47 protein-coding genes (1 of these 47 running past the window's edge) are annotated in these 57,671 nt (G+C 55.1%); 10 read left to right on the forward strand and 37 right to left on the reverse strand.

Annotated elements, in window-relative coordinates:
• The first annotated feature begins 110 nt into the window (after positions 1 to 110).
• Entirely contained in the window at positions 111 to 1,226 is a 1,116-nt protein-coding gene (locus tag B051_RS0113000; RefSeq protein ID WP_033316871.1) for an alanine racemase, read from the forward strand.
• Between the two features lie 54 nt (positions 1,227 to 1,280).
• On the opposite strand, the gene B051_RS0113005 is transcribed toward B051_RS0113000, so the two are convergent.
• Positions 1,281 to 2,144, reverse strand: coding sequence for a M28 family peptidase (locus B051_RS0113005; RefSeq protein ID WP_018478644.1), 864 nt, complete (start codon positions 2,142 to 2,144; stop codon positions 1,281 to 1,283).
• Positions 2,145 to 2,325: 181 nt separating this feature from the next.
• Between B051_RS0113005 and B051_RS0113015 the strand changes: the two genes are divergently transcribed.
• Complete coding sequence (locus B051_RS0113015; protein ID WP_018478646.1) at positions 2,326 to 3,204, forward strand: glycoside hydrolase family 25 protein; 879 nt, start codon at positions 2,326 to 2,328, stop codon at positions 3,202 to 3,204.
• Positions 3,205 to 3,243: 39 nt separating this feature from the next.
• Here the strand turns inward: B051_RS0113015 and B051_RS0113020 are convergent, their stop codons facing one another.
• Entirely contained in the window at positions 3,244 to 4,014 is a 771-nt protein-coding gene (locus B051_RS0113020) for a hypothetical protein (RefSeq protein ID WP_018478647.1), read from the reverse strand.
• 113 nt (positions 4,015 to 4,127) lie between these two features.
• Positions 4,128 to 5,927 carry a glycosyltransferase family 2 protein gene (locus B051_RS21285; RefSeq protein ID WP_051080664.1) on the reverse strand — a complete coding sequence of 600 codons (1,800 nt, stop codon included), beginning with the start codon at positions 5,925 to 5,927 and terminating at the stop codon, positions 4,128 to 4,130.
• Positions 5,928 to 6,111: 184 nt separating this feature from the next.
• On the opposite strand from B051_RS21285, the gene B051_RS0113030 reads away from it, so the two are divergent.
• Both B051_RS0113030 and B051_RS0113035 read left to right on the forward strand, forming a co-directional pair.
• Positions 6,112 to 7,470, forward strand: coding sequence for a glycoside hydrolase family 2 TIM barrel-domain containing protein (locus B051_RS0113030; RefSeq protein WP_018478648.1), 1,359 nt, complete (start codon positions 6,112 to 6,114; stop codon positions 7,468 to 7,470).
• Positions 7,471 to 7,716: 246 nt separating this feature from the next.
• Complete coding sequence (locus tag B051_RS0113035) at positions 7,717 to 8,487, forward strand: nucleotidyltransferase (protein WP_026236384.1); 771 nt, start codon at positions 7,717 to 7,719, stop codon at positions 8,485 to 8,487.
• Between the two features lie 112 nt (positions 8,488 to 8,599).
• Here the strand turns inward: B051_RS0113035 and B051_RS0113040 are convergent, their stop codons facing one another.
• From B051_RS0113040 to B051_RS0113130, 18 genes are all read right to left on the reverse strand, one after another.
• On the reverse strand, positions 8,600 to 9,085 hold the full coding sequence (locus B051_RS0113040; RefSeq protein ID WP_018478650.1) for a GNAT family N-acetyltransferase: 486 nt from the start codon (positions 9,083 to 9,085) through the stop codon (positions 8,600 to 8,602).
• 3 nt (positions 9,086 to 9,088) lie between these two features.
• Positions 9,089 to 9,514 carry an EamA family transporter gene (locus tag B051_RS0113045; protein WP_018478651.1) on the reverse strand — a complete coding sequence of 142 codons (426 nt, stop codon included), beginning with the start codon at positions 9,512 to 9,514 and terminating at the stop codon, positions 9,089 to 9,091.
• Positions 9,515 to 9,608: 94 nt separating this feature from the next.
• Positions 9,609 to 10,649, reverse strand: a complete 1,041-nt coding sequence (locus B051_RS0113050; RefSeq protein ID WP_018478652.1) for a phosphatase PAP2 family protein — start codon at positions 10,647 to 10,649, stop codon at positions 9,609 to 9,611.
• Positions 10,650 to 11,628: 979 nt separating this feature from the next.
• Positions 11,629 to 13,092 (reverse strand): aminoacyl-histidine dipeptidase, encoded by a 1,464-nt coding sequence (locus B051_RS0113060; protein ID WP_026236385.1) that lies wholly within the window; start codon positions 13,090 to 13,092, stop codon positions 11,629 to 11,631.
• A 148-nt stretch (positions 13,093 to 13,240) separates the two neighbouring features.
• The gene (locus tag B051_RS0113065) at positions 13,241 to 14,446 is read right to left on the reverse strand and encodes a sensor histidine kinase (protein ID WP_018478655.1); all 1,206 of its coding nucleotides are present in this window, start codon (positions 14,444 to 14,446) and stop codon (positions 13,241 to 13,243) included.
• Positions 14,436 to 15,011 (reverse strand): chemotaxis protein CheB, encoded by a 576-nt coding sequence (locus B051_RS0113070; protein WP_018478656.1) that lies wholly within the window; start codon positions 15,009 to 15,011, stop codon positions 14,436 to 14,438. The genes B051_RS0113065 and B051_RS0113070 overlap by 11 nt, the downstream gene beginning before the upstream one ends.
• Positions 15,011 to 15,841: a CheR family methyltransferase gene (locus B051_RS0113075; RefSeq protein WP_018478657.1), complete on the reverse strand. Its 831-nt coding sequence runs from the start codon at positions 15,839 to 15,841 to the stop codon at positions 15,011 to 15,013. The genes B051_RS0113070 and B051_RS0113075 overlap by 1 nt, the downstream gene beginning before the upstream one ends.
• A complete protein-coding gene (locus B051_RS0113080) occupies positions 15,831 to 19,841 on the reverse strand; it encodes a response regulator (RefSeq protein ID WP_018478658.1) in 4,011 nt (1,336 codons plus the stop codon). The genes B051_RS0113075 and B051_RS0113080 overlap by 11 nt, the downstream gene beginning before the upstream one ends.
• A gap of 332 nt (positions 19,842 to 20,173) precedes the next feature.
• Positions 20,174 to 20,674, reverse strand: coding sequence for a GNAT family N-acetyltransferase (locus B051_RS0113085; RefSeq protein WP_018478659.1), 501 nt, complete (start codon positions 20,672 to 20,674; stop codon positions 20,174 to 20,176).
• A 35-nt stretch (positions 20,675 to 20,709) separates the two neighbouring features.
• Entirely contained in the window at positions 20,710 to 21,084 is a 375-nt protein-coding gene (locus tag B051_RS0113090; RefSeq protein ID WP_018478660.1) for a DUF2200 domain-containing protein, read from the reverse strand.
• A gap of 173 nt (positions 21,085 to 21,257) precedes the next feature.
• On the reverse strand, positions 21,258 to 21,623 hold the full coding sequence (locus B051_RS0113095; protein WP_018478661.1) for a hypothetical protein: 366 nt from the start codon (positions 21,621 to 21,623) through the stop codon (positions 21,258 to 21,260).
• A gap of 106 nt (positions 21,624 to 21,729) precedes the next feature.
• Entirely contained in the window at positions 21,730 to 22,158 is a 429-nt protein-coding gene (locus B051_RS0113100; RefSeq protein WP_018478662.1) for a hypothetical protein, read from the reverse strand.
• 108 nt (positions 22,159 to 22,266) lie between these two features.
• The gene (locus B051_RS0113105) at positions 22,267 to 22,722 is read right to left on the reverse strand and encodes a hypothetical protein (protein WP_157578855.1); all 456 of its coding nucleotides are present in this window, start codon (positions 22,720 to 22,722) and stop codon (positions 22,267 to 22,269) included.
• Between the two features lie 84 nt (positions 22,723 to 22,806).
• Positions 22,807 to 23,181 (reverse strand): methylglyoxal synthase, encoded by a 375-nt coding sequence (locus B051_RS0113110; RefSeq protein WP_018478664.1) that lies wholly within the window; start codon positions 23,179 to 23,181, stop codon positions 22,807 to 22,809.
• A gap of 278 nt (positions 23,182 to 23,459) precedes the next feature.
• Positions 23,460 to 24,665, reverse strand: a complete 1,206-nt coding sequence (locus B051_RS0113115) for a threonine synthase (protein ID WP_026236387.1) — start codon at positions 24,663 to 24,665, stop codon at positions 23,460 to 23,462.
• Between the two features lie 63 nt (positions 24,666 to 24,728).
• Positions 24,729 to 25,634, reverse strand: coding sequence for a LysR family transcriptional regulator (locus B051_RS0113120; RefSeq protein ID WP_018478666.1), 906 nt, complete (start codon positions 25,632 to 25,634; stop codon positions 24,729 to 24,731).
• Positions 25,635 to 25,696: 62 nt separating this feature from the next.
• Entirely contained in the window at positions 25,697 to 26,980 is a 1,284-nt protein-coding gene (locus tag B051_RS0113125) for a metal-dependent hydrolase family protein (protein ID WP_018478667.1), read from the reverse strand.
• A gap of 101 nt (positions 26,981 to 27,081) precedes the next feature.
• Positions 27,082 to 27,348, reverse strand: a complete 267-nt coding sequence (locus tag B051_RS0113130; protein ID WP_018478668.1) for a hypothetical protein — start codon at positions 27,346 to 27,348, stop codon at positions 27,082 to 27,084.
• A 172-nt stretch (positions 27,349 to 27,520) separates the two neighbouring features.
• Here B051_RS0113130 and B051_RS0113135 point away from each other — a divergent pair, with 172 nt between their 5' ends.
• The 3 genes from B051_RS0113135 to B051_RS0113150 all read left to right on the forward strand — a co-directional run bounded on the left by B051_RS0113135 (position 27,521) and on the right by B051_RS0113150 (position 30,518).
• Positions 27,521 to 28,372, forward strand: a complete 852-nt coding sequence (locus tag B051_RS0113135) for a cyanophycinase (protein ID WP_018478669.1) — start codon at positions 27,521 to 27,523, stop codon at positions 28,370 to 28,372.
• A 196-nt stretch (positions 28,373 to 28,568) separates the two neighbouring features.
• Positions 28,569 to 30,167: an FAD-dependent oxidoreductase gene (locus B051_RS22840; RefSeq protein WP_018478671.1), complete on the forward strand. Its 1,599-nt coding sequence runs from the start codon at positions 28,569 to 28,571 to the stop codon at positions 30,165 to 30,167.
• Between the two features lie 6 nt (positions 30,168 to 30,173).
• The gene (locus tag B051_RS0113150) at positions 30,174 to 30,518 is read left to right on the forward strand and encodes a hypothetical protein (RefSeq protein ID WP_018478672.1); all 345 of its coding nucleotides are present in this window, start codon (positions 30,174 to 30,176) and stop codon (positions 30,516 to 30,518) included.
• A gap of 123 nt (positions 30,519 to 30,641) precedes the next feature.
• Here B051_RS0113150 and B051_RS0113155 read toward each other — a convergent pair whose 3' ends face one another.
• The 7 genes from B051_RS0113155 to B051_RS0113185 form a co-directional block, all read right to left on the reverse strand.
• Entirely contained in the window at positions 30,642 to 33,359 is a 2,718-nt protein-coding gene (locus B051_RS0113155) for an alpha-L-rhamnosidase-related protein (RefSeq protein ID WP_157578857.1), read from the reverse strand.
• 682 nt (positions 33,360 to 34,041) lie between these two features.
• Positions 34,042 to 35,220: an aldose epimerase family protein gene (locus tag B051_RS0113160; protein ID WP_018478674.1), complete on the reverse strand. Its 1,179-nt coding sequence runs from the start codon at positions 35,218 to 35,220 to the stop codon at positions 34,042 to 34,044.
• A 52-nt stretch (positions 35,221 to 35,272) separates the two neighbouring features.
• Positions 35,273 to 36,874 (reverse strand): alpha-amylase family glycosyl hydrolase, encoded by a 1,602-nt coding sequence (locus B051_RS0113165; RefSeq protein WP_018478675.1) that lies wholly within the window; start codon positions 36,872 to 36,874, stop codon positions 35,273 to 35,275.
• Positions 36,875 to 37,264: 390 nt separating this feature from the next.
• Positions 37,265 to 38,353 (reverse strand): SusE domain-containing protein, encoded by a 1,089-nt coding sequence (locus B051_RS0113170; RefSeq protein WP_018478676.1) that lies wholly within the window; start codon positions 38,351 to 38,353, stop codon positions 37,265 to 37,267.
• Positions 38,354 to 38,422: 69 nt separating this feature from the next.
• Complete coding sequence (locus B051_RS0113175; RefSeq protein WP_018478677.1) at positions 38,423 to 40,015, reverse strand: RagB/SusD family nutrient uptake outer membrane protein; 1,593 nt, start codon at positions 40,013 to 40,015, stop codon at positions 38,423 to 38,425.
• A gap of 15 nt (positions 40,016 to 40,030) precedes the next feature.
• Positions 40,031 to 43,162 carry a SusC/RagA family TonB-linked outer membrane protein gene (locus B051_RS0113180; RefSeq protein ID WP_018478678.1) on the reverse strand — a complete coding sequence of 1,044 codons (3,132 nt, stop codon included), beginning with the start codon at positions 43,160 to 43,162 and terminating at the stop codon, positions 40,031 to 40,033.
• Complete coding sequence (locus B051_RS0113185; protein WP_018478679.1) at positions 43,143 to 43,373, reverse strand: hypothetical protein; 231 nt, start codon at positions 43,371 to 43,373, stop codon at positions 43,143 to 43,145. Before B051_RS0113185 ends, B051_RS0113180 begins: the two co-directional genes overlap by 20 nt.
• A gap of 727 nt (positions 43,374 to 44,100) precedes the next feature.
• Here B051_RS0113185 and B051_RS0113190 point away from each other — a divergent pair.
• A complete protein-coding gene (locus B051_RS0113190) occupies positions 44,101 to 46,929 on the forward strand; it encodes an alpha-amylase family glycosyl hydrolase (RefSeq protein WP_018478680.1) in 2,829 nt (942 codons plus the stop codon).
• Positions 46,930 to 46,965: 36 nt separating this feature from the next.
• On the opposite strand, the gene B051_RS0113195 is transcribed toward B051_RS0113190, so the two are convergent.
• From B051_RS0113195 to B051_RS0113215, 5 genes are all read right to left on the reverse strand, one after another.
• Positions 46,966 to 48,429, reverse strand: coding sequence for a M48 family metalloprotease (locus tag B051_RS0113195; protein ID WP_018478681.1), 1,464 nt, complete (start codon positions 48,427 to 48,429; stop codon positions 46,966 to 46,968).
• A gap of 119 nt (positions 48,430 to 48,548) precedes the next feature.
• Positions 48,549 to 49,112, reverse strand: coding sequence for a peptide deformylase (def, locus tag B051_RS21835; RefSeq protein WP_211214339.1), 564 nt, complete (start codon positions 49,110 to 49,112; stop codon positions 48,549 to 48,551).
• Positions 49,113 to 49,176: 64 nt separating this feature from the next.
• Entirely contained in the window at positions 49,177 to 49,812 is a 636-nt protein-coding gene (locus tag B051_RS0113205; protein WP_018478682.1) for a dioxygenase family protein, read from the reverse strand.
• 63 nt (positions 49,813 to 49,875) lie between these two features.
• Positions 49,876 to 50,451, reverse strand: coding sequence for a YdeI/OmpD-associated family protein (locus B051_RS0113210; RefSeq protein WP_018478683.1), 576 nt, complete (start codon positions 50,449 to 50,451; stop codon positions 49,876 to 49,878).
• An 89-nt stretch (positions 50,452 to 50,540) separates the two neighbouring features.
• Positions 50,541 to 51,227, reverse strand: coding sequence for a toxin-antitoxin system YwqK family antitoxin (locus tag B051_RS0113215; RefSeq protein ID WP_018478684.1), 687 nt, complete (start codon positions 51,225 to 51,227; stop codon positions 50,541 to 50,543).
• Between the two features lie 187 nt (positions 51,228 to 51,414).
• Between B051_RS0113215 and B051_RS0113220 the strand changes: the two genes are divergently transcribed.
• Complete coding sequence (locus B051_RS0113220; RefSeq protein ID WP_051080668.1) at positions 51,415 to 51,876, forward strand: DUF4268 domain-containing protein; 462 nt, start codon at positions 51,415 to 51,417, stop codon at positions 51,874 to 51,876.
• 9 nt (positions 51,877 to 51,885) lie between these two features.
• Here B051_RS0113220 and B051_RS0113225 read toward each other — a convergent pair whose 3' ends face one another.
• Positions 51,886 to 52,131 carry a DUF3820 family protein gene (locus tag B051_RS0113225; protein WP_018478686.1) on the reverse strand — a complete coding sequence of 82 codons (246 nt, stop codon included), beginning with the start codon at positions 52,129 to 52,131 and terminating at the stop codon, positions 51,886 to 51,888.
• A gap of 740 nt (positions 52,132 to 52,871) precedes the next feature.
• Entirely contained in the window at positions 52,872 to 53,363 is a 492-nt protein-coding gene (locus B051_RS0113235; RefSeq protein WP_018478687.1) for a hypothetical protein, read from the reverse strand.
• A gap of 481 nt (positions 53,364 to 53,844) precedes the next feature.
• On the opposite strand from B051_RS0113235, the gene B051_RS0113240 reads away from it, so the two are divergent.
• On the forward strand, positions 53,845 to 54,609 hold the full coding sequence (locus B051_RS0113240; protein WP_018478688.1) for an oxygenase MpaB family protein: 765 nt from the start codon (positions 53,845 to 53,847) through the stop codon (positions 54,607 to 54,609).
• Between the two features lie 19 nt (positions 54,610 to 54,628).
• Here B051_RS0113240 and B051_RS0113245 read toward each other — a convergent pair whose 3' ends face one another.
• Positions 54,629 to 55,705 (reverse strand): ArsO family NAD(P)H-dependent flavin-containing monooxygenase, encoded by a 1,077-nt coding sequence (locus B051_RS0113245; RefSeq protein ID WP_018478689.1) that lies wholly within the window; start codon positions 55,703 to 55,705, stop codon positions 54,629 to 54,631.
• 109 nt (positions 55,706 to 55,814) lie between these two features.
• Positions 55,815 to 57,671, reverse strand: the 3' portion of a protein-coding gene (locus tag B051_RS0113250) for a S41 family peptidase (RefSeq protein WP_018478690.1). Its footprint extends 1,422 nt past the window's final position; 1,857 of the gene's 3,279 nt are visible here — the last part of the coding sequence; its start codon lies beyond the right edge, outside the window; it ends in the stop codon at positions 55,815 to 55,817.

The raw sequence follows: 57,671 nt of genomic DNA on the forward strand, positions 1-57,671 counted from the left end.
GAAATGATATTTGTCAGTCCTGCCGTTTTTTCTCAAATTTAGGGGATGCCAGAAGGGTGACATTCGTCAGATTATCCTGAAGAAGGCACAGATTTACCCAAGAAATCGCTATGCTAGAACATATCACAGTACCCACGCTTTTACTCGATGAAACCAAGTGCCGACAGAACATTAAGATGATGGCGGAGAAGGCGAGGCGCAATAACATCCGGCTGCGGCCGCATTTCAAGACGCACCAGTCGACGCAGGTGGGGGAGTGGTTCCGGGAGCAGGGCACCACGGGCATCACCGTCTCATCGCTCACCATGGCGCGCTACTTCGCTCAACACGGCTGGGACGACATCCTGGTGGCTATACCTGTGAACATCCGGGAGATAGAGCTGGTGAATGAATTGGCAAGCCAGGTACAGCTGCACCTGGTAGCCGTGAACATCGAGACGGTGGAGGCGCTGGCGCAGCAACTGCAGCACCCGGTGAAACTCTGGCTCAAGATTGACACCGGCTACCGCCGCACCGGCATTCTGCCGCACAGCCACGAAGAGCTGGACCACATTGTGCACCTGCTGGAGCAGAGCGATAAGCTGCACTTTACCGGTGTGTTGGCCCACGACGGCCATACCTACAAACAGACCGACAAAGAGGCCATCCGCACCATCCACCATACCACCGTGTTCCTCCTGCACCTGGTGCGCGACAGGTATAAAGCCCGCTTACCTGAGTTACAAGTCTCCATCGGCGACACGCCGTCCTGCAGTATTTTGGAAACCATCAACGGCGTGGATGAAATCAGGCCAGGAAATTACGTTTTTTACGACCTGACGCAGCAGCACATCGGTTCCTGCAGCTTCGAGCAGATAGCGGTGTGCATGGCCTGCCCGGTCATTGCCAAGCACCCGGAGCGCAACGAAATCATCGTGCATGGGGGCAGTGTACATTTTTCCAAAGACAGCCTCTTGGAGCTGGATGGGTCTGTCATCTTCGGGCGGGTGGTGGAACTGTCAGAGAACGGCTGGTCTGCCCCGCTGGAAGGTATAGCACTGGTGTCGCTGTCGCAGGAGCATGGTACGGTGCGGACCTCCAAGGAGCTGTTTGACAGGTATAAGGTAGGCGATTTGATGGGCATACTGCCCATTCACTCCTGCCTCACTGCCGATGCCATGCGCGGCTATACCTCTCTGGACGGAAAACACCTGGAGCACCTATCGGGTGTGCCGGTGGTGGGCTGAGGAGTATCCCATAGGTATAGCAACTTATCTGGCAGACAAACAGATTCCTACAAATCACAACCGGATAATTGCCGCATACACCCCTTGTACCACGGCTGCCATCCGGTCGAAATCCAACGTGTCGATGGTGTCACTGGTCTGGTGGTAGTGCGGGTTGCGCAAGAAAGAGGAGTCGTTTATCATCACGGCGTCGATGCCGTAGGTCCAGTAGTTGCGGTGGTCGGAGAGGCCCACGAGTCCGAAACCCGCCGACAGGTTCACCGAGTGCACGGCATCGGAGGTATGCTGCCGCATCAGGTCACGCACATGCTCGGTATACTTTTCCTGGCCCGTCTTGCCCACCACCACGATGAAGTTGCCCGTGCTCGGGTAGTGTTTGGCCAGTTGCGGGTCAGGGAATTTCTGCGAATTGGGCTCATCCGAAAAGTAGCCAATCATCTCATAGCACACCATACACTTTACTTTCACCTGCTGCTCGTGCAGCGATTTGGCATGCACGGCGCTCCCCATGTCCTCGCTGGCAAAGTATGGAGGTTCTTCCAGGCAATAGGCCACCAACTCCAGGTCTTGTTGCAGAGTGGGCTTTTGCGCGTGCAGGAGTCGGGCCGTTTCCAGCAGGCCCGCCACGCCGCTGGCGTTGTCATCGGCACCGGGCTGGTCGCCGCACACGTCATAGTGCGCCCCCACCACCACGCGCTCTTTGCTATGGCTGCCCCTGAAGAAGGCGATGATGTTGCGGTACGTCCTGCCATCTACTTTGAACGGCTGCTCGGTCACTTCACAGTCCAACTGCTCAAACTCGCTCCGGATGTAGTCGGCGGCGGCGTCAAGCGCCTCCATGTTCCGGTAGTTGCGGGCGGGTTGAATGGTGGTCAGCCGTTCCACATCTTGGTGTAGTCTTTCCTTGCTTGCGTCCATTGTTCTTGTTTCTTGGTGACAAAACTTTTTCTACGGATTTGCGGGTAAGTGTTTGTGAGGCAGGTAGGTATAAATTTCAGGTTGGGCAGGGCTGCTTGAGCTATACCGAAATATTCATGCTGGAGCAGACTTCCTATACCCTTCATTTGCCCGAAAATTATACCTTTGCTGCGGAGGAAGTATGAGTACAGTCAAGACACCCAAACCGCTTAAACCCATCCGGACACCCAAGCCTACGCAGGCTCCCAAGGTGCCCCGTGCGCCGGTGCAGCGGAAGAAAAAAAAGAAGCAGCCCTCGCGGCTGCCCTTCTGGATAGGTCTGGGTGTGGTGGCGGCTATCGGGCTACTGGTGCTGTATGTGGAGGTCTTCACCGAAAAAAAGCAACCGGTTTGGCCGGAAGGTCACAGTCCGTTGGGCAACACGCTGCTGGGCATTGACGTGTCGAAGTACCAGCGCAACATCAACTGGGAGAAGGTGCGCGACAACGATGTCTCCTTCGCCTTCATCAAGGCCACCGAGGGAGCCAAGCTCAAAGACAGCCACTTCAGCAAGAATTGGGAAAAGACGGCGGAGGTCGGCATCATCCGGGGAGCGTACCATTTCTACCGGCCCAACGTGAGTCCGGATGTGCAGGCCAACAACTTCGTGGGCGCGGTCACGCTCCAGCCCGGCGACCTGCCACCCGTGCTGGATGTGGAGGTGCGGGGCCGGCAGCCGCTCAACCATTTCCGGGGAGACCTGAAAGAGTGGCTGGTGCTGGTGGAAAGGGCCTACGGTATCAAGCCCGTCATTTACACCGGCTATAGTTTCTACAAAGACTACCTGGAGGGTTACTTCGACGAATACCCCCTCTGGATTGCCCACTACAACGTGAAGGAACTGGCCCTGCAGCGCAACGAACGGACACTGCTTTCCTTCTGGCAGCACACCGACCGCGGCGTGATTGACGGCATCAGGGGCGAGGTGGACTGCAACATCTTCTACGGAAGCAAACAGGAACTACGGAAGGTATGCCTGCAACCCAAGGCGGCCGGAAAAACAGAGAAGGCGCAGCTATAAGCCGCGCCTTCTCTGTTTTGTGGGAGCAGGTATAACCAACTACCAGTCTGTGTTCCACCTGTTCTGGGCGGTGTTGAAATTACGTGAGCCGCCCCTTTCTCGGTCCATATCTCTATCTATATCTCTGCCCTGGTTTCCACGCTCCATGTGGCCGGATGAGCCATAGTCGCCGGCACCGTAGTTGCTTTGGGTCATACGGTGGTAGCCACCGCCCATGTAGTTGCCCTGGTCATCGCCGTAGTTGGAGCTGTAGTAATCGTCCCGCTCAAAGTCATACCTGCTTTGTCCGGCGCTGCCCTGGAAGCGGCGGGAGGTATCGTGGCCGTATAGGTCTTCCTGGTTGCGTCCTCCGTAGCCACTCTGCCCTCTGCCATAGCTTCCGCCACGGCTGTAGCTCTCGTTTCCAAAAGAACTGTAGCCTCTCGGATTGTCGCCTCTGTCGGTTTCTCGCTCGCGTTCCCTTCCCATATAGGCTTGGGAGGAGCCCATGCCGCTGTCGAACGGATGGTCGGAGGTATGTCGGCCACCGCGGATGTCTCCAAAGCCCTGCGCCCCGCCATAGCTGCCCATGTTGCCATAGTTGCGGGAGGTGCTGTAGGTGTCGCTGTCTGTGATGTTGATGTTGGAGTAATTACCGCGGCCGCCGGCGCGGTAATTGCCCTGGTGGCCGTAGCCGCCGCGGGCCGAGGAGCCGTAGGCATTGTGGCCATAGTTGCTGTCACTTTCCGGGTGGCGGTAGCGATCGGAGCGGTGGGTATGGAAGTCGCCTTCGTGCTGGCCGTAGTTTCTGTTTTCTCTGTCTCTGTTCATAGCCTTGTCGTTTATAGCGTTAGTGAATATGCACTTTATTATAAACGAAGCGCTGTGGCATCGGTTTAAATGATGTCAAAGAATGCCATACCTGCTGGTTTAATGGCGAGGCCCTAGCGGACGTACTGCACCACGCTCTGGATGGAGGTACTGGCTTTTTGCGGAAGCTTGTGTACCATGGGGATGTCCTGGCTGCGGGTATTGTTTCCGTAGGGCTTATACCCGAACAACAGAAACCCTGAGGAAACGGCTGCCGCCACAATCGTAATCACGATGGCAGCGTAGCGTATACCATCGTAGAACCCGTGCCGGGTGCGCCAGATGAACAGGCGGAGTGGCTGGAAGAGGGGCTGCAGCAGGCGCGCATGCAGCACGTTGTGGCGCACCCACTGGATGAACTTCTCCTGACCAATCACCACCACACTGGCCAGTATGAGCACATTCACGAGCGAGAACATCACCATCATCTGCACATAAGGGTTGGTGAACACGTGGTCGTAGATGTACTGCGAGTAAGCGATGGCACCCAGTATAGCGGACACCATGAGTATGTTGGGCAGACTGAGCACCCAGTTGTTCTTGGGTTTGTCATCTTTCGGGGTAGGGATGTAAGGCACTTTCACCCGGAATATGGAATAGATGAGGCCCAGCATGAACACCCACCAGGTGCCGGTGCGCAGTATACCCCCGAACAGGTGGAATCCCTTTTCGTTCTTCTCGTGGAGCCAGCGCTGCGCGTATTGCCGAATACAAATGGAAATCAGGAAGAAAGGAGTGAACATGATAACGAACTCGCCCAGCGAAACATACCACGGGAACTCTGCCAGTATAAGTGACAGCGAGGGTATCAGGAAATCGAAGAGGTTGAACACGCCGAAGAGGTAGTACATGGGCAGCGTGAAGTAGTGTATGCGCTGGCGCCAGGTGAACTTGCTAAACAGCCGGGGGTATACCGTGAACAACAGTTCAAAGGTGCCGCGGCTCCACTTCACCTGCTGCTTGAAATAGGCGGCCAATGTGCCGGGTACCAGGCCGCGGGTCAGAATTTTGGGCACGTACACCGATTTCCAGCCTTTGGCGTGCAGCTGCATGGCCGTGTGCATGTCCTCGGCCAGACCGGCTGCGTGGCCTCCTATGCTGTCGAGGGCGCTGCGGCGGAAGGTGCAGTTGGCTCCGATGGCCTGCACCGTGCCGTGTGAGTTCATGCCCATCATCATGGGGCCGTAGAAGCTGTAGGTCTGCTCGGCGGCGCCGTAGGCCACCAGGCTCTCCTTCTGGTTATGATAGGCCTGCACGCACTGCACATAGCCGATTTCCGGGTCCTCGAAGTAAGGCAGCACCTCATCCAGAAACTCCGGCACCGGCACGTGGTCCGGGTCAAGGATAAGGCAGATGTCGCCGGTTGCTTGCCGGAGCGCATTGTTGATGTTGCCGGCCTTGGCGTCGACCTTCACGGTGCGGGTCACATGCATGACGCCCAATCGTTCGCATTGTGCTTTCAGATAAGGGTCATCTCCTTCGTCGCAAAGGTAGGTGGTATGGGGGTAGCGAATGCGCTGTATGGCCTCCAGGGTGTTTACAATCATGGAATGCGGCTCGCCGGGGCAGGCAGTGGTCAGCACATCCACCTTGAACCTGGTACGCAGTTTGGGCGCAATGGGAGCACTCACATCAAAGTAGTGGTACCACTCATGCAGGGTGCGGAGCAGTTTGAAGAACAGAGCAGTGGTGAGCAGGATGTAGAGGGGCATGTACCCCACATGGTCCTTGTCCAGAAACCAGTACAGAAACAGCGCCATGGTCACAAGCCCTAACACAATCATGAGGCGGATGGTGCGGATGTCCTGTGGCTTTGGGGTGACGGCGGGTATGGAAGAGCGTTGCTCTTTTTTAGGCTCGGTATAGGTATGCATGTCTGAGAAACGACAAAACAGGATTTTTTTAGTGTAAAATTAGAAGCATCCGCTAAGACGAATTAATCTTATAGCCGTCAGCTCGCTGGGCTTGATAACATCTTGCGTTTATACTCGTAATAGCCTCAAAAGTTATTCCCTGAACATAATTAATTGCTATACCTACTTCCGCCACGCCCTACCCATGCGCACCTGCCATACCTCCATTATCCTGCTTAAAAGTGCAATTTGCCTGGCCCTAATCCCGCTGTTCATCTCTTGTTCTTCCAGGGCATCTGACGCAAACAGGTATAGCCTACAAGGCAGGAAAGTAGAGGTGGTGAAAGCAGGAGGGAAATTCACCTTGTATAAAGATGGCGAACCCTATTTTATAAAGGGCGCTGCCGGCTACGAGCATTTTGACCGGGTGAAGGCCTATGGCGGTAACTCGGTGCGGGTATGGCACACCGACGATGCAAAGCGCATACTGGATGAGGCGCACGCCAACGGGCTCACCGTGATGCTGGGACTCTGGATGGAGCGCGAGCGCGAAGGTTTCAACTATTACGACAAGGAGGACGTGGCGGCGCAGAAGGAGCGGCTCCGGCAGGAGGTGCTCAAGTACAAAGACCACCCGGCCCTGCTGATGTGGGTAGTAGGCAATGAGTTGTATGCAGAAGGGTCTAACGTGAAGGTATGGGACGCCGTGAATGGGATAGCCGAGATGATTCACGAAGTAGACCCCGACCACCCGACCACCACCACCGTCATGAACGTGCCCCTGAAAGTGGTAAACCTCATCAAGCGGCGTTGCCCGGCCATCGATATCCTGTCCATCAATGCTTTCGGGTCCATGCACAACCTGCCCGATGAGATAAAAGAGACCGACTGGGACGGCCCCTATGTGATTGCCGAGTTCGGAGGCAGAGGCTATTGGGAGGCCTACACCACCTGGTGGTATGCGCCCATAGAGCAGACCAGCTCCGAGAAAGCTGCCTTTGCTCGGGCCAACTACAAACGTACCGTGTTAGGGGACAAAGACCGTTGTCTCGGAGCCTATGTGTTCATTTGGGGCTACAAGTATGAGACCACACCCACCTGGTTCAGCCTGATGACCGAAACCGGTGAGGAAACGGAACTGGTGCAGGTCATGCGCGAGCTGTGGACTGGCAAGTCAGATTTCAACAAGGCACCACATGTGGCTTACCTTTCCATCAAAGACATTTTCCCTTCGGACCAGGTATACCTAAAGCCTGGGGAAGAATGCACCGCTGCCGTATACGCCACCGATCCGGATGGAGACCCACTCCAGGTGAAATGGGAGGTGCTGCCCGAGACCGTGAGCGAAGACGGAAACACCATCAAACAAGAGAAACCGGAACTGGTGCAGGGTGTACTTGGTGCGGCTGAGGGTGCCAAAGTGGTGGTGAAAGCCCCTAGAAAAGACGGCGCCTATAGGCTGTACGCTTACGTGTATGACGGGCAGGGCAACGTGGCTACCGCCAACTTTCCTTTTTATGTCAAGACCAACGCCGCCTACAGTTCCGCGCTTGATTTTTATTAGAAATCCGAGATATTGTCCAATTGCCAGATATAGCCGTGGAGCGACAGAAACAGAAGAGGGACTGTCCTGCCACTTATTTAGTGAGAGGTATAACCAAGGCAGCCATTTCTGAGTAAACCACTTACCCCAGTTTCAGTACAGGAGTAGTACAATTTCTGATTGTCCTGTAAGGCAGGCCCTTCCCGGGCATTGCCATCCTCTTCTGAAGCCTTGTTTAATATTTTTCTGGAGCATGATTTCAATCAAATGAGTAAAGAGATAAACAACGTAACAATAGATGTAGAAGCCGTGCAGGAGCTAGATGGCGCGCACGCTTTCTACAAGGAGGCGCTGGAGCTGCTGGTGCAGAGCGGCGCCAAATTCCTGGTGGGAGGAGGCTTTGCCCTGGACATGTATACCGGCATCAAGCGCGCCACCAAAGACCTCGACATCTTCTGCAAGGCGGGCGAATGCCCGCGCATCCTGAAGACCTTTGGCGAAAGCGGCTACGATACCCAGATGACGGACGCGCGCTGGCTGGCGAAAGCGATGAAGGGAGACAATCTGGTGGACCTCATCTTCAACAACCCGGGCAGCCTGTGCCCGGTGGACGACCGGTGGTTCGAGCACGCGGTGGAAGGAGAGCTCTACGGCATCAAGGTGCGGTTCATGCCTGCCGAGGAGTTGATTTGGTGCAAGCTGTATGTGCAAAACCGGGAGCGCTACGATGGGTCAGACATCAACCACATCATCCTGCGTTACGGCGACAAGCTGGACTGGAACCGCTTGTGGACCTACACCGAACGCCACTGGCAGCTGCTGCTGGCCCAGTTCCTAAGCTTCCAGTTCGTGTACCCGTCGGAGCGAGACATCATCCCGCGCTGGCTGATGGACGAACTGCTGTTGCGCGCCAAAGAGCAGTATGAGGTGGAGACGCCTGTAGAGAAAATTTGCCGCGGCCCCTTCATCGACCAGACGCAATACGGCCCAGACATCACGGAGTGGGATTACAAAGTAGTCACTATCCGGACGATTTGATGTGCCACACCTCAGGTATACCTGAGCGAGCGAGGGCGCTGCAGATTTTTTCTGCAGCGCCCTCGTCTGTTTCATGACTTCCCTCTTGGGGCAGTATATACAACTATCACCTTCAGAACCTATCGCTTCGTCGTTCCAGCAGGATGGTGTTGCGCCAGGTGCCGTGCAGCTGCGCCACCCGCTCGCGGTAACCCACCTGCCGGAAGCCGTGGCGCTCCTGCAGGCGCAGGCTGGCTGTATTCTCAGCGAAAGTGGCAGACTGTAGCGTCCAGATGCCGTTGGCCTCGCTCTCTGCAATCAGGTGTTGCATGAGCAGGTCGGCTATACCTGTGCCTCGGTGGGCGGCGGCTATGTAGATACTGAATTCGGCCACTCCGCGGTAACAGTGTCGGTCCGAGACAGGCAACAACGCCACCCAACCCATAACTTCACCAGCCGCAATGGCCACCAGGCGGGTGTGGGGCAGGTGGTTTCTGTCCCAATCCTCCCAGGAAGGTATTTCGGTGTTGAAGGTAGAGAAACCGGTCCGCAGGCCTTCTCCATAAATTTGGAGGACAGCCCCCGCATGTTCCGGCTGCATGGGTATCACCTGTACCATGTGTTATTTCCAGACTAGAATGAGGGTGCCACACAGGATAACGCCCATACCTAGCAAGAGGCGGGGCGTGAGCGGCTCGTTCAACAGAAAGTAGGAGAGCAGCACGGTTACCAGTATACCTGCCCGGTCGATAGTGGCTACAATGGATACATCAGCTGTTTTGATGGCTTTGAAATAGAGAATCCAGTAGACGGCGGTACAGGCGCCTGCCAGCACAAACCAGGTCAGCGTCTTGCTGTCAATCAGCCTTGCGGACTTGAGCCCACCGGCGTATAGGGCGTTGGCCAGCACCATCAGGAACAGCACGCCGGTTCGTATCACCAGGGCAAGGTGTTCATTGGCATTGTTGTTCATCCCCATCTTCGCAAACACCATCGCCACGCCCCCTGTGAGCATGGCAATGAGTGCATAACCTAACCATGTTTCCATTCTCAAATTTTTCAGGCCACAATAGTACGACAGGTTTTTGATACTCAATCCATATGTGGCCGGAAAATCCGTCAGTCTCTCGAAATTATCGTATCTAGTTTCTGGTAAGTTTGTTGGCCATACTGACCTGTGTTATCTCAGCCTTCACCGCTTCGAAATCGGAGCGGAACTTCCTGTTCTTCAGGAGCTCCTCCACAAACTGACGGGCGAACTCCTTGCCAGCCTCCGAATCGCTTGGGTAATGCACGCCCCGTGTCTCCCTGGAAAAAGCCATCTCACTGGCAACTCCCATAAAGTGGTCAGCATACGCTGGGAAGATGTGGCTAAGCAGGTAGGCATGCACGTGTGAGGCGGAGGAGTGGCCGCTGGGGTAGGAGGCATGTCCTGGTGCTTCGAGGGGCTGCAGGCGCGGCTCCAGGTGGTAGGGCCTGGCTCTGTTGAAGTCGGCCTTCAGGGAGAAGAAGTAGTAGGTGGCATCTTGTAGCACATTTTGCAGCACCCGCGCTGTGACAGGAAGCTTTTCAGGCATAAACCATGGCCCCAGGTCCCGACCAATATAAAACAGGCTGTTGATGTTGCGGGTATAGTCCGGGTCTGAAGGGTTGGTGTTCAGCGGGTCAAAGTAGATGTCAGCCATCGCTTCGGTTCTGGCTATTTCCTCTGCGGTACGGCTTTGCTGCAGCTGGAGCAGGAAATCCAGTTCGGCCCGCGTTTCAGCGGAGCTGTTGGCCGGGAAAGGCTTGATTTTGAATCTGCTTGCCGGTACCTGCAGGTATACCGTCCGCATCTTGAGGTAGGCCCCTCGCTTGAATTCTGATTCCGGGAATCGAATGTCATCCAAGGCCTTGCTTGTCGTCTCCGGGACAGTTTTAGCTGGTAGGATAGATTTGTAGGCCAATGCTTGTGGCGTTACGGCTTGGGCCCAGGAGGGAGCGCTCAAAAACAGAGACGAAAGCAGGAGGAAGGCCAATGCCAAGACAGGAGTTATGTTTGTCTTTGACTTTTCCTGCACTTGCTTGCAGCAGGAGGTAGTGCCATGACCTGTGTTCTGACTGTTGGCTGTTGTCTCGTTCTCCAACTCAGCTTTGAGTTGCGCGACAGACTTTGGTGTAGCAAATTGATAAATCGGTTCCATATGATGAAGTGCTTACGTTTGGTTTACATTCATCAGGATGACGGGGAGGTGGTTGGAAAGACGCAGGAGTGGAATATGTTTTTTGCATAATACTTTTGCTGAGGGCTCTGGCTATACACCGGCGGGATGCGTTTTCCCATCGCAGCTTCCTATTCTGGAGCTCCTGAGCCGTGGGCGGCGTAGCCAGAAGCTGTTGCTATACCACTTGCTTACCCTGTGGTGCTAACAAAAAGAAATTGAGAATGATTGATTTCCCCCTGCTCCCTTCGATGGGGGATGACCACACTAACTGTCATTCCTTTACATTTTTGTCATTTCAACGATAGGAGAAATCCTATACCCTCCTGGCCCAGCATCCAGCGTTAGTGTAGATGCGGCATTTCTGAGAGGCACCTTCTGTAACAGCCTCTCATCTTTTACCACAAGTTCCCGCTGCGCTCGCACCGGCGGTGGCTATGGTAACAGATTCCTCCTATCGCCGAAATGACAGAGAGTGTATAGGTATAGCCTTGTGCAACCACCCCTGCCCCTCCTTAACTTTTTTGAGAGCCCCTACCCCAGAAGGGGGAGGCTGACATTACTGTTGGTCAGGTATAAGCGGTGTAGCAAATTACCACGGGCAGGTATAGCCTTGACACCCCTCTGACTCCCCTCAAGGGGAGAGTTGCCCTGTAGCAACCGAGCGGCGGTTTGAGCCAGGTGCACCTGATGGCGCTCCACTGTGGGGGTAGGGGCCCTCTTTAAGAGCTTTCAGCGAGTTCAAAAGCGTCTTGATTCTTTTGCTTTCTTTGGGGGTAGGGGCCCTCGATTCTCATCAAGGAGAAAAGTGAGTGCCCGCCGCACAGGCGAAGCTGTACCACAACTCAGCGAGCAAAAAACAAAAGCAGTGGCCATGAAACAGCATTTTCAAAACCGCAGAATAGCAAAAAGCCGCTCCATGGTAACACATAGCGGCTTTGCCTATAAATCTACATGATACTTATACTTTGGCCGGTATACGCTTCAACGTTTCCAGCAGGAAATCCCAATACTTTTGCACCGAGCTAATCTGCACCTTTTCATCCGGGGAGTGGGCGCCGCGGATGTTGGGGCCGAAGGAAATCATCTCCATCTCGGGGTAGTTGGCGCCGATGATGCCGCACTCCAGGCCGGCGTGGCAGGCATTGACGTGTGCCTCTCCATTGAATTTCTCTTTGTACAAGTCGCTCATCAACTGCACGATGCCGGCGCCTGGCCGTGGCATCCAGCCAGGATATTGGCCGCTAAAGCTCACAGAGGCTGCTGCCAATTCAAGGGCACTCTTGATGGCAGCGGCTAAATCCATTTTCTCGCTGTCAACGGAGCTGCGGGTGAGGCATTGTATGGTGATGCTGCTGTCCTGCACGAGTACACGGGCCACGTTGTTGGAGGTCTGCACCAGGTGCTCAATCTCGGGGCTCATGCGGTAGATGCCGTTCGGGCAGGCATAGAGCGCACGCAGCAGTCTGCCTTGGAAATCTGTTGGCAGCACCTGTGCCGGGGCATCAGCAGGCTCCAGTTGCACCACCAGGTTCGGGTCGGTGGTCGCGTGCTCATGCTTAAGAACGGTTGTCAACTCTTCTACGGAGTTCTCAAAGGCTTCTGCCTGACCAGCAGGTATAGCCACCAGTGCAACTGACTCACGTGGGATGGCGTTGCGCAGGCTACCACCATCAATGGTGGCAATGCGTAACCCATGCTGCTCCGCTGCGTGGTGCAACAGGCGGTTCATGAGTTTGTTAGCATTGCCCCTGCCCAGGTAGATGTCCATGCCGGAGTGGCCGCCGGTAAGGCCCTTGAGGCTGATTCTATACCCTTTCACGGCACCTGAAACTGCTTCAGGCTGATAGCTAGCCGTGGCGTTGATATCCACGCCGCCGGCACAGCCAATGGTCAACTCAGTGTCGTCTTCCGTGTCGAGGTTGAGCATGATATCGGCTTCCAGCATACCGCTCTTCAAACCAAGAGCGCCCGTCATACCTGTCTCCTCATCTATCGTAAACAGAGCTTCGATAGCCGGATGTTCGATGTCTTTCGAAGCCAGCAAGGTCATGATGGAGGCAACGCCCAATCCGTTGTCGGCGCCCAGCGTGGTGCCTCTGGCTTTTACCCAGTCGCCGTCCACATACATGTCAATACCTTGTGTATCGAAGTCAAAGTCCGTGTCGGCGTTTTTCTGGTGCACCATGTCCACGTGGCTCTGAATGAGGACCGTCTTGCGGTCTTCCATGCCGGGCGTGGCTGGTTTCTTGATGATGATGTTGCCGATTTCGTCCTGTATGGTCTCCAGCCCCAGTTTCTGGCCGAACTCCTTCACGAAAGCCACCACGCGCTCTTCCTTTTTAGAAGGACGGGGCACAGCGTTCAAATCAGCGAAATTATTCCATAGTTCCTTGGGCTCCAGGGCCCTCACTTCAGTACTCATAGTTGCTTGTTGTTTTCTGATTTTTCGGTTCTCTTCTGGTTCAACGGTGGCCGCTGCACAGGTATAGCGCAGCGATTTTCTTACCAGATTCCAGGCGCTAATGTAGCAAAAAGCCGCGGAAGCCAATCGGTCAGGCAGCGGCTATACTCTAGGATTTGAGGAGGATGCGGAAGACAGAGCCTTTGCCCAGTTCGCTCTCAAATTCTATCCTGCCGTCGCAGTTCTCCACGATGCGCTTTACAATAGCCAGACCCACGCCTGTGCCTTCCACATGAGCATGCAGGCGCTTGAACATCACGAACACCTTCTGCTGGTCTTCCTTGCGCAGGCCCAGTCCGTTGTCGCGCACCGTCAGCACGGTAAAGCCCTCTTGGCTGGCCGTGCTGATGGAAATCTCGGGTTTGCGCTCCGGGGAGCTGTACTTGATAGAGTTGGAAACCAGGTTGTAAAGGATGCTGCGCAGGTTCTTCCGGGAGAAGACGATGTCGGGGGTGGCCGAGAAGTCCTCTTCTATAGTCGCGTCATACTTTGTAATCAGGTCCTTGATGCTCAGCCGCACATCCTCCAGTATCTCCTGGAAGCCGACGCGCTCATGCTCCGCCGATTCCTCGTACTGCACCTTGGCCACCTCGGTCAGGTCCTGCAGGGCGTTCTTGAAACGGAAAATGGCATCGTGTATCATCCGGATGATGTCGGACACCTCTTCATGGCCCAAGCCTTTTTCCTGCATGGTCTCATCCAGCGCCACCATCAGGCCCTCAATGTTGTTAATAGGAGCCTTGAGGTCGTGCGAGGCGGTGTACACAAAGTTGTCGAGGTCTTTGTTGACGCGGGTCAGTTCCCGGGTGCGTTCTATCACCCGTTCTTCCAACTCCTGGTTTATCTCCAGTGAGAGGCGGTTGGCTTCTTCGAGCTTTTTCTTCTGGAGGTAGAAGCGCACAAATGTGGCCACCTTGGCCCGGGTGATGTAGGGGTGCAGCGGTTTGAACAGGAAGTCCACGGCGCCGGCCTCGAAACCCTCAATCACGTGCGCATCCTGTTCGTTTATGGCCGTCACGAAAATAATGGGGATATGGCGTGTCTTGGAGATGTCGCGCAGGTAGCGGGCCACTTCGTACCCGTTCATACCCGGCATCTGCACATCCAATAGGATAAGGGCCAGTTCTTCCTGCAGGGCGATTTTCAGCGCCTCTTCGCCGGAGTTGGCAAACAGGTAAGTGATTTCCTGCTCCTCACTCAAGAGCAGGCTCTCCAGGCTCACGAGGTTTTCCGCCTTGTCGTCTACCAGCAGAATCTTTACAGGATGCACCTCTGACTTTGTGGCGGAAGGAATAGGAGTATGGTCAGTGATCATGTACAGAAAGTAAATAAGCTTGTATTTGCGCCAAGTTCATCACGCGGCAACCAGGGGTCTTCGCGATGGCTGCCAGTGGCATGGTCGAGACCTCCGCTTCTTCGGGAGCCTGTACAATGGCCTCGCCTTGTTTCTCAAAGATATAGTTTAATCCCGAACTTCCATCACTGCTGGCCCCACTCAATAGAATTCCGATGGTGCCGGCCCCGTAGACATCGGCTGCGCTCGTGAACGTGACGTCGATGGAGGGGCGTGAGTAGTTTTCGAGCTCCGAATCATCCAGCGACAAGGTATGGTCCGTCTCCAGCAGCACATGGTAGTTGGAAGGGGCTATGTACACGTGCCCAGACAGCAGCGGCTCCTTTTCCTCCACCTCCAGGGCAGTCAGGGCCAGCCTTGTCGAGAATATCTCCTGCAGGCTGCCCTCCGTAGTGCGCAGCCGGTGCAGCACCAGCACGATGGGGATGCTGTAGTCTGCCGGAAGCGCAGAGAGGATGCTGAGAGAGGCCTGTATGCCTCCCCAGGACCCCCCAATCACGACCAGCCTTGACGCTTCCTGCTGCATCAGTTTGTCTTACGGTATACACGGTTGCTTTTGTCTACTGCGGTATAGCGGTTGCTAATGCCAGCCATGGCCAATGTTTCTTTTTTGCCCAGCGCCAGGTAGCCCAAGCTGACCAGGCTCTCATCGAATAGGCTGTACACCCGCTCCTGCAGCACCCGGTTGAAATAAATGAGCACGTTGCGGCACACAATCAGGTGAAACTCATTGAAGGAGGAGTCGGTGGCCAGGTTGTGGGGGTATACCACCACGTTCTTCACCAGCGCGGAGTCAAACTTCACGCTGCCGTAGTTGCTGGTGTAGTAGCTGGCGAATTCCTTTTTGCCCCCTGCGGCATAGTAGGCGGCGGTATAGGCGGGCATGTTGGTTGCCGAAAAAATGCCGGTTTTGGCCTGCTTCAGCACTTTCTGGTTGATGTCGGTGGCGTAGATTTTCGTGCGGCCCAGCAGACCTTCCTCCTGCAGCAGGATAGCCAGCGAGAAAAGCTCCTCGCCGGTGGAGCAGCCGGCATCCCATACCTTGATGAAAGGGTAGGTAGACAGGATAGGCAGAACATTCTGGCGCAGCGACAGAAAAAAAGACGGGTCACGGAACATCTCCGTCACGTTCACGGTGATTTCCTGCAGGAAGTTCTCAAAAAAGAAGCTGTCGCTGAAGAGGTGCCCCCGCAGTTGCTCCAGCGAGTTGAGGTGCTTCTGCGAAAGGAACCGCTTGATACGCCTGTATACCGAGGCCCGCGAATAGCCACTGAAGTCGTAGCCGTACTGCTGCTTTATCTCCTCAATCAACGTTTCCACATCCTGCTCAAAATGAGCCTCGTTCTCAAGCTTCATACAGCCAGACGCGCATCAGGGTAAGCAACTTGTCGGTATCCACCGGTTTGGGTACATAATCAGATGCACCGGCAGCGATGCAGTTCTCCTTGTCTTCTTTCATGGCTTTTGCGGTGAGCGCGATGATGGGCAGTTGTTTGAAACGAGAATTCTCCCGGATTCGTTTTGTCGCCTCGATGCCGTCCATTTCGGGCATCATCACATCCATCAGCACCATGTCGATTTTCTTCTCCGTCTCGAGTTTCTCGAGCGCCTCCTTTCCGTCGTAGGCGGCCACCACCTCCATGCCGTGCAGCTCCAGCAGGCTGCTCAGCGAGTAGATGTTGCGCACATCATCGTCCACCACCAGCACCTTGCGGCCGCGCAGCACCTCTTCGGGCACATGCAGCTTCATCTTGAACTCATTGCCCGGCGGCAGCTTCTGGTTGACCTTGTGCAGGAACAACTGTACCTCATCGAGCAGGCGCAGGTACGAGTACTCGTTCTTGATGATGATGGTGTTGGCAAACTGCTTCAGCTGCGTCTCCTCCTCCTCGCTCAGGTCCTTGCCGGAGTAGATGATGATAGGTATATCCGAGAGGCCGGTCTGCGACTTGATTTTCTTCATCCAGTCGTAGCCCTTCATGCCCGGCAGGTTGAGGTCCAGGATGATGCAGTCCACCTTCTGGCGGGCCAGCACCTGCTCGGCCTCTTCGGCGGAGTAGGCGGAGGTGGACTTGAGGTTGTGCGCCAGCAGCAGCTCTGCCACCGCCTGGTTCTCCACCTCGTTGTCCTCCACGATAAGGATGTTCTCAATGGAGTTGTCTGATATGCCGGATATGGTGGTGAAGGCTTTGTTGAGCATCTCCAGGGTCACCGGCTTGGGCAGGTACTCTTCGTTATCGGCGTGCTCGCCTATCACGGCTTTGTCATAGGCCGACATCACGTGCACGTTCACATGGCGCAGCTGCCTGTCCTCGCGCACCTGCTTCAGCACGTCCCAGCCCGACATGTCGGGCAGGTGGATGTCGAGCAGCATGGCGTCAGGCTTCTGTTGGCGGGCTAGTTGCAGGCCATCCTGGCCGGTATAGGCCTGGTGCACGGTAAAGTTCTTGGCGGCTGCGAAGTCCGCCAGTATGTCGCTGAAGCCTTTGTCGTCCTCCACAATCAGCACAGAGATGTCCTTTTGGCGCTGGGTGTCCAACTGCTCGAACATGTGGTGCACGGACTCGCTTCTGCTGGCAGGTATAGCCTGTGCCTGTGGGGCTTGCGTGGCTTTCTTGCCGGCTGAGGCAGGTATGCGGGGCAGGTATAGCGTAAAGGTGCTGCCTTTGCCCGGCTCGCTCTCCAGCATCAGTTCGCCGCCCAGCAGCGTGGCCAGCTCCTTGCTGATGGTGAGGCCCAACCCGGTACCGCCATACCGGCGGGTGGTGGAGGTGTCGGCTTGCTGAAAGGCCTCGAACACGACTTCCTGCTTATCCTGGGCTATACCTATACCTGTGTCACGCACGGCAAAGGCGATGACCTCCGGTTGCTCGCGCAGGTGCTCGGACTTGAACTTCGGACGCTTGGTGACCTGGTAGATGGACAACTCGACTTCGCCGCCCTCGTCGGTGAACTTGATGGCGTTGCCGATAAAGTTCTTCAGAATCTGCTCCAGTCGGAAGCGGTCGGTGGTGATGGTGTCGAAGCTGCCCGGGCTATACCTCTCGGTGTAGCGAATGTTCTTGCGGGAGGCCACCTCCCGGAACATCGGCTCCATGGAGACGTCCTCCAACCTGATTTCGTTAGTCTCCAGCTTCACCATACCTGATTCTATCTTGGACAGGTCGAGTATCTCGTTTATCAGCTTGAGCAGGTCGTTGCCGGAGCGGTGTATGATTTGGGCGTGGTCTATCTGTTTCGTCGACAGGGTATTCTCGGCGTTGTCGGCCAGCAGCCTGGACAGGATGAGAATACTGTTGAGCGGGGTGCGCAGCTCGTGGCTCATGTTGGCCAGGAAGTCGCTCTTGTACTTGCTCACCGTCTCCACCTGCTGTATCTTCAGTTCAATGGCCTGGCGGGCGTCCTCCAGCGCCTTGTTCTTGGTGTGCAGCGTTTCGTACTGTTCTTCCAGCAGCTGCGCCTTCTCCTCGAGCTCGACGTTCTTTTCCTGCAGCTCCTCCTGGTTCACGCGCAGTTCCTCTTCCGAGGCCTTCAGCTCGGCGTTCAGCTGGCGCAGTTCTTCCTGCTGCGTTTCCAGTTCCTCGGCCTGGTTCTGGGTCTCGTAGAGCAGTTCCTGCGTTTGCAGGTGCGCCTTCAGGGTATGCACCATCACGGCTACCCGCTCAGCGGCTGTGTCCAGGAAGGACTGCTGCAACGGGGTATAGGGCTGGCGGGAGCAGAGCTCAATCGCACCCACGATGTTCCGGCCGAAGTACAGCGGCACGATGATGATGGAGGCAGGTGCTATCTCGCTCAAGCCTGTCTTGATTTTGAGGTACTCATCCGGTATGCCTTCCAGTATCTGGCTTTTGCGGTCGCTTACGGCTTTGCCTACCTTGCCGGCGCCAATGCGGAAGGAGGGAAGCTGCTCTTTGCTGTAGAGCAGGCCATGGCTGGCGGCCGGGGTTAGGTTGTTGCTGTCGCTGTGCAGGTAGAGGATACCGGCCTCTGAACCGGTGTAGTCGCAGAGATAGGAAATGGCTCTTTCCGTCACCTCATCCAGTGTAATCTCGCTGCCGATGGCGTTGTTCAGTTCCGAAAGGCCGGTCAGCGTCCAGTTGCGGTTGGCATTGTCGGCGGTGAAACCCTGCAGGTTGTCCCTCATGTCGCGTATGGCGTGGCTCAGCACATCCTCCTTGCTCTGCACGGGCACTTCTACATCATACCTGCGTTCGCCTATGGCCTGCGCCACCTGCGACAAGACGACGGTCTTGTTCAGTACACCCTTAAAAGAGTCCGCCACGCTGCCTATCTCATCTTTGCTGTTGATGTCAATCACCACATCAGTCGCGCCGAGTCGGATGCGGTCGGCCGCCGTCTTGAGCGATGAGAGCGAGTAGGAAATCAGGTTGACGATGTAAACGGAAAGCGTGATGGTCAGGCCCAGTATGAGGATAGCTACCACTAGCAGCCCCGCCATGTATTGTTGCTTGCGGTCGCTTTCGGCTTCAACCTGCTGCCGGATGTTGTCAATCAGGATTTTTTCAATAGACCTGTACTCCTCTATGCTCTGAGTGAACCGGTTGAACGTCTCAGTGGTGTTATAGGAGGATAGGTTGAGCTCAGGCTTTGCCTCTATGGCCTGTAGCAGGTTGGCAACATGCTTGTAGTTCTGGCTTGTGGTTACTTCCTGCACCTGCTGCTCGGTTGCCTCGTCAGCATAGTGGCTGAAGGTGGTCAGCGACCTGTTATAGGCGTCTAGTTGCGAGTTTATCTGGGCGTACTCCTGATAAGAGAAAGCGCCTTCCTGAATCACCATCATCAGCAGACTCCTGATTCGCCCCAGATGGATTTTAGCCTCCGCCAGGTGCCGCAGACTGGCTAGCTGACGGCCTATGGTGGCGTTGCCGGTGCCTGTTGCGTTGGCCTCTATCCTGTCGAGGAAGGTGAAAATCAAGCTGGAGGAATAGGACCGGAACTCCTGTACATCGAGCCTTTCCTGGTCCAGGCCATTCCGGTATTTCTTCAAATCGTTCAGCAGCGCCAAATCAGCGAACTGGCGGCCCGTGTTGTTCAGGAAAACCTTCAGTTCGCGCTCCATGGCGTCGGTGTTGCTCCGCAGGGCCTTGGCTTGCAGCAGGTAGTTTGTGTTTCCGCCGTCGGCAGCTAGAATGCGCGCCCGCTCTTTCTGGAAAGCGTGGAGCAAGGCCGATAGCTTGTCCGTTTCCTCGAGTTGGATTGCCTCTCGTTGCAGCTTCTCGTTTTCCTGTACCTCCAACCTGACCGTAGAGAACACAAGGTATAAAAGCGGGAAGAGCAGCAGGGAGAGCAGGAGCAGGAGCTTGTCTCTTATTTTGAGGTTCTTGATTATGTTCATCTAGCTAACGTAGGTTTAGGCAAGGGTATAGCAGCCCACTCGGATTAAACCGCAAGTTAGCAAAACAAGCAGTAATTTGCTTTTTGATTTCAGGAATAGGGTGGAGGTGGATTTCAGGTATAGGCAGGTTTATTTTCAACCCGATTCAGATGCCCCCCAATATGCTTGCGCGTGGGCCAGAGGAGGTTTTTCTTGTCAGTGTTTCGGGCTTGGCGCACGGAAGGTTCTGGGTAGAATAATCGAGGTGCAGTGCGTGTGTTTGATAAGCTCAAGCAAGAATGGAGGAGTATATCGTCGGCATTTTGCCAAACTAGTGGTTTGATTTCTGCGTGTCAACGAGCTGTCTTCAGCTCATATTCCACTTCATCATCGGGCAAGTCCGCTATCTTGATGAAACCAAGCCTCTCCAGAAGTTGGATGGCTTTGTCGTTTTTTCTGGTTGTTACTGCCCAGATGCGTTTCAGTCCGATGTGGTTTAGTCCGAAGTCAATGGCTAACCGCATGGCATCTGTCATAATGCCCAGCCCCTTGAATTGGGGCAACAGTACGCAGCCAAGTTCCCCTTCGCCTTTCTCAAGTCCGCGGTAATAGCCGCAGGTCCCGCTGATGCGGTTCGTTGCGTTCTCGATGATGCCCCAATGGATTGAATTGCCGTCACGGTAGTCCTGGTTTATTTTATCCTGCATCTCTGCCGCCTGTTCTACCGTAGTCGCCTGGATGGCATCGTAGAAGGAAATCTCGATGAGGTCTTGGATGTCTGTAGGCAGGATTTGGCGTAAGGTGATTTTGTCACCTGAAAGCGTTGGGAAATTATCGTAGGGAGGAAGCTTCAAGTTGTCTGTTTTAGGTTATCTGCAGTGACGGAGCCTCATGAGGTCAGTGAGCCGCGCAGAATTTTCTCTATCTTTCTGCCCTTCGCCAACTCATCCACCAACTTGTCCAGATACCGGACCTGCTGGGTCAACGCATCCTCAATCTCTTCCACACGATACCCGCAAATCACGCCGGTGATGAGGTGGGCCTTGGGGTTTAGCGAAGCCTGTTGGAAGAACACTTCAAACGTGACATTTTGGTCTATCAATTCTTGCAGCTTCCTGTCATCGAAACCTGTCAACCATGCTATGACCTGATGCAGCTCTTCTTTCGTTCTGCCTTTCTTCTCTACTTTTTGCAGATACAGAGGATAGACCGAGGCGAAGGTCATTTTCGCAAAGCGCTGTTGGTGGGTAAGGGTGTTTTTCATACTTGTATTTTAGCGTGTGCGGTTGTTGGCTTGAGGGTAGCGTAGCGTATAAAACAGTGCGAGCTGACGAGCTAGATTGTCCGCAGGATAACCGGCGCAACAAGCGAGCAAGGACTCTCGAATTGAGACCAAATTAAGCATTGTTTTTTATATACTGTTGGGCGTAGGTTTGGCTATTCGTACATCTGGAAAGTTACCGTGCTGCTGGTTTTAGCTATACCATAATTGGCTTCATCCCGGAAATTCACCACACCTGATTTTATCTTTTCCTTGCCTTCTCTAAGTTCCTGCGCTAGCTTTCCGATTTCTCGAGAAATATATTCTTTTTTCGCTGGACTGTAATCATCAAATTTTGGGTCAGTAAGTGATACAGTCAATTCATTCTTGTTTTTGATGTTTACTTCGACTTTCTCGGTTTCATATTTTTCAGATATAGATTCTTTTAGTCGATTCAAGTATTTAAATTCTCCTGTCATTTCTGAACAGCTGAATAAGGAAATTAGGAGAATCGTCAGGATTGCGGAAGTACACTTTTTCATGGGTGTGGTTTTGGTTTATCATTAAAGATTTTTTGGAATTATGTCCAACGTGCTGGGCTTTGCCATGGGGAATCTACGGTAAAGGTGTAGTTAGCAATGAATTTTATCAATCTGGATAAACTTCCATATTCTGAAGCATAAATTCATATAGCCCTAGTTGCTCAGAATTTAATACATCTTCACTATTTATCGAAACTACAACCATAGCATTTCCTAATGAGAAAATTTTCCATAACCATTTATTTTCTCCCTTTTTAAATGTTGCTTCAATCTTGATACCTTCTCCAAATTCACCAAGCTTCAGTTCTGATGTTAGCTCGTAGCTGGATGTTATACCGGATAAGAACTGTTCAATCACTGTTGCGTCAGCTTCACCTTCTACTTCGTATCCACTAATTGTCATTGTGCTGTTTCCATCATTAGGTGAGATAGTGACTATACTATCTTCATCTTCATGCAGCTCGTAGTTTTTAGGATAATAAATCAAATATCTTCCAGTCTGTGGGATAAACTGTACCAGTTCTACTTGAGCCATTTTACAGATTTGATGAAACTTTCATGATTATAATTATTTGCCAACGTGCTCGTGCAGCCGATGGGCGAGGCGAAGCCAAGCATAAAGGCTGAACTGTGTTGGTGGAAGTTATTCTTTTTCTGACTTCACTCTACTAATGTTCTCCAACTTTGCTATTATCTCTGCATCAAAGCGATTTAAGATTCTCTTCTTTTCAGATGCATCAAATGAGTCTTCCAGTTGCCAAGCTTTACCGTTATTTACAGCCCTGATGGCTATTGCTGAAGTTTGGGTGTTATCTTTCGGAATCAAGGTTATAAAATACATTTCTTCTGGTTCGCTGCTGAAGTAGAAGATTCTGCCGTTCAGAAAGTCATACCCTCTTTCTTCCCAATTATCAAGTTCCTCCCATTTAGCGGGTAATAAATATTCTGGATGCTGAGCTAACAGAGTGTCTATGGCATTTTCTAATCTTGTTTCTGTTATTGGGAATGTTCTCTCTTCGAAACTACCCAAAGTACCAGCACCCATAGAACAACTGGCTAAACTATAAAGCAAGAAAGTGTAGAGTATTAGCTTCTTCATAAATTTTATTACCACCAACTACCTCGAAAGCGTGAACATACAGTTATTGGCACTATATGCGGAGTATACTTTTCGTCGTTATACCTACTCTCTGCTTTCCCGCTCCAGCACAATCAAGTCAGCGGAGGCGCGGTTTAGGGCGATGGGGATGTTGTTGAGCACCGCCGTGCGGATGAGCGTCTGGATGTCGTGCTCGTGGCCGTGTGGGGTCTCCACGTCGATAAAGAAAATCACCTTCTGGATTTGACCCTGGAGCAGCCGGGCAGCCAGCAGAATGTCCCCGCCGCTGGGGCCATGTCCGAAGGGCTCTATGTTCATGTCGAGCAGCTCGTTGATGAGTTTCGAGGTGTTGCTGGTGCCTACGAGTTTGTACTGGCGCAGCGCCTGCTGGTTTTCCTTCACCCAGTTCAGCAACTCTGTTTTCTTGTTGTTGTGGGCAATCAATGCGATGGTTATCATACAGTATAAGGTATAGATGGCGACTACACAGACAAGAGGTAGCCGTTGGTGCTAGTGAAGATAGCGTTTTCCAGATAAAAGAACCGCATCTGCTCTCAAAAGATTGAAAACGTGTTTCTCAGTCGTTGGCGCTGGGGTTATGCCATACCTTGCCAGGGAGGCACCGGATAGTTTCTGCAATGGATGCACCGCCATGTGTTGCCCATCAAAAAGCCCTGTGCCTCTCCCTTACCAGGTGGAAGAAGCACAGGGCTTTGAAAGGTATAGCCCGTCTGCGTCTAGTACTGCGAGTATACGTGGCTGAGGTTCTCCATGTACTTCTGGCCGGAGCCGGTGTTCAGGAGCAGAATCTGTTCGTCCGGCGAGATAAATTCGGTAGCAATTAGCTTGCGGGCGGCCATCCAGACGGCGGCTCCCTCGGGGGCCACAAACAGCCCCTCGTTGGCGCCCAGTTCCTGCAGACCCGCTATCATCTCTGACTCCGTAATAGGTATAGCCGTGCCTTCGGACTCGTGCAGCGTCTGCAGCATGAGCGGCTCACCGAGCGGACGCGGCACCGCCAGGCCGTTGGCGATGGTGGGTTTGCCCACATAATTCTGAGAGCTGGCTTGCCGGCCATAGAACGTTTCCACGAGCGGTTGGCAGTTGGCGGCCTGCACGGCCACCATGCGGGGCAGTTTCACCGTCGGCTCCAGCCAGCCCAACTGCTGCATTTCCTTGAAGGCTTTCCAGATGCCGATGAGGCCCGTGCCGCCGCCAGCCGGGTATAGGATGATGTCCGGCAGTTGCCAGTTCAGTTGCTCGGCTATCTCGTAGCCCATGGTTTTCTTGCCTTCCAGGCGGTAGGGCTCTTTGAGTGTGGACACATCCAGCAGTTCGCCGGCGCTGTTGAGTTCTTTCACCTTGGTGGCGCAGTCGTTGATGAGGCCATCCACCAGCACCACTTCGGCGCCATACCAGTAACACTCTTCTTTGAACGCTTTAGGAGTATGGCGGGGCATCACCACCGTGGCGCGCATACCTGCCTTAGCGCAGTAGGCGGCCATGGCCACACCGGCGTTGCCAGCGGTAGGTATGATGCAACCCTGCACCCCGTGTTCCTTCGCTTTAGAGATGGCCATGCTCAGGCCACGGGCCTTGAACGAGCCGGTCGGGTTCTGGCCCTCGTCTTTCAGCAGCAGCGATTTGAGTTCGTGCTTCTTCGCCAGGTTGCTGAGTGTCAGGATGGGGGTATAGCCTTCGCCGAGGCTCACGATGTTTTCTTCGTGCAGTACCGGGAGCATCTCGAGGTAGCGCCACATGGTGCCCGGCCGCTGCTTCAGCAGCTCTTTGGAAAGAGGCTCATCGGGCTGGTACTGGGCCAGCAGCGGCATCTGGCAGCAGGGCGAAACGGTCTGTTTTTCAAAGGCGGAATAAGCGGTGCCACAACTGGAGCAGGTAAGGGTGCTGAGGTGGCTGAGGAGGCGGTTAATCGTAGTTTCCATATCTAACATCTACGGCAAATAGGCCAGATGTTATGACGAAACAAAATAGCCTTTCGGAATAGACTATGCCGAAATGGAATAATGTCGCTTCGTGAACTGTATGAAATTCTTGTAAGGGAAATTGTTCTCGGTGCCTTTGCGCTGTATGAAGTTGAAGCTCCGCTTGATGGTCAGGCCGTTGATGGCCACCTCCACCAACTCGCCCGATTGCAACTCCTTCAGCACCGACTGCCGTGGCAGGAAAGAAAGGCAGGTATCGACCCGAACGAAGTTCTTCAGCGCCTCGGTGCCGCCTAGCCTGATTTTGATGGGCAGTTCGTTGAGCCGGACATCCTTCTTTTCTAGCGCGTCCTCTAGTACAGCCAGCGTACCTGAGCCCCGCTCGCGCAGCGCCAGGGGTATGTCGAAAAGGTCCTTTACTTCCAGTTGCTGCTTCTTGAGCGGGTTGCGGGAAGAGCATACGGCTATCACCTCATCGGTCAAAAATGGAGTATAGGTGACGTTGCTGACTTTGTTGATACCCTCCACAATGCCCAGGTCTATTTCATGGTCGAGCAGCGCTTTGAGGATGTTCTCGGAGTTGCGGTTCTTGAGGTCGAGCTGCACGTTGGGGTTCTGCAGCAGATAGGCTGAGAGCACCGGCGGCAGGATGTAGAGCGAGATGGTGGTGCTGGCACCCAGCACCATGTTCACCTGCGGAGAGAAGTTCTCGCTCAGCTGCTTGAAATCTTGGTAAAGCTCGTGCTGCAGCTGCTTGGCGGCTAATAGCTTCTCATAGAGCAGCTTGCCGGCGGGGGTGAGCACCACGCTGTTGCCCAGGCGCTCAAATAGGCCGGTCTTGTAGAACTCCTCCAGCGCCTTCACCTGCTTGCTGATGGCCGACTGGCTGATAAAGAGCGTCTGGCTGGCTTTGGTGAAGCTGAGCAGCCGCGCCACTTCCATGAATATCTCGTGTTTGTGGGAGAGCATACCTTGATTAAGAGCTGTTACAGGTATAACGGGGAATTGCCGCCTTAGCGTGAATCGGCAGCCTATTGTTTGTAGATAATGCCGTCTTTCATCACTAGCCGGACCTGCCGCACCTGTTTGATGTCCGCTGTGGGGTTGCCCTCCACGGCCACCAGGTCGGCGAGAAGACCCGCTTTGACTCTGCCCAGGGAGTTGCCTATGCCCAGCACATCGGCATTGCCGGAGGTGGCGGAGCGGAGAACAGCCAGGGGTTTCATGCCATAGTCCACCATCATCTCCATTTCGCGGGCGTTGTCGCCGTGGGTGAACACGCCCACATCGCCGCCCATCACGATGGTCACGCCGCTGTCCAGGGCTGCTTTGAAACTCCGGCGCTTGTTTTTGATGCGCTCCGGTTCTTCGGCTATACCTTTCTGCCAGCCGCGGTACTGAAGGATGGCATCGCCGGCGGCGAGGGTGGGGCAGAGGGCGACGTTGTGCTTTTTCATGAGGCGCAGGATTCCCGGCGTAGCTTCATCGCCGTGCTCAATCGTGGCTACGCCGGCCAGAGTGGCGCGACGCATACCTTCCACAGTGGAGGCGTGGGCCACTACGGGGCGGCCGCTGCTGTTGGCTACCTCCACTATTTTCTTCAGCTCCTCCACGGTGAAAGTGGGCTGTGCCGTGCCATTGAGGCCCCAGCGGTAGTCGGCGTATACCTTGATGACATCAGCGCCTTTGCCAATCTGCTTCCGCACTTCCTGGGTCAGGCCGTCTAGGCCATCGGCTACGGCAGCGCCAATGGGCGTTTCAATCTCATAGCTGAGTTCTTTGGGACCATAGCTGCCGGTGGCTACAATGGCTTCGGTGGCGATGAGCATGCGCGGACCCGGTACAACGCCTTTGTCGATGGAGGCCTTCAACCCGACATCGTCGTAGCCGGCGCCTTCGGTGCCCAGGTCGCGGACGGTGGTGAAGCCGGCGAGTAAGGTCTGCTGCGCGTGCACCGTTGCACGTGCCACCCGCTCCACCCGTGACTCCTTCAGCACCTGGTCGTTCCAGGATGTTTCGTTGTAAGGGTGCAGGAACAGGTGGCTGTGACCCTCTATCATACCCGGCATCAGGGTCATCCCTTTCAAATCAATGACATTTGCAGCGGCTGGGGCGGTGACGTTTCGGCCTGCCGCCTCAATCCGGTTGTTTTTCACCAGCACCTGCCAGCCTTCCTGCAACTGCTCGCCGTCGAACACGCGGTCCGGTTGGAGCAGGTACCAAGTATCCTGAGCGGGCGTCTGTGCAGCCGCCAGGTAGGTGTAGCAAAGGAAAACGAGAGAAAGAAGGAGCTTCAGGTATAGGGGCTTGCGCATAGCAGCTTCAGGTTAGGTATAGCTTGAACACCCAATTTACTGCTTTTCCCAAAAAGTAAATGCTAGGAGTTTTTGAGTTGTTGCCCCGTCTGTTTTCTGCCCTAATTCTGTGCGGGTTGCTGCTGTCCTTGTCCTCCGGAGATTTTGGCTACCAGTTCTTCGTCAGGGGTTTGCTCCATCCAGTCTTTGGGCAGCTGCAGCCGCACGGTCTGGGCGCCGCCGCTGGGGGTGCAGACCACGGTCACGTCGCCGTTGGTATCTTCTGTCATCTCGGCGGCCTTCTCTGCGTTGCCATTCGAAAGGGTGCCATAGGCCTGCACGCAGGTCCAGGTGGTGTTGTCGGTATCGGTTACTTCGCGTTGTGTCATCGGTTCGTTTTTGGAAAGTATACCTTATACTGCCCTTCGCCGCAGAAGATTCGGGTATGCGGAAAGAATGTTGGCTATACCTTATCGTGGGTAGGCAGTAAGTATTGGTAGTGAGTGTTTTGCAACATCGAATCCGCTGGATTAGCCGTTTAAGGTGTACACCGCATCAGCTATGGAGGCACCCAAAGGAAAGATAGTGGCCATAGGAGGGAACGAGGACAAAGGCTCGGTTCCCAGGCCAGCCGATGAACAACTGGGGGATAACATCCGCTTCTTCGAACAGGGCATCCTGCGGCGCATCCACGACGAACTCCACGGCCTCGGCACCCGCATTGAGGTGGTGACCACGGCCTCCCTTATACCTGAAGAAGTGGGACAAGCCTACCTGGATGCTTTTCTGCTGCTGGGCTGCGACAACGTGGGGGTACTCCACATACGGGATGCCGCCGACGCCAACAAAGCGGAGTACCTGGAACGGCTGGCCAAAGCGGATGGTGTAATGTTCACAGGCGGGAACCAGACGCGTCTCGCCGAGATATTCCCCGGTTCCCAGGCGCTGCAACTGCTCAAGACGCGCTACATGCAGGAAGAGAAATTTCTGATTTCGGGCACCAGCGCAGGTGCCATGGCCTTGACGCACATCATGATTGAACAATCCAAAGAGACAATACCGCTTGTAAAAGGCATGGTGCGGCTGTGCGAGGGGTTGGGTCTGGTGAACCAGGTGGTCATAGACACGCACTTTGTCAACCGCCGCCGCATACCCCGGCTCATCGAGACCATCGCGGCTAATCCGAGCCTCATTGGAATTGGTCTGGGCGAAGACACCGGCATTCTGATTACGAATGGGGATTGCGTGGAGACGATTGGCTCAGGCCTAGTGATTCTGATAGACGGACGGAAGCTAGACGAAAATAACTATGCCACTGCCGGAGAAGGCGAGGCGCTTTGCCTGGAGAACCTGATCATGCATGTGCTGCCCAAAGGCAAAGAATTCTGGATAAATACCGGCAAAATCATGTAGGTGTCATTCCACTTGGAATTAGTCTTTGCCCTATACCTTTTCAGCCACCCCACCCTGAAACCGCGCTGGCTTTGTAACCTTTATCCTGTTGCTGACTCTAAGGTATAGAGCAGCGGCCTCTATGGCTATGTGGGCCAACTGTCTGGGCATAGGCTATACCTGGATTTTGTCTAAAACGCCATCTAAACCTTACACTATGAAAACACAATCTTTCTGGGAGGTCACCACGCCACATCGCCCTGAGTTCCCAGAGCTGGAGGGCAATCTGGATGTAGACGTTGCCATCATCGGGGGAGGCATCACGGGCATCACCACAGCCCTGCAACTGACCGACGCCGGCAGAAGCGTAGCCGTGCTGGAGGCCCGAAGAGTGGGAGGCGGCACTACCGGCTGGTCCACGGGTAACCTGTATGTGCCTACAGGCGCTTACTACCATAAGATACAGGGTAGCCGCGATGCGGAAACCATCACGTCGGTGGCGGCGGCCCGCAGGTCCGCGCTGGATTTTATTGAGCAGCAAACCGTACAGAAGAAGATTGACTGCCACTTCTCCCGCCGGCCCTGGTATTTTTTCACGCAGGAAAAAGACATGGTCTCCACCATCGAGAAAGAAGTAGAGGCCCTGCAGCGTGCTGGTATGCCGGTGACGTTTGTCGATGATATCCCGTTGCTGCCGCGAGCCAGGTTCCAGAAAGCAGCGCGCATGGACGGGCAGGCACGGTTCCACCCGCTGCGCTATGTGCTGGGTATAGCGACCGACATCGCCAGCCGGGGCTGCCAAGTGTATGAGCACACTACCGTCATTGACCTGAAGGAGGAGAAAGACCACTGCACCATCCAGACCAACCACGGCACCGTCACCTGCCGGCAAGTCGTTATCGCCACGCACATTCCTATTGGTATACACACGGTGCAGACCGTAGCGGCGCCGCACCGCAGCTATGTGATAGCCGTCAAACTGAAGAGCGGAAATTATCCGGATGCCTACTTCTGGCAGAACGACACGATGCACAAAGCCATCACCACCCACAGCACCGACTCCATGGAACTGGACATGCTCATGATAGCGGGCAACCACCACAAAACCGGCCAGGCCTCGCATCAGGAATACCATCATTACTTCAAAGAACTGGAAGACTACGCCCGGAAGCATTTCGATGTGGCCTCGGTGGAATACCGCTGGTCGGCGCAGCATTACCGGTCAGGAGACGGCGTGCCATACATCGGCCTCACACACAAAGATGCCCGTCGCACCTACATCGCCACCGGCTTCTATGCAGACGGGCTCATCTATGGTACCGTAGCCGGCATCCTGCTCGGGGATATGCTGGTAGGGAAGGAGAATACCTGGTTGAAGGCCTTTGACGCCACCCGCGGCACGAACCTGGCTACCGCCGCCACCTTCGTGAAGGAGAACGTGAACGTAGCTGCCCAATACCTCAAAGACTCGCCTTTCTCTGCTGACGCGGAACACCTGTCGGAGATTTCGCTGGGCGAAGGAAAAGTGCTGGAGATGGACGGCGAGAAGGTAGCGGTGTACCGGGATGAGAACAACCACCTGCATGCCTGTTCAGCGGTATGCACTCACATGAAGTGCATCGTGCATTGGAACAACGCCGAGAACACCTGGGACTGCCCTTGCCACGGCAGCCGCTTCATGATAGACGGCAGCGTGATTGAAGGCCCCGCCATCGCCAACCTGGAAACGAAGCAGATTGACAGCAGCAATGGGCGGCTTGTGAAGGACGAGCGACACCACTCCGGGCAACGCGATTTGAACAACCCCATCACCTGACGCGCCATGACGACTATCTATATCGCCATCGGATTTTTCGCCCTGGCCGCCTTGCTGGGGATGTATCTGCTGAGTTTCGTGCTGCGCGGCAAAGAGACGCCAAAGGCCATCGTGTTCACGCATGGCCCACTGGCCGCCATCGGCATCATCCTGCTGATTGTCTACATCCTGAAGGGAGGGCCAAACCCCTGGGAGAGCCTGGTGCTGTTTGTACTGGCCGCGCTAGGGGGAATCTATATGGTGTTCCGCGACCTGACGGGAAAGCCTATACCCCGCCTGCTGGCTGTGGGGCATGGTCTGCTAGCCGTGACGGGGTTCGTGCTGCTGCTGGTCTTCGCGCTGAACGGCTAGGCTGCGGCAGGTATAGCAAGCGCTGCTTCAAAATTCCTTTGAAGCAGCGCTTGCCTTTGTCACAGAATCCGGATGCGCCTCAGGTGCCTGTGTTTTAGTTGGCTGACTGGATGGCCGTAAATTTTATTTTACCTGAGTCATGCGCAGGTGGTCTACCATGGCCTGGTTCACTTCGCCGTTCATGTTCTCGTTGGCAGGCTCAAAAGTCAGCGAGAGCTCATGGGTACCTTTCCGGAGTTGCACCCATACCTTGTTGGTGTAGCCCCAGTCCGACCACTCGCCGATGCCCCGCTGCGGCAGCACGATAGTACCGAGGAAGTTGCTGCCTTTCTTCAGGGTGCGCATAGCGGCTTTGTTGTCGGTGTTGATGGGACCGTTGCCGTTGGCATATCGGAAGTCGATGGCATAGGTGCCTGTCTCAGGTGCGGTGACGGTGAATGTGATGTTAGAGTTCGCCTTCCTGCTCACCTCCACAAAGCCCTTGCCGGAGAAGCCTTTGTAGGGTTGGCTCGCTTTGGCAGCTATGGCCTCTGCCTCATACAGTTGTTCCCGGCCAGGCGCAGCCACCACCACGGGTTCGCTGGCAAAGGATTGGTAACCGGCGGCATCCACGGCAATCACCTGGTACTCGGCATACCCGGTGGCGGCGACGGCTATACCTGTTTGGGTGGTCGTTTCCTGCGGCTTTCCGTTCCGGAGCAAGGTATAGCTGACCGCGCCCTCCACGGGTTGCCAACTGAGTTTGCCATCAGCAAAGGAGGCGTTCGGAGTGACCGGCGAAACGTGGTGTGCTACTTTGTTCTGGCTGCCCTTGTCCGTAATTTGATTGGTCAGAGTTATTTTCACCTCATGCTGCCCCGTGAGATTAGCAGGTATGGTGGCTCCGGCAAGCGGCTTTCCGTCTAGCGTAATCGTTTGGATGCTGTTGCCAAAACCCTGCATTGCTATGTTGAGGGTGGCGTTTCTATACCTGAAATTGGTGAGTTGGCGGTTGCCTTTGTAGCTCTCCGGCACGAAAGGTTTGAACACCAGCCTGTCCTCCTGAAAGTCCATCCCGAAAAGCAGTTTGTAGACAGTGCTCAGGTAACCGCCCACGCTCCAGAGCTGCCGGTCCGAGTTGACCTGCGTGCCGGCGTAATCGCCGTTGCTGGCCACGAAGTTTTCCTTGTTCGTCAGGAAAAGGGCAGCCGGGCGGTAGAGGGCATTCAGGCTCTCTACTGTGGCTGTTTCGTTGCCGGCTTTGGCGGCGGCCAGTGTCCAATAGGCCTGCACAAAGGGCCATATGCCGTTGTTGTGGTAAGGCGGGATGTTCGGGATTTGTGGGAAAATGCTCGGGATTCCAAAGTCGTAGACCGGTGTGCTCGCCACAATGGTTTTGGCCCTTTCAGCGTCCGCTACCCCAAACAGCACGGTCAGCGCCTCACCGAGCGCCTCCGAACGCGGCGACAAACTCAGGAAGTTCCGGCCATAAAGGTACTGGCCGTAATAGCCCTTTTCCTCCTGCCACAGGTGCTCGTTTACACCCTTTTTGATTCGCTCCGCGAGCTGGCTATACCTGCCGGCGGCTTGCTGGTCCTGCAGCAGGGTGGCCATGCGGCTCAGGATGATGTTGGCCTGGTAATGCACGGCGTTAGTACCCAGGTTCTGGGAAGCGTAGATGTCGGCGGGTTGCATCCATTTGGGGTAGGTCTGCTCGCGCCAATCCAGGAAAGAAGACTCGCCCCGCATCAGGTTCGTGTTTGGGTCGAAGGCGTTGAGCAGGTCGTCTTCCATGGAGTTGCGGATAATCTCATACGATTCGCGCAGCCAGTCCTGGTCGCCTGTGACGGTGTAGATTTCCCAGGCGGCGATGGCCCACACGATGCGGTCGGTGGAGACAGGGTAGGCGCCGCCCGTTCCTGTATCCTGAATAATGCTCTTATTCTTCACTTTGCGCATAAGGCTCTTGCGTGCAATCTCCGGCTCTATGGCCGCCAAGCCCAGGATGAGGCTGTAGCTGATGTCGCGTGTCCAGACGCCGGCCCATTCCTTGCCTGTCCGGAAGGTGCTGTCTTGCTCGATGTTCTTCACGACTTCCTCCAGCGTCAGGTTGTAGAGCGCATCCGTAAGGAGGTACTCCGAGCTGTACTGCGGGTACGCCTCTGTCGCAGCGGATTGCTTCCAGTGTGAGGCGGTGAATTTCTCCTCGGGGTGGGCATTCATGTTGAGCGTCACCTCAAAGATGCCATCGCCGTCTGGGTCTTCCAGCCGCATGCCTTCGCGGCTGGCCAGGTTGTCAAAGTCCCAGGAGAGGGGCGTGGTGTTGCCGGCGATGTAGACGCCCTTGAAATCGTCTTTGTAGATTTTGCTGCCGTTGTAGGCGGTATAGAAACCCTGTTTCTCAAACGCCTGGAGCACCTCCCGCATATCCACCCGCACCTTGAACGGCGTGTTGGGCCGCAGGAAGGCTTTGGGAGGTATAGCCGTGTCGCTCTTGAGCTGCTGCCCGAATTTTATGACTGGGGTTTCGCAGCTGCCGCCTTCCTCGGCCAGGCAGATGAACTGATGGTCCATACCCGGCGGCATTTCGTTGTCTTTGGAGTTGATGCTGAACTTGAAAAGCACCTCCGGCGACTGAAACTCGTTGGCCGGGCTCTGGTAGCTGGAGGTGATTTCGGTAGGGGAAACCACCTTCGCCACGTACTTGCCTTGCACCACGCGGTCGGGGTATACCGTATATGCCTCGGATTGGTAAATCGGAGCATCGCTGTTGCTGGCCGTGCTGGCCTCTGGCTGCTGCGTCTGGCAGGCGGCTGCGGAGAGAAGGATGCAAAGGCTTACTGCTGGTAATGTATTTCTCATAGAGTTCATGTTTTGTAGCGGAAGCTTTTACTGTAGTCGAGCTTTATAATGTATTTGTTTGAACAAAGGCTTCATCTAGTTGCTTCCTAAGTTGTTTCATAGTTTCGCCTGTCCGGCGGGGACTTACTTTTTTCCTTGATGAAAATCGAGGGCCCCTACCCCCAAAGTAGGCAAAAAAATCAAGACGCTTTTTTGAACTCGCTGACCGCTCTGGCAAAAAATCGTCAGCGGTGCACCTGGCTCAGGCCGCTGCTTCGTAGCTGAGGTTGTAAGCATGTCTGCTATACCTGTCGGCTATACCTATACTCAGTCTTAGACTGCTACACCTGCTCACCCTCCCACATCATTCCATCCCATTTCTGTCATTCCGACGAAAGGAGGAATCTGTTACCCTAGCCACCGCCGGTGCGAGCGCAGCGGGAACCGGCGGTGAGACATGCTAGCAGTTCGTAACCGGTGTCTTCCTCACCGCCCTCACAAAAGCCGCATCTGCGCTGGCGCTGGATGTGCGGCAGGTATGGTATGAGATTCCTCCTTTAGTCGGAATGACAGTGGGTGTGTACTTCCCCCTGTGGTAATTCATTCATGGGAATCCCCTTCTGAGAGGGGCAGGGGTGGTTGCACCCGCAACTGCAGGACATCCCTTTGCTGTGAAGCCCCAAAATTAATACATTCAAAACCGCTACTCCCCATCCACGCCGAACTTGTAAATCGTTGTCTCGCTGTACTTCTCTCCCGGGCGCAGGATGGCGGAAGGGAAGCTCTCCTGGTTCGGGGAGTCCGGATAGTGCTGCGCCTCCAGGCACAAACCAGCGTAGCGATCATAGGTCGTGTTGTTGTGGCCGGTCAGCTTGCCGTCGAGGTGGTAGGCGGTGTAGAGCTGGATGCCGGGCTGTGTGGTGTGCACCTCCATCACGCGGCCTGTGGCTGGGTCTTCTAGCGTGGCGGCGCGTGTCAGTTTGTCTCCGCCTTCGCGTACCACATAGTTCAGGTCATAGCCGTAGCCCTGCAGGTTGTTGATGCGGTCGCCTACCGACTGCGGTTCAGTGAAATCGTAGGGTGTGCCTTCCACAGGTGCGAGCTCTCCGGTAGGTATCAGCATTTTGTCGGTGGCCGTGTACTGGTCAGCATGGATGGTCAACACATGTTTCAGGATGTCCTTTTCCTTACCGGCACTCAGGTTGAAATAGCTGTGGTTGGTCAGGTTGACTGGCGTGGCTTTGTCGGCGGTGGCTTCGTACTCTATCCTCAGGCCATTGTCATCGGTGAGGGTATAGGTCACCACGGCGCGCAGGTTGCCTGGGTAGCCCTCCTCGCCGTCCCGGCTCACGTAGGTCAGGCGGATGGCGTTCTGGTCGTGCAAATCCTCTGCTGTCCAGACCACACGGTCGAAGCCGATGTTGCCGCCGTGCAGGTGGTTGGGCGCGTCATTGGTGGCCAGTTTGTACTCCTGCCCGTCTAAGGTGAACCTGCCTTTGGCGATGCGGTTGGCGTAGCGCCCCACCACGCCCCCGAAGTGCGGGTCGTTGGGCACGTAGCCGTCCACGCTGTCAAAACCGAGCGCGACTTCGCCGAGGTTGCCGTCTCGGTCAGGTGTCATGATGGAGGTGACGATGGCGCCGTAGTTGGTGATTTTCACAGTCATGCCTGTGGCATTGGTCAGGGTAAAGAGCCTGACTTCCTGCCCGTCGGGGGCGGTGCCGAAGGGTTCGCTTTTGATGTTCATGGTCACTGCTTCGTCTGTTGATATGGTCTGTTCGTTTTGCTGTTCGGGGCTGGAGCAGCCGGATATACCAGCGGAACTGAGCCCCCCGAAAAGTGCGAACGCAAGGAGAGTGTTTCTCCAGATATGGTTTTTCATAAGCGCGCTTGCTGCTATCAAATCTACTAAAGTAAAGGTATAGGAACGGTGCTTATTTTTTCAGCACCAGAGTGCTGTAGGCGGGCAGTTGCACCGTGCCCTTCGCCTGCTGCGCGTTGTTGTGCCGGAACATCACCTGGGTATAGGCTTTCAGGTTATCAGGAAGGGTGACATTGGCCGCTGAACCGGACACGTTGTGCAGCACCAGCACGTTGTCATTTTCGTGCGTGCGCAGGAAAGCGCTTACAGCGCGGTTGTCCAGGGGAACGGGCTCTATGGCACCCAAGGTCAGGGCCGGGCTGCTGTTACGCAGCTTTATCAGCGTTTTGTAGTGGTTCAGCAATGAGGTTTTGTCTTTTTCCTGCACGGCGACCGGCCTTACCGTCTGCTCGGTGCTGTTCTGGGGCTCCATCCAGGTGGTGCGGCAGGCGTCCTTCTCCTTCACGTCCCACAGGAACGGCTCCCGGATTTGCTCGTCCGGCTTCTTGCCCAGCATACCTATTTCCTCGCCGTAGTAGATGTAAGGGGAGCCAGGCAAGGTAAGTAGGAGCGAGGCGCCTGTTTTGGCCTTGTTCATGTCGCTGTTCACTTCGCTCATGATGCGGTTCTGGTCGTGGTTACTCAGGATGGTGGCGTCCACGAAATCGGGGTTCACGTTCTGGTAAGCTCCTATGATGCGGTCGTGGTGGATAGCCAGTGAGTCGCCGGTACCATTTTTAAGGGCGTCCAGAATTTTCCAGCTCATCTCGAAGTTGAACAGAGCCGGCAGGCCCTTGGTATAAGGCGCTACGACATCGGCCTCTGCCCATACTTCGCCCACCAGGTATACATCGGGCTTCACCTTACGCATCTCCGCCAGAAACTCTTCCCAGAACTGGTGGTTGTCCTGCTGCCGGTCATCGGTGAAGATATGGCGGGCGGCGTCGAGCCGGAACCCATCCACCCCCACTTCCTCCAGCCAGAACCGCCCGATTTTATAGGCTTCCTCCCGCACTTTCGGGTTATCGAAGTTCAGGTCGGGCATACCACCCCAGAAGTAGCCGAAGTACTTGTAATCGCTGCCGGGTACGCTGTGCCAATGGTTCACGTTGTGGGAGTCATCGCCGGTGGTCTTGCCTTCGCTCTGGGTCTGCGGGTCGTCTTTGTGCGCCCATACATAGTAGTCGCGGTAGGGGCTGTTTGCATCTTTGGCGGCGGCCTTGAACCAAGGGTGGTCGCTGCCGGAATGGTTGAGCACCAGGTCAATTACCACGTTGATGCCGCGCTTGTGCGCCTCTGCGACAAACTCCTTGAAATCCGCCATGGTGCCGTAATCGGGGTGGATGCCGTAGTAGTCGGTCACGTCGTATTTGTGGTAGGAAGGAGAGGGGCTTATCGGCATCAGCCAGATGCCTTCTATACCTAATTGTTTCAGGTAATCGAGCTTGGAGGTCATGCCTTTGATGTCGCCGATGCCGTCGTTGTTGGAGTCGCAGAAGGACTGCACGAATATCTCATAGGAGACGCCGCGCGGCCAGTCACTTGCTTTGGCGGCGTGCGTAACAGGTGGCTGCTGGTTGCCGTTGTCGGCCTGCTGCGCCGGGGTGCTGCAGCCTACTATCAGGTATAGCGCAGGCAGGAGCAGCAGGTGCTGAAATAAGCTTCGTTTCTTCATGGTTGTTCTTGGCTTGCGTGTCAGTTGTTCGTCATGTTGCGGTCGGTATACCTGGGTAAACGATTGTCATATTCCTGCCCCCTTCGAAAAAGGATTTTTCCTGCGCCATGTCACTTGTAAAAATGTTGATTTATTTGCTGGTGATGTACTATGCTTCCTAATCTGCTTCGGTGATGTTATTCAAGGTGCCTATACTTCCGATAGCGCGGTGCTGCGGCAGTACCGCAACGCTGAGCAGGGCAACCAGCAGGTGCGAAGCTATCGGGACTGTAGAAAAGCTTCATGCTTTCGAAATCAATTTTTGAAAAAGACGCCATACTAATTTGAAACAAGCCCGGCAACAGGTATTGCCGGGCTTGTGAAGAGTTGTTTAAAAATCAGGCGAATGCTTTATTTCTCAATGAAGACATAGTGCCCGGTCAGGTCGTTGAACAGGATGGTATAGGTGCCGGCCGTCACTTTCAGGTTCTCGTTGCCCTGCGAAGTTTTTCCGAAAATCTCCGCCTCTTTTCCTTTCGGTGCGCCCCAGTTCACGTCCCAGTTGGGGGCGTGTCTGAACTTGAGCTCGGTATCTTCGGCAAAGGTATAGTCGATGGTCCAGGCGTGCGGATTGAAGGCTGATTTAGTCATCGGCTCAATGTCGCCCCAACCGTTGAACGCCCCAATGATGCCGACAGATGGGAAAGTTCGGGCACTGGCTGCATTGTATGGCTCGATGGAATAGGTGTTGTTGCGCAGGTCCAGGTTGACGGTGTAGAAACCAGCGGCCGGAATGGTAAAGGTGCCCGGGTCCGGGTCCTGTTCGGTCTCCCGGAAGGCTATGCCGTTGCTGCCGTTGTTGCCCCACTGTGGCGCCCACTTGCCTTTCACGCCCAGGAACTTCAGGCCACCAGCCTTCAACGGACCGGTGTAGGTATAGACGAACACATCCTCTTCGCTGCGGTACATGGGCGTTGCCTGAGTCTGGTCCCAGCCGAATTCTGTCGCGTCACCCACCAGGTACACGGTGGCATACGGGGGAGCAGAGAGGTATGGCGTCACGTTGAGGGTCGTCACATTGGAGAAAACCGGGTCAACGAACTCAGACACCTCTCCCTTGAGTCGTACGTCCACCTCATTTTCGGCAAAGCCCGTGATGGGCAGGCGGTTCAGCAGGCTGTTCAGCTCGGCCACGGTGAAGGTTTTCTCCATGGTATAGCCCAGGTCGCTCTCCACCGGCGCAGCAAAGTTGTTGCCTTTTATGTCCAGTTGCAGGGTATACCTGACGGCGGCGTCAAAGCCATAATCTGCCTGTGACCAGCGGAGGGTGACGGCTTCTTCTCCCGCCTCCTCTTCCAGCAACACCAGGTCAGTGGAGGAGGCCGTGAGGGCAGGGGCGGCACCTGCGTTCAGCACCACCCGGTCCTCGTCTTTCTCGCAGGAGAAAAGCACGAGCGAGAGCGCGCTGAGAAGGAATATCTTGTTTATCCACGTTTTCATTTGAAGGCTATTTAAAGTGATTGTATGGAAGGAACAGGTATAGACCTTAAATCTATACCTGCCTTGCCGTTATCTGTAATTCGGGTTCTGCACCAGGTTCGGGTTGGCAATCACGTCGTCAGTCGGCAGCGGGAAGAGCACCCGGAAGTCCTCCACGGCCCTGCCACCGGGCACGCCACCTTTCCATGGCCACAGGTAGTTGGCACCCGTGAACCGGCCAAAGCGAATCAGGTCGGTGCGGCGGTGGGCCTCCCAGCTGAGTTCGCGCGCGCGCTCATCTATGATGAAGTCGAGCGTGAGTTGGCCCTGCGTGATGTTGCCGCTTGTGCCGCCGTAGGCCCTGCGGCGCAGTTGGTTCACCAGGTCCAGGGCCTCAGCGGCGGAGCCGCCGCCACCTCTGAGCACCGCCTCGGCATACATCAAGTATACGTCACCTAGTCGGAACATCGGGAAGTCGGTGTCAGGGAAGGCACCGGTTGAGTGAGAGCCCTTCTGTCCGGTGGAGGTTACGTTCCGGTACTTGGTGATAGGGTAGCCCTCGGTGAACTCACCAATCTGGTTGATTTCCAGGCTGTGCCCCCGTGTGTGGAACATGGCGCGCTTGTCCTGCCCGTTGCCCGGGAACAGGTTCACGATGGCTGCGGTGGTGCGCAATCCGGCCCAGCCGCCTTCGATACCAAATGTATCTTTCTCCATAGTAGGGCCGACAGGAGCGTGCGTGAGGTAGGTCATGCCGCCGAAGGTCTGGGTTCGGGTACCGTCAAACGCGATGGGGAAGATGATTTCGGGGGACTTATGATTGTCTGCCCGGAACAGGTTGCCGTACCGTGGCTCCAGGCTGAACTGACCGGAGTCAATCACCTTCTTGGCGTAGGTAGCTGCTTCCGCATACTTGGGCTGGCCCGTGTATACCTCTGCGTTCAGGTATAGCTTGGAGAGGAGGGTCCAGGCGGCGGCCTGGTCTGCCCGGCCATACTCGTTGGTGCCGGCCGGAGCCAGTGCGTTCTCAATCTCCAGCAGTTCCTTTTCTACATAGCTGAAGAGCCTTTCACGGGTGACAGGCTCCGGGAAGAAAGCTCCTACACTGTTAGTGTCCGTTACGAACGGAACACCGCCACCATACAAATCCAGGGCGTGCCAGTAGCTCAGGGCTCTCAGGAAGCGGGCTTCGGCACGGTAGGTATTAGCCGTCTCCTGGTTGGTTCCCGTTATGCCGCGGTCATTCAGGCGGTCATCGGACAGCTCCCGGATGAACTCGTTGGTGAGCGACACCTGATAGTAGATGCGGCTGAACATGGCCGTCACGAACTGGTTGTTCGGCGTCCAGTTCATGGCATGCAGGTTCGGGAGGCCGGCATCGCCCCAGCCAATCACCGCCTCATCGGTGGTCAATTCCTGCAACTGCCAGTACTGGCGCAGGTAACTCGAGAAGCCCTCATCGCCGCCCAGAATGTCGGGGTTGCCGGCAGGGCCCTGCTGGCCTGTCACGGCATAGCCGGCGTACATCTTGGCCAGCACCTGCTTGTAGTTGTTGAAGTCGTTGTACACCGTGGCGGAGGTCACCTCGTAAGGCGGCACCTGGTCCAGGTCATCGGTACAGGCTGCGATGGAGAACGCCATCATACCTGCCAGCAAAATCTTCTTTATGTATTTCGTTATCATCTTTTCGGGCTTTTGTTATTGGAAGTCAATGTTCAGACCCAGGGAGTAGATGCGGGGCCGTGGATAGAAGTTGTTGTCGATGCCAGAGGCCACCTCAGGGTCAAGGCCAGAGTACTTGGTAATTACGAACAGGTTCTGACCGGTAGCCGTTGCCCTCAGGTTGATTCTGTCGTTCAGCACGCTGCCGAAGTTATAGCCCAGGTTCAGGTTGTCCATGCGCAGGAAGGAGGCGTTCTCCACGAAGTAATCCGAGAATAGACGCTCCGATTGCTCACCCACAAAGCCGGTCTCCCGCACGTTTGTAGGTATGGTGAGCAGGTAGCCGGGCCAGTCCAGGTTGTTGTAGAAGGCATTGGCCGCGTTGATGTTGTTGTACACATAGTTGCCGATGTTGGCACGCAGCACAAAGCCCAGGCTCCACTTGTCGTAGGCGAGCTGGGAGCTGAAGCCCAGGAACACTTTCGGGTCAATGCTCTTGTAGCGGTAGAGGTCATCGTCCGAGAAGCTGCCATCCTGGCTCAGGTCAGCATACAGTCGCTCTATCGGCCTGCCGTTTTGGTCGTATACCTGCTTGTACACATAGAACGCGTTGCGGGGGAAGCCCACGGAGTTGATTTGAATCTGGTTGCCCACGCCGCCGCCAATGCCACCTACCCGGAAGCCGATGGAGGTCCCATCGTCGGGTACCCTGCTCAGGTTCGTGATTTCATTCTCGTTGTAGGTGCCGTTGAAAGAGAGGTCCCAGCGCACGCGTTCGGTGCTGATGGCCGCGAAGTTCAGGATGGCCTCCACGCCTCTGTTCTCCAGGTTGCCTACGTTGGTGAAGAGGCGGTTGGTCAGGTTGGAACCTGCCGGTACTTGAATTTCAGCTAGCAGGTCTTTCGTCTTCTTGAAATAGTAGTCCAAGCTACCGGACACCCTGCCGTTCAGGATTCCGAAGTCCAGGCCGGCGTTCCAGGTCTCTGTCTCTTCCCATTTGATGTTCTCATCATAGCCGGCAGGCCGGAGGGTGGAGTAGAATTGGTCACCCAACTGGTACTGCGCCTCGTTGTTGCTGAACGCATAGCGCGGCAGGTATGGGTAGTACGGACCGATGTCCTGCTGGCCCGTCACGCCGTAGCCGAGCCTGAGTTTCAGTTCAGAAATGGCAGCCACGTCTTTGAGGAAAGCCTCCTCATTGATTCGCCAACCAAGGGCAAGGGCTGGGAAGGTACCCCAGCGGTTGTCCGGGCTGAATCGGGAGGAGCCATCCCGACGGATGGTAGCGGTTAGGAGGTAGCGGTCCCTGAAGGTATAGTTCAGCCTGCCGAAGAAGGAGATGAGCACGTTGGTGAACTCATTGGGTATAGGCGCTTGCGTAATGGTATCACCAGCGAAGTTCACCGTGGCAAACGGGGGTATTTCTGTATTGAACTTCTGGTAAGAGTAACCTCCCGTCAGGTCCACACGGCCGAAGGTGGCGTAGTCTTTCGCATAGTTCAGGTAGAAGTCCAGGAGGTTGTTGGTCTTTTTCTGCTCATACTGAGAAATGCTACCGCCTTGCGCATACACAGAGGCCAGCGTAGGAGGCAGCGTCACAGAGCCTTCGCCTTTGGAGACGTCGTAGCCCAGGTTCAGATTGGCGCGCAGGTCTGGCAGGAAATGCAGCTTGTAGTCGAGCTGTAAGTTGCCGATGCTTCTTCTCACCTCGCTGCGGTCGTTGCGTTGTTCCAGCATACTCAGCGGGTTGCGGGGAGCCAGTGTGTTAATGCCACTGCCTTCCATCCACTCAAAGTAGCCACCAAATGCGTTGCCTTCTTGGTAAACAGGCTGAGTTGGGTCAAAGGTCACTGCTGAGCCAATGGCGCCTTCATCGGCAAACCTGTTCTTGGCCAGGGAGCCTTTCACGTTCAAGTTTATCTTCAGGTGGTCATCCAGGAAAGAGGGGTTGAGGCTGAGGGAACCAGTTGTTCTTTTCACCCGGGATGTCTTCAAAACTCCTTCCTGGTCTAGGTGACCGATGGACACCCGGTAAGGCAGTGTATTGACAGAGCCGCTCACGCTCAGGTTGTTATCCGTTGTGAAAGCGTTCTGGTAGATGAGGTCCTGCCAGTCGGTGTTGGCGTTGCCTAGCAGGGCTCGGCTTCCTGGAAGGGCATATTGATTGACGGCTGCACGGTATTCATCACCGGTCAGCACATCCACGGTTTCGGTCACCTCAGCCAGTGATGCCTGCGAGCTCAGGCTGACGCGCATCTTGTCTCCGGCGCGGCCCTTTTTGGTTGTGATGATGATAACACCGTTGGAGGCACGGGAACCGTAAATGGCCGTGGCCGAGGCATCTTTGAGCACGTTGAAAGTCTCAATGTCATTCGGGTTGATCATCGACAGGGGGTTTGCGGAGCCCGATATACTGGCATTGTCCACGGGCACGCCGTCAATCACCACGAGCGGGTCGTTGCTGGCGTTGAGCGAGGAGCCACCGCGTATGCGGATGCGGCTGCCGGCGCCCGGCGCACCGCTGTTGGAGGTGATTTGCACCCCGGCCACTTTACCGGCAATGAGCTGCTCTGGCGTGGTGATGTTACCTTGCTGAAAATCTTCCTCCGAAACAACGGTCACCGAGCCGGTCAGGTCTTCTTTTCGCTGGGTACCATAACCTACCACCACTACTTCCTGCAGCGCCTTGGCGTCTGTTTGCATGGTCACGTTGATGGTAGACTGGTTGTTGATAGGCACCTGTTGGGTGGTGTAGCCGATGAAGGAGAATACCAATGTGCCACCGGAGGCAGGTACCGGAAGCGTGAACTCGCCGTTGGCATTGGTGGAGGTGCCGCGGGTGGTGCCCTGCAGCACAACCGTCACGCCAGGCAATCCTTCGCCGGTTTCGTCCAACACGCGGCCGCTCACGGCCACGTCCTGCACCACGTCAGCGGCGGGCATTGCCACAGGCCGGGCAATGTTGGCGGCAACCGGCGTCAGGTTGCCACTGGGCATGTTCAGCGGGCTATTGCCAGCGTTGGTTGCTAAACCCTGCCAACTGGTGGAGGTGGCGGCCAGGTTCGGCCCCGGCCCTTTGTAACCTTGAGCGGCTCCAGGTAACTGGAAGCAGCAAAAGGCCACAGCCAGTCCAAGGGAACCCAGTCTCTTAGTAGATGTATGTGCCATAGATAAGTGGTTTAATTATAGTGAGCTTGTTGTATGTTTCTCGTGTCAGGTATGCGCTAACTGTCTGTTTGTTGGGCTGCACCGGCATCATGTTCTTATATTTGTTGAAATACCCCTTGTCGCCTCTCTGAGAGGTATAGCGTGCCAGTTGTATCTGCTTTCCAGGTGCCTTTGTGTCTGCTGTTATGTTGCGTTTCGTTGTCTGGCTCATGTAGCTTGCCTGCTCGCGGTACTTAGTCCAATTTTCAGCCGTATGCTGGCCTGGTCAGGTACTACTTTATCTTTTTTCACGGTCGTATACGTGGAACTCTGAACCAAGGACACAGTTTTTTGCCTATGTTTAGAAGTCGTAAAATGAGCATGGCTTCGTAGAAGAAAAATTGCCCTTTGCCTGCCCTTCCCAACGCACATGCCCTGTAATTGCTATGGAATAGATACAATCGTAAGGTCGCTGAGTACTATTACGGATTATCAGGCAATTGGATTGTGTGAGTTTCCTCAAAAATGTTAGTGTAACAAGGGATTCAGATTTGCTTGGGTTGATAAAATGCAATTTGTTGGGGAGTAACCGGACAGTGTTTAGAAGCGTGTTGCTGACGTCTACCGATGGGTTCCTGTCACGAGCTGTTTTAGGTGTTGCTATACCTAAAGTGAGGAGCAGGAGAGGCGGCAGCTAGGTAGGTTAAATGAACCTGCGCAGTAGGAATTTGTATCCTGTGGCAGGGGAAGGAGCGATGCGTTTTATTTTTGGATGGGAAATACTTCCAGATGCTCCGCTCAGCCGTATAGAGGCTGTATACCTGCTCCCCCAAAAGATAATTGCCTGATTCTAATGCACGCTGCTATACCTGCCTGGAAGGTGGTACAGGTTCGTGTTTAGATACCTTGGCCTCAATTGTTTGACTGGAGCCTGTTTGCATCCTTCATTTCCTTAAGATATGGCACCTACCTCTACGCGTCTCTTCTGCTTTCTTGCCCTGTTTTTCGTGTCGCTGCCCCTGCTGTCGATTGGGCAGGCCGTGCAGACCATACCTGCCTTCCCGACGGAGAGCCAGGAGGTGACGCTGATTTTCGATGTGAAGCAGGCCAAGGATTCTCGTGCGCGCAACCTGTTGGGCAAAACCGATGACGTATACCTGTGGTCGGGTGCGGGCACGGTGGGCTCCACCAACGCCTTTGAGTACCAGCCAGCCGGGCAGACGAATTTCTCACAGCCTTTCGCGCCGGGTAAGATGACGTACCTGGGCAACGACCGCTGGGAACTCAAACTGGTGCCCAAACAGTACTTCGGCGTGCCGGCCGGTAAGACCATCAACCGGTTGGGGCTGCTGCTGAAGAATGGAAACGGCACCGCCCAAACCGAGGATTTCTTCGTAGATATCTACACCAATAGCCTGCAAGTAGTCCTAGAGTCGCCAGCCGGGGAAAACCTCTTCGTGGAGGCCAACGCCGCTATACCTGTCAAAGCCTCCGCCTCCGCTCCAGCCACCCTGACGGTGCGCCTTGGTAACACAGTGGTGCACACGGTGACCAACAGCGACAGACTGGCGTATTCTCTTTCTGCAGGGAATCAGGCCGGAGTTACCCGCACAGTGGAGGTGGAGGCCCGGACCGCCACCGAGACCGCCACTGACCGATTCACCTTCACTGTGAAACCCAAGCCGGCAGTGGCCGCCCTGCCCTCTGGCCTGAAGGATGGCATCAACTACACCGGTCCAGACAAGGCGGTGCTCGTGCTGTATGCTCCGAACAAAAGTTTCGTATACGCCATCGGGGAGTTCAACGAGTGGCAGCGCAGCCCACAGTACCTCATGAAACGCACCCCCGACGGAACCCGCTATTGGCTGGAGCTGGCCAACCTGCCGGTGGGGCAGGAGGTGGCGTTCCAGTACCTCGTGGATGGCACCATCGCCGTGGCGGACCCCTATGCCGAGAAAATCCTCGACCCGGACCATGACCGATTCATACCCGCCGCTACCTATCCCAACCTGAAGCCTTACCCCGAGGGGGCGACTGGTATTGTGTCGGTGCTGCAGACGAACCAGGCAGACTATACCTGGAAAGTGAAGGATTTCGAAAGACCCGAGCCGGAGAGCTTGGTGGTATACGAGCTGCACGTGCGCGATTTCATCGCGGCCCGCAACTACAAAACCCTGACCGATACGCTCACTTACCTGAAGCGGCTGGGCATCAACGCCATCGAGCTGATGCCGGTGATGGAGTTCACGGGCAACGACTCCTGGGGCTACAATCCGACTTTCTTCTTCGCGCCTGACAAGGCCTATGGCACCCGAAATGATTTGAAGGCCTTCATCGACAAGTGTCACGAACTAGGTATAGCCGTTATTCTGGACATCGTACTCAACCAGGCCGATTACGAGCACCCCTATGTGAAAATGTACTGGGACGATGAGCGCGACCGGCCTACAGAGAACAGCCCTTTCTTCAACCAGCAGGCCACGCACCCCTTCAGCGTGTTCTTCGACTTCAACCACGAAAGTCCGGCCACCAGGGCGCTGGTGGAACGGGTGAGCCGCCATTGGCTGGAGGAGTACAACATTGACGGCTACCGCTTCGACCTCTCCAAAGGGTTTACGCAGAAGAACACGGGGGAGAATGTGAGCGCCTGGGGGAATTACGATGCGGGCCGCGTCGCGACTTGGAAGCGCATCTACGACGAAATCAGGCGCTACGACGAGACGGCCTACGTCATTCTGGAGCACTTTGCCGACAACCAGGAGGAGCGTGAATTGGCCAATTACGGAATGCTGTTCTGGGGCAACCTCAACCACGATTATCGCAACATGGCCAAGGGGCAGCCCGCGAATCCGCAGTGGATTTCCTACCGGGTGCGGGAATGGGAAAAACCCCATGTGATAGGGTATATGGAGAGCCATGATGAGGAGCGCCTGGTATACGATGTGCTGCAGAACGGCAACCGAGACGGCAGCTACAACACCCGCAGCCTTCCCACTGCGCTAGACCGGGCTAAGCTGGCAGCTGCCTTCTTCCTGCCAATACCTGGACCCAAAATGATTTGGCAGTTCGGAGAGTTAGGTTATGATGTGTCCATTGAGCAGGGCGGCCGCACGGGAGCCAAGCCCATCCGATGGGAATACCAGCAGCAGGCCGAGCGCCAGAAACTGTACCAGGTATACGCCGAACTCATCCAACTCAAACTGACAGAGCCGGCCTTCTCCACTTCTGATTTCAAGCTGGACCTGACAGGTATGGTGAAGCGTATCATGCTGTACCATGAGAGCATGGATGTGTTCCTGGTGGGTAACTTTGATGTGAAGCGGCAGCTTGTGCCAGGCAATTTTCCGGTGGCCGGCATCTGGTACGATTTCTTCTCAGGCCGCGAAATCAGCATAACCGATGTCGCGGAGGATATACAGCTGGAGCCAGGCGAGTTCCACCTCTACAGCACCAAAAAGCTGGAAACACCACCACCCGGACTGGTGCCCTGGCAGGGGGTGGTGCTGTCAGCCGAAGAAGAGGAACTGGCAGGCGAGAAGGTGCAGGTATATCCGAACCCGCTACAGGAAACCACGCTGCTTGACTTGGCGGGTGACTTCAGGGGGCAGGTGCAGGTGCAGCTCATCGACATGACCGGTCGCCAACTCCAGACGGTGCGTTTCCTCAAGCACCAGCAGCACCAGCTGCAGCCTATCCGGTTACAGCGGGTGCCGGCCGGCATCTATTATCTGCAGGTGGAGCAGGGCGACAAAAGTACTTCCCATAAAATGACAAAGGTGCAGGAATAGCCTTTCCTGCACCTTCATTCTACCTGATTTCTATAACTATTTTTTCCCAATCACCTTGATCATGGTGCCAGACTGTACCTGGTCGTTCAGTTCCATACCATTGAGGATGGCCAGCTCGTTCATGCGGTTGCTGGGCACGTTGTTGCTGCTGAGCGCGTTGGCCAGTGTCGTGCTCTTGTTGATGGTCACGATTTTGATGCGCTCCGGCTGCCGGTTGATTTTGTCGGGGTCGGTCAGCTGCTTGAAGCTCTGCATGGTGTTGCTGAACAACTGGAAGTAGTTGTTGAAATCATTGGCCGTGGTGATGCCCATCAGGCTGTAGATGTTGCCGCCATACTGTATCAGGTACGTGAGCGTACGGAGAGGCGGCTGTTGTTGCTGCTGCTGCTGTTGTTGGGGCTGCTGGTCGGCCACCATGGCCAGGGCAGGCAGTCCGTTCACAGTCACCTGCTTGGCCTCCACAGCCTGCAGCCCATACTGCTTGAGCAGCTGCTGTGCCGCCTCCTCTAGGTTGGCACCGGGAGCCAGTGTCAACGCCATCATAGCCCTGCCATCTTTGGGACCCATCTGTACTTGCTGCGGTGAGTTCTGGTGTCCCCATCCCGAAGGTATGGCAAACTGGAACTTGAGCTCCGGATGGTAGAAGGTGGAGTTTTCCACAAAGCCCTGCTTCGGGTCTTCGCCGTAAATCAGCCCGTCAATCATCTTCAGGTAATTGTTGCGGTTGATTTGGGCATTGGTCAGGTTCTGCTTCTTTTGCTCTTCTACCGCCAGTTGCGTCACCGTCTGGTAGCGGTCGCCGGGGTTAGGGTGTGTAGAAAGGAAAGAAGGTATAGGCTCGGCCCCCGTGTCCTCCGACTGGCGCTGCAGCGTGAGGAAGAAGTCGGCCATTTCCTTGGCGTCGTAACCTATTTTGGTGGAATACTCCACGCCTAATTTGTCTGACTCCCGCTCAGCGTCACGGCCAAATTTGAGAAACAACAGACCCAGGCCCTGCATGGCCGTCTCACCATACTGTGCTATGGTAGGCGACAGAATCATACCCAGCAACAGGCCGCCCTGTGCCAGTGTGGCCTTGCTCTGCTGCTGCACCGTGTGACGCGCCGCAATGTGGCCTATCTCATGCCCCAACACCCCAGCAAACTGCGCCTCGTTGTTGAAGTGCGCCATAATGCCACGGGTGAAATATACGTAGCCTCCTGGCACGGCAAAGGCGTTCAGGACGGGGGAGTCGACTATCTTGAATTCATACTTGATGTTGTTGCGGTGCGAGACAGCAGCCATCTTCTGGCCTTTGTCGTTGATGAAGCGCTGCAGCTGTGGGTCTTCGTAGAGTCCAAACTGGGCCACAATCTGTGGGTCCGCCTCCTGGCCCATGGCTATTTCCTGGTTCTCAGAAATAAACGCGACGTCTTTCTTGCCTGTCACCGGGTTGGTGGAGCAGGAGCTGGCTATCAGAAAGGTCAGCGTGAAGAATGAGTAAATGCTATATTTTTTCATCGTCTTAAGAGTTATGTTCTGGAGTTGCACCGCCAGGTATAGCGGACATCTCAAGAAAGCTATATTTTTCTCTTTGCAACGATTCTACAATTGATTGGTTGCAGCAGCTGTAGCGCAGCCTAGTCCTGGCGCAGCGAAGCCGCATCTTCCGGCGAAAATTGCATCGGATACGACACGCTTACTTTTCCTGCCTTCACCTTGCTGAGTCTGCTGTCCAGCGGTTCCAGTTGCGTGGGCGACAGCCGGTCCAGGTATAGGATGCCTTGGGTGTGGTCGAACTCATGCTGCACCATGCGGGCGGTCAATCCGGAAAGGGTACGGACCTGCGTCTGGAACTGCCTATCTTGGTACTCGATGGTGATGCGCCAGGGCCTTTGCACTTCTGCCTGCAGCGAAGGTATGCTCAGGCAGCCTTCATCATCTTGCCACGACTCTTTGGATTGCAGCAGGAGGCGCGCGTTCAAAAACGTTTCTTTGATGCCCTGGTCGAAGGGGAAGAAGGCCTTCCGGTCTTGGGGGTGCATGCGGGAGTAAGTCCGCTGGCTATCCACCACAAACAGCCGGATGGGATGGTTCACCTGCGGGGCGGCCAGTCCGCAGCCGCCGGCGCCATACATGGTCTCCCACATGTCGTCAATCAGTTTTGCTGGAGCGCCGGATAGGAGGCAGTCACCGGCTGGCATGGCTGCCTGAGTATGGGCTGGCCGTAGGCTACAATGGGAAGAATCATGAGGATGTGAGGTTGCTTCAGTCGTAGTCGGGTATGTTCTGGCCCAGGATAATGTCGCGCTCCGCTACCAGCATGCCGTTTTCTTTACGAAGCGTAACGATGCCGGAGCCGCCACGGTTTGGTCGGGAAGCTAGCTCTTGCTGCGTCAGCAGCGGGTCTCCCTCAAACAGGAAGTCATCTAGGTAATACTCGTTCTTGTCCGGCTCCTTGACGGTGACATGGATATGGGCGGGTTCGGTCCGGGAGGGGTAGGACTCGGGTTTGATGGTATAGAAGGTATAACGGCCGTCGGGGCCAGTCTTCACCCAGCCGCGCATGTAGCCATGCCGCTTGCCCCAGCCCTTTTCGTCTCCTTTGGTGGGGTAGATGCCCGTTTCATCGGTGTGGTAAAGGTATAGGATGACGCCTGCTGCGGGCGTCTTGCCATCCGATTGGTAGATGGTACCGGTTACTTTGAGGTTCTGCCCCTGCTGCCCAAAGCCCGGAAGCGTATCGGAGGGGGAGAGCGTTCGGCCGCCGTGCTCATGGATGGCCTCGCAGCCCTCGCAGGGGCCGCCAACATGACGCTGGCTTTGCTGCTGTTCCCGGTTTTCCTGCGCCTGGCACCCGATGGCCAACAGCAGCGTTAGACAAAACAGAAAGCACTTTCTCATAGGTATGGATGGTTTGCCGTTTCCTGTTGTGTTTACGTGTTACAGGGGCAAAGTGGATTTTTTTTACAGTCTTTGGCTAGCTCCGCAGGCCGCTATCAGCTTCTGCAGGCGGCTGCGTTTGGTGGCTTCCTGCCTGGCGTCCATCACCCAATGAATCATACGCTTTTGGTAGGAGGGAGCCTGTGCCTGAAAATACCGCCAAGCCTGTCCATTCGCTTTGAACTCGTTTTCGAAGTCAGTTGAAAGCGGAACCGCCTCCTTTTCGTAGCTGTAGATGACCGAGTTGCTTTCCTCTCGTTTCGCGTAGCTGGCCAATCCTACTGCCTGCATGCGGCCTGTCCGGGTGAGCTCCTCCACTTTCCGGATGTTCACGGCACTCCAGGTGCTCTTGGGTTTGCGGGGCGTGAAGCGGATGCTGTAGCTGTCAGCGTCAATGGAGCGGCGGACGCCGTCTATCCAGCCAAAGCAGAGCGCCTCGTCTACCGACTCTGGCCAGGTCATGCTCGGCCTGCCGCTCCCCACTTTGTAGAAACCCACCAGAAGCGAGGTGGCGGTGGCATGGTTTTGTTCCAGCCACTCCCTGAAATCAGCGGGCGAGGCGAAGAAAGTGGGGGTGGTGGTGTCTGTTTGGGAAATCATACAGGTATAGCGTAAGGTTTGGAAGGCTCAAAAGTGCTGCTGCAGGTATAGCCCAAAGGCTGTATTCATATTATTTTTCGACGCTGCTCCTACTCCAGCACCTTCACGTTTTGGGGCAGCACCTTTACCGTACTGTCGCCGTTTTCGTGATATTCTATCATGATAGCCTGGTTGTTCTCACCCTTCACCACCCGGAAGCCTGGCCTGCCGCGTCCCGGCCTCTGAGGACCTTCTCCAGGCTTGTATACCTTCACGTTCATGGGTTGGGGCTCTGAGGTTACCACCTGTCCCTTGGCGAAAGTAGTCTTGGTAGGCCAGCCTTCGGTATAGAATACCGTTTTGTCGAGGGTGGCGTCCCGGTTGTAGTAGTGCCAGTCGCCCTGCCGGTAAAAACGAGGCTTTGTGCCCGTACGGTCCAGAATGGAAGTGCCGCGGACAGCCACCTGCCCGCTTGGGTAATACTCCACTGACTCTATGTAGTTCTTGCTGTCTTTGATTCGGCCCTTCTCCTCTTTCCGGAGGTTGCCAGCAGTATCATAGGTTCGCCACTTCCCCACCATGAGCCCATGCCTGTACCGGCCTTTCGTCGTCATCTTCTCGCCCTGCCCGGTAGCCTCGGTGTCAAAGAACCACCTGCCATGATGCAGCCCTTCTCTGTCGAATTGGTTCTTGAAGAACAGGTTGATGATAGGCAGTGTTTTGAACTGGGCCTGAGCGAAATAGCTATAACACAGCATAAAGCTGCAAACCAGGAGCGGCTTCAGGTATGTCTGCATAGGCTGTCGTTAGCTGTCTCTTAAAAGCAAGAAAGAAGTCCCGAGGCTATACCTGTTCAGGAGGCGTCTGCCGGTAAGCCATGGGAGGATACAAAGCGAATATAAGAAAATTATCGAAAATGGGAGCGAGGGGGCGTGAAAGCCGTAAGCCTTGGTAATCACAGCAGGTATCGCCAATTTTGCAGGTATGTATACAAGGGAACAGGCATCAAAACTCAGGCAGGCTTTCTGGACGGCGTTTGGGCAGTACATGGCTCCGGTCACTTCGGTAGAGGGCATACCTGCTAACTGGATAAACTATAAGACCGGGCTCAAAAACGTGTATTTCCGGATGCAGGCCGATAAGAAGAAGGCATCCATCGGCATCGAGATGACGCAGCCCGACCCGGAGATTCAGCAGATGTTCTTCGAGCAGTTCATGGCCCTGAAAGAGCTCCTGCACAGCACCGTAGGGGAGGAGTGGGAGTGGGACCTGCATACCTATGACGAGAACGGCAAGCAAATCAGCCGTATCTATGCCGAACTGACCGGGGTGAGCGTGTTCAATCAGGACGACTGGCCCGCCCTCATCTCCTTCTTCAAGCCCCGCATCATCGCCCTGGACGAGTTCTGGAGTGACGCCAAGTATAGCTTCGATGAACTGCGATAGCGAACTGATTTATAATCGGTTGCGGGCCTGCCGCTTTAGCGGCTCCAGCAGGTGCTCCAAGCCATTTATCTTGATTTCGTAGAGGGTAGCCAGCAGCATGCCCAGCTTGCCAGCCGGAAAGCCTTCCCTGGCAAACCACTCCAGGTATGACACCGGCAGGTGGCAGAGCAGCGTGTCCTTGTACTTGCCAAAGGGCATCTTCATCTTCACCAGTTCGGTCAGCATGTTAGGGTCGGGTTGTGCAGGGATTGTCATGTCGTGGGTAGGTATAGGTGTTCCGATTGTCCTGGCTGTTGTGCCAAATGAGTGGCCGAAGCTCCGGCATCAACGGACCAGGAAGGGCAGCAAAGATAACCAGTAATCGCCTGAAGGTGGCTATTCAGGATTGTCTCAACAAGAAATAAACCTGACTAGACGGTGGTAGAGGTGGCCCACATTATCTCTTTCAAATTGAATGTAGCTGTTTAGGCAAGTATGGACATATTGGTGGTTTTAAGGGTGTTATTTGGAGTGGATGCCTTACTTGAAACGGTAGTTAAGGCCAGTGTTGAGCATGAGATTCCTATGAAACGAATTGGCCGATGACTCCCGCTTGAATGCTGGCCTTGCCTGTACTGCAAGCCGTAGCTGGTGTTGCTGATGGCGAACCCGATGAAGAACCTGCCTGGCACAGTATCCGGCGTGGCTGTCTGCTGGGCCGAGGCAGAAGCGGAACATAGGGCAAAGAGGAACAAAAAGGTGAGCAGTCTTTTCATAATGATGAGGTTGAGATAGTAATTAGTATCCGACTCATTCCCATGAGCTTATATAGTATAAGATTTATATATAGGAAAAATGGTTGCATGCCTATGTGTCACCTCAGTAAATAAAATGTACCGGAGGGAGAAGTTACGGTTTAGCTGTCGCACATGGGGTAAGGGCAGGTATGGGAAGCGGTAAAATAAAAAAAGGCCCTCTGGGAGCAGAGGGCCTTTTCAATTACCTATGACGGGGAATTACATTCTGGAGTATTCGTACTTCTTTTCTACCTTGGCAGAGATAAGGTCCTTACCGTTGGCATCTACGCCATACTTCTCAAAGTTATAGGATTCCGTCAGCACCATGTCAGTGGCGGTCAGGTTTTCTACGGTGTAGATGGTGGTGGCCTCCGCTCTATTGCCATTCGCAGGAAGGATGACAATCATCTTCTTGGTGCCGTCCTCTTCCACTACATACTTGCGGCTGTCCCAATTCTCAGCCTCCTCACCCTTGAAACGCACTGTGCCATCACTCTTGAACTCGAAGCGGTTGTCCAGGTTCGTTCTGTTCTCGTTGTGCACGACTTCGTTGTTGTCGTTGTAGTAGTCATAATTGTAGGCGTGCATCTTCCAATTGCCAAAAATCATTTTCTCAGTCTCGGTAGCAGCCGGGCCGTTCTCTTCGTCGTCTTTGGAGCAGCTTGTGAAAAGAGCCAATACGAGCAGGGGGAGAAATAGTAATTTTTTCATATCAGTTAATAGTTAATTAGGAAAAATTGCGTTTGAAGTGAAAGTGCTATATAGTTGTTAAGCTGCTGTGAATACGGTGCAAGGGCCAAAAGGATGCAAAAACATACTTGCAATTTGAGAATAGCTTTTAAGTCAGCAATAACTTTCTGAGATAAAGGAAGATACAAGATTTATTTAATTAGTATTATACCAATATTAAGTTAAACAGAGGTGTCTGTTTGTAATGCAATACGTGGCACAGTTCGTCGGCAAGTTCGAACCTTTTCATACCTATTGAAGCAGTAGATAGGCTGTTAGGAAGAGATATACCAAGTCATTTGCCTCCTCCTGAGGTCAAGAATAACTTATCCTTATCGCCTTCTAAGTGAGGCTAAGCGGCCTATTTGGCTGAAAGTCATGGCAAAAGCTAAGCCTCCGATATTTTGAGGTTTTAAATGGACGCCGCCCCTGCACTTTTCTTCGTTTTATGTGTTGTGCAGGTATGGAATTCTTTGTAGCAAAAGACTCGGTCGTGCGGGAAATATGGGGGAAAGGGGACACCATCCTCTTCATCTTTGCCGGTGCCTCTGCTGAGTTTGCCTTGAACAAGGCTGTGGATTGGCTGTATTTCACTGGGCGTCTCCCGGCCGACCCGCTGGGCAGGCTTTTTTCCACGGTTGGGTATGCCCGCCAGATAGTCTTCTCGGAGCTGGAAGCGGCGCACCGGGCCATTGACAAGATGGCGGCCATACACGCCGGCGTAGAGGCTAAGCGGGGCATGTCTATACCTGACTGGGCGTACCGCGATGTGCTGTTCATGCTGATTGACTATTCCATCCGGTCGTACGAGCTGCTGGAGCGGCCTCTGACGCTGGCGGAGCGGGAGGAGGTGTTTGAGGTGTTCTACAGGGTCGGCTACCGCATGGGCCTGCAGGGACTGCCGACTACCTACGCGGACTGGCGGCTGATGCGGGAAGGACACCTCCAACAGAACCTGGAGCGGAGCCACTACACCGATGACCTCTACCGGCAATACCGCAGGCACCTGGGCCCCATCCGTTATAAGTTGCTGCTGGAGGGGCAAAAACTCATTGTTCCCGCCACCGTGCGTCGGCAGCTGGGACTTGCAGGTATACCCTTGTTGCGCCCGGTGCTCGGCGCGTATAAGCTGAGCCGCAGGTTCAACGCTGACTGGCTCTTGAAGTCGATGATTCTTCCCCCGGCTTACAAGTCTGAAATCAAGGCGCTGGACAGCCAAACCGCTTAGCCTTTTGGGAGCCGGGTTGCTATACCTTGGCTGCTTTCGATTCGCTGGAGAGGTAGTCCCTGATTTCGGCTGCCGTTTGCCGGGCGGTTCTGCCCACGGCGATGAGGGTGGCAGAGGCGAAGCCTGTCCAACTTCCGTAGCCCACCAGCCAGAGCCCAGGCTGCTCCAGTGCGCGTGTCCCCTTCACAGGTATCTTACCGGCCTCCTCCTGCAGGTGCAGGCACTCCAGGTGGCCCAGCACGTTCCGGAAGCCCGTGCACCAGATGACCGCGTCCATTTTCTCTTTCGTGCCATCCGGCCATTCTACCCCTTCGGCGTAAAAGCGGACAAACGGCCGCACCGTATGCAGCACGCCGCGGTCACGTGCCTCCTTCACCGGCGGCACCATCACGATGTTGCCCACGTTCAGTTGAGTGGCATCCAAATCTTGGCCCTTCTGCAGGGCGTAGTAGCGCGCCGAGGCTTGGTCGAAAAGCACACGGCCATCCACATCATCTGGCAGGAAGGTGACCTCCTCCAGCGTCACCCATTTGGTATTGGCTACTTTGGATACCTCCGCCAAAATCTGGGCGCCGGAGTTGCCACCACCTACTAGCAGCACCTTCTTTCCCTGGAATGGCTCTGGGTTGCGGTACTGCGCGGAATGCAATTGTGTGCCTCGGAATGTATCTGCACCGGCATACTCAGGTATAAATGGCTGCTGAAAGGAACCAGTTGCGCTGATGACGGTGCGGGAGTGGTAAGTGCCCTTGTCGGTCCTGATTTCGAACACACCCTCCTGAAAGCATACCTCCTGCACCCGAACCGGCCGCTCGACCGGGATGCTATACCTGTTCTCATACTGCGTCAGGTAGGCGACCACTTCGTCTCGGGAGGGAAACTCGCGTTCGCTCTCCGGCATCAGCCAACCGGGCAGGCTGCTGAAGGCGGCCGGAGAGAACAGAGTCAGGGAATCCCAGTAACAGCTCCAGGAGCCTCCCGGCACCGGCTGGTCGTCCAGCAGTACATAAGCCAGCTTCTCCCTGCGGAGGTAATACGCACAGGCCAGCGCACTTTGTCCGCCGCCTATCACGATGGTGTCATATAGCGTCTGCATGGTGATGATTATTTGAACTAAGTTAAACGGTTGAACAGGAAATCTATACCTGGGAACCAAATAAAAAAGCCCCGACTGCTGCCGGGGCTTTTTCTATAGTAGGGGAGGTCTACTTCTGAGCGCTTCCCTGTGCTTCTATGTCCTTGAGGAGTTCTTTAACGGCTGCCTCCAATTGCTGGTCTTTGCCTTTGCTCACCAACTCATACTCGTTCATCACTTTCAAGTCCGGCTCCGTCTGCAGGTTCTCCAGGTACTGGCCCTGGATGTCCTTCACGCCCAGCGGCGGCACGCCCCAACGTACGCTGCCGTTCTGCAGCATTTCCCAGCCGGCGAAGGTACAGGTGCCTGGCACCGGCATACCTACCAGCTTGCCCAGTTTCAGGTCCATGTAGCTGAAGGCGAAGCAGTGGCCGTCGCTGTAATTGGCTTCGTTGGCCAGCGCGATGCTGGGCTTAGTCCAGCGGAAAGACGGCTCGAAACCGGCAGAACGGGTGTCGGTGGTGTAGTCCAGGAACTTCTTGCCGCTCAGGAACATGGCCAGGTCTGCCACCAGGTCGCCGCCGCCGTTGTTGCGGGTGTCTACGACCATACCTTTGCGGTTGGCGTACTTGCCCATCACCTCTTCATACACGGTGCGGTAGCTCGGGTCGTTCATGCCCGGTATGTGCACATAGCCTAGCTGCCCGTTGCTGAGTCGGTCCACCTCCTCGGCGTTGCGGCGCACCCAGCGTTTGTAGAGCAGTGCGTTTTCCTCACCCTGCGTGATGGGTTTTACCGTGATGTCTCTTCTGTTCTTACCAGTGGCATCCGTCACCGTCAGCAGTGTGTTCTTGCCGGCTTTGCGGTTCAGGAACTGCGCAAAATCTTTGTCGGGTGTGATGGTCTCGCCATCGATTTTCTCGATGACCATACCTGCCTTCAAGTCCAGGCCTGCTTTGTTCAGAGGGCCACCCACTATCACCTCATCCAGCTTGATGCCGTTGCCGGTATAGGTTTGGTCGTAGAAGATGCCCAGCGAAGCCGTGGCGTCGCCATTCGGGTTGTTGGTGCTGTAGCTGGAGCCGGAGTGTGACACGTTCAGCTCGCCCAGCAGTTCGCTCAGCATCTCAGAGAATTCGTGGTCGTTGATGATGTGCGGCAGGTAGTTCTCGTAGTCCGCCTTCAGCTCGTCCCACTTGGCACCGTGGTAGCCGGCGGTGTAGAAGGTCTGCTTGGTGCGGCGCCATACGTGCTCAAACATGAAGGCGCGCTCGGCGGCCACGTCTAGGTTCATCTCACCGTCTATCTTCACAGCTTCCTGCTTGGCGGTTGCCGGGTCCAGTTTCGCTATTTTGCCATCCGACTCCAGGAAGATGTTCTTCTGCTCCTTGTCCCACAGCATGCGGGCGCGGTTGGCGTTTAGTGTCACCAGCATCTTGGTTTCCTTGCTGCGCAGGTTCGTCGACCATAGGTTGAAGCCCTTCTCAAACTTAGCCAGGTAATAGAGCGTTTCGCCGTCTTTGGACACCAGCGCATCGGACAGGCTGGAAGAGTGCAGGGTCAGCTTCGCCTTGCGGTAGGTTAGGCCATCCCAGTCAATCTGCAGCTCGTCCTTTTTAGCCGTCTCGTCTTTCTTAGACTTTTTCTTTTTGTCTTTCTCCTGCTCCTGTGCCTTCTCTTTTTCTTTGGCGGCTTTTTCTTCCTGCTCTTTCAGCAGGGCGTAATCTTCTTTGCTCAGCCTGTACTTGTCAAAGGCATCCTGGGTGAAGAACAAGGCGTATACGTCGGCTTGTGCGCCGCCGCTGTTAGCCTGGCTGCGCATGCCGTCGCGGGTGCTGTTCCAAATCATCATCTTGCCGCCCAACATCCATTTGGGAGCGAAGTCGCTGTAGCCGCTTTCGGTCAGGTTGACCTTTTTGCCCTTGCCATCAGCCGCAATGATGCCCACCTCGCCATTGGCAAAGCCAGGCTCCGAGTACTCAAACAG

It is taken from the genome of Pontibacter roseus DSM 17521 (assembly GCF_000373265.1).
GTDB lineage: Bacteria > Bacteroidota > Bacteroidia > Cytophagales > Hymenobacteraceae > Pontibacter > Pontibacter roseus.

Coding starts and splice junctions, on each gene's coding strand:
- B051_RS0113100 (WP_018478662.1), bottom strand. CDS start 22,158: ATGGCTCAAGTAGAACTGGTACAGTTTATCCCACAGACTGGAAGATAT.
- B051_RS0113080 (WP_018478658.1), bottom strand. CDS start 19,841: ATGAACATAATCAAGAACCTCAAAATAAGAGACAAGCTCCTGCTCCTG.
- B051_RS21285 (WP_051080664.1), bottom strand. CDS start 5,927: ATGCATACCTATACCGAGCCTAAAAAAGAGCAACGCTCTTCCATACCC.
- B051_RS0113150 (WP_018478672.1), top strand. CDS start 30,174: ATGACGACTATCTATATCGCCATCGGATTTTTCGCCCTGGCCGCCTTG.
- def (WP_211214339.1), bottom strand. CDS start 49,112: ATGCCAGCCGGTGACTGCCTCCTATCCGGCGCTCCAGCAAAACTGATT.
- B051_RS0113180 (WP_018478678.1), bottom strand. CDS start 43,162: ATGGCACATACATCTACTAAGAGACTGGGTTCCCTTGGACTGGCTGTG.
- B051_RS0113015 (WP_018478646.1), top strand. CDS start 2,326: ATGAGTACAGTCAAGACACCCAAACCGCTTAAACCCATCCGGACACCC.
- B051_RS0113075 (WP_018478657.1), bottom strand. CDS start 15,841: ATGAAGCTTGAGAACGAGGCTCATTTTGAGCAGGATGTGGAAACGTTG.
- B051_RS0113115 (WP_026236387.1), bottom strand. CDS start 24,665: ATGGAAACTACGATTAACCGCCTCCTCAGCCACCTCAGCACCCTTACC.
- B051_RS0113155 (WP_157578857.1), bottom strand. CDS start 33,359: ATGAGAAATACATTACCAGCAGTAAGCCTTTGCATCCTTCTCTCCGCA.
- B051_RS0113035 (WP_026236384.1), top strand. CDS start 7,717: ATGAGTAAAGAGATAAACAACGTAACAATAGATGTAGAAGCCGTGCAG.
- B051_RS0113175 (WP_018478677.1), bottom strand. CDS start 40,015: ATGATAACGAAATACATAAAGAAGATTTTGCTGGCAGGTATGATGGCG.
- B051_RS0113110 (WP_018478664.1), bottom strand. CDS start 23,181: ATGATAACCATCGCATTGATTGCCCACAACAACAAGAAAACAGAGTTG.
- B051_RS0113070 (WP_018478656.1), bottom strand. CDS start 15,011: ATGCAGCAGGAAGCGTCAAGGCTGGTCGTGATTGGGGGGTCCTGGGGA.
- B051_RS0113215 (WP_018478684.1), bottom strand. CDS start 51,227: ATGCAGACATACCTGAAGCCGCTCCTGGTTTGCAGCTTTATGCTGTGT.
- B051_RS0113065 (WP_018478655.1), bottom strand. CDS start 14,446: ATGATCACTGACCATACTCCTATTCCTTCCGCCACAAAGTCAGAGGTG.
- B051_RS0113125 (WP_018478667.1), bottom strand. CDS start 26,980: ATGCGCAAGCCCCTATACCTGAAGCTCCTTCTTTCTCTCGTTTTCCTT.
- B051_RS0113090 (WP_018478660.1), bottom strand. CDS start 21,084: ATGAAAAACACCCTTACCCACCAACAGCGCTTTGCGAAAATGACCTTC.
- B051_RS0113000 (WP_033316871.1), top strand. CDS start 111: ATGCTAGAACATATCACAGTACCCACGCTTTTACTCGATGAAACCAAG.
- B051_RS0113225 (WP_018478686.1), bottom strand. CDS start 52,131: ATGACAATCCCTGCACAACCCGACCCTAACATGCTGACCGAACTGGTG.
- B051_RS0113165 (WP_018478675.1), bottom strand. CDS start 36,874: ATGAAGAAACGAAGCTTATTTCAGCACCTGCTGCTCCTGCCTGCGCTA.
- B051_RS0113130 (WP_018478668.1), bottom strand. CDS start 27,348: ATGACACAACGCGAAGTAACCGATACCGACAACACCACCTGGACCTGC.
- B051_RS0113105 (WP_157578855.1), bottom strand. CDS start 22,722: ATGAAGAAGCTAATACTCTACACTTTCTTGCTTTATAGTTTAGCCAGT.
- B051_RS0113050 (WP_018478652.1), bottom strand. CDS start 10,649: ATGGAACCGATTTATCAATTTGCTACACCAAAGTCTGTCGCGCAACTC.
- B051_RS0113160 (WP_018478674.1), bottom strand. CDS start 35,220: ATGAAAAACCATATCTGGAGAAACACTCTCCTTGCGTTCGCACTTTTC.
- B051_RS22840 (WP_018478671.1), top strand. CDS start 28,569: ATGAAAACACAATCTTTCTGGGAGGTCACCACGCCACATCGCCCTGAG.
- B051_RS0113240 (WP_018478688.1), top strand. CDS start 53,845: ATGGAATTCTTTGTAGCAAAAGACTCGGTCGTGCGGGAAATATGGGGG.
- B051_RS0113185 (WP_018478679.1), bottom strand. CDS start 43,373: ATGAGCCAGACAACGAAACGCAACATAACAGCAGACACAAAGGCACCT.
- B051_RS0113135 (WP_018478669.1), top strand. CDS start 27,521: ATGGAGGCACCCAAAGGAAAGATAGTGGCCATAGGAGGGAACGAGGAC.
- B051_RS0113190 (WP_018478680.1), top strand. CDS start 44,101: ATGGCACCTACCTCTACGCGTCTCTTCTGCTTTCTTGCCCTGTTTTTC.
- B051_RS0113195 (WP_018478681.1), bottom strand. CDS start 48,429: ATGAAAAAATATAGCATTTACTCATTCTTCACGCTGACCTTTCTGATA.
- B051_RS0113210 (WP_018478683.1), bottom strand. CDS start 50,451: ATGATTTCCCAAACAGACACCACCACCCCCACTTTCTTCGCCTCGCCC.
- B051_RS0113030 (WP_018478648.1), top strand. CDS start 6,112: ATGCGCACCTGCCATACCTCCATTATCCTGCTTAAAAGTGCAATTTGC.
- B051_RS0113005 (WP_018478644.1), bottom strand. CDS start 2,144: ATGGACGCAAGCAAGGAAAGACTACACCAAGATGTGGAACGGCTGACC.
- B051_RS0113235 (WP_018478687.1), bottom strand. CDS start 53,363: ATGAAAAAATTACTATTTCTCCCCCTGCTCGTATTGGCTCTTTTCACA.
- B051_RS0113040 (WP_018478650.1), bottom strand. CDS start 9,085: ATGGTACAGGTGATACCCATGCAGCCGGAACATGCGGGGGCTGTCCTC.
- B051_RS0113220 (WP_051080668.1), top strand. CDS start 51,415: ATGTATACAAGGGAACAGGCATCAAAACTCAGGCAGGCTTTCTGGACG.
- B051_RS0113205 (WP_018478682.1), bottom strand. CDS start 49,812: ATGAGAAAGTGCTTTCTGTTTTGTCTAACGCTGCTGTTGGCCATCGGG.
- B051_RS0113120 (WP_018478666.1), bottom strand. CDS start 25,634: ATGCTCTCCCACAAACACGAGATATTCATGGAAGTGGCGCGGCTGCTC.
- B051_RS0113170 (WP_018478676.1), bottom strand. CDS start 38,353: ATGAAAACGTGGATAAACAAGATATTCCTTCTCAGCGCGCTCTCGCTC.
- B051_RS0113020 (WP_018478647.1), bottom strand. CDS start 4,014: ATGAACAGAGACAGAGAAAACAGAAACTACGGCCAGCACGAAGGCGAC.
- B051_RS0113060 (WP_026236385.1), bottom strand. CDS start 13,092: ATGAGTACTGAAGTGAGGGCCCTGGAGCCCAAGGAACTATGGAATAAT.
- B051_RS0113245 (WP_018478689.1), bottom strand. CDS start 55,705: ATGCAGACGCTATATGACACCATCGTGATAGGCGGCGGACAAAGTGCG.
- B051_RS0113045 (WP_018478651.1), bottom strand. CDS start 9,514: ATGGAAACATGGTTAGGTTATGCACTCATTGCCATGCTCACAGGGGGC.
- B051_RS0113095 (WP_018478661.1), bottom strand. CDS start 21,623: ATGAAAAAGTGTACTTCCGCAATCCTGACGATTCTCCTAATTTCCTTA.